Here is a 57671-nt window from a genome sequence, read left to right as displayed (position 1 = left end):
CGCTAGCTCAGGAAAAAAAACGGAGGCAGGTGTTTCTGGGGCTGGCAACAATCCCTTATCCATAGCGATGCAACAGAGTGCTGAGAGAATGCTTTTGGTACAGGAATTGATTTTAGCGACAGTGTCAGCTAGGTGCGGTTCTCGGTATTGCTCGAAAATGATCTGACCTCTTTGGCTGATGAGGCAACTTACAAGATTGGCTGGTTCTAATTCTTCTATTAAATTTGAAAAGTTCATGACAACCTTCTTCATTTTTCGACATAGTTTGGGATGATTTACCCATGCGAACAATAAGCTGCTTGTGATACACTACAACTAAAATTGGATGTATCTATATGCATAAAAAATAACAGATATTTATATCGGATTCCACCTTAGATGTAGTGTGTAATCTTTTTATCATACCATTCGATGTTTTTTCTGGAAATGAAGTGTTAGGAGCTGCCGGAATACATGAGAATTTTCAGAAATCTACTACTGATCAGCCTCGGGTTGATTGGCATCTATGCAATTTATTATGTGATTAACTTTATGCGAGGAGACACTGTAAGTTTACAGCGGCAATCGAGCAGTCAGTATGGTCAGACCATGCAAGTAACGGAAAATCGCAACTTGTTAGTGGGATTTATGAAGGACAAGCTCACCAGTAAGCATGGTGTATATACGAATTTGAAGGATACAGATCAATTGGGTGCTGCTGCTTCAGGCCATGAAGTTCTGAGTGAATCCGCGGGTCTCTTCATGCGTTATTTCGCCCTCACTGGGCAGAAAGATAAGTTTGATGAGCAGTGGCAGCAAGCTAAGCTAGTATTTGAAACACCCTATGGATTCAGCTATCGTTACAGTCCTAAACAGAATAAACAATATCCAATGAATGCAATTGTAGATGATTTGCGTATCATGCGGGCGCTTGATGAAGCTTCCGTCGCTTTTGAGTCTAAAAGCTACAGAAAGGAAGCGGAAGCCTACGGAAAGCGAGTCTATCAATACAATATTGTAAATGGGCAAATGCGAGACTTCTATGATCCAACTTATAAAATGACAAATACATTCCTAACCTTGTGCTACATAGATGCTGCATCTTTGGAGCTTATACCGCTATCTCGAAAAAAGAAGGCGACACTTGAAGCTAGTATGCTGCAAATTGCCCAAGAAGGATACTTGTCGGATTCGTTTCCATTTTACCAAACTCGCTATGATTTCAATAAGAAAGACTACCAATCGGAAGGCATAAACACCGTAGAATCTTTGCTAACTATTCTAAACCTAGCAGAGGTTAAACTGGAACAGCCAGCCAGTATCCGTTATATCAAAGATCAGGTGAAAGCAGGAACCTTATACGGTCAATATGACCGAGATGGAAAACCACTTAACGAGGTAAGGTCAACCGCCATTTATGCGATATCAGCCATGATTGGATCTGTCATCAAGGATCAGGAGCTGTATGCCGATAGTATTCTCAAAATGAATGAATTTCAAATCCATGAGCCCCAGAGCCCGCTGAATGGCGGCTTCGGAGATGTCAAAGTTGGGCAGGCCTATTCCTTCGATAATTTGATGGCACTCCTAGCCTACACGTACTGATTAGAAAGGAGTACGATCATATGTGGAACAATCGTCTCCTCCAAATGTTACTGCGCAATGTGTCCCCAGCAGCTTTCGCGGCCATCGTCGTGTTCTTGATTACAGCGATTGCACTATTTACGCCCCCTTATATCGGGATGGCTGATAATGGGGATTATGCACGGATTTTGAATAGTAACGGGCTGTATTTCAATGACCCGAATTATACGAATCATTACCTCGGTTATTTTGTCAAAAATTACGGTGTGTATCAGTTTTATAACGAGAATGGTGCTACATTGTTTTCTTCACAATCGATGTTTATTAAAGCATCCCTCCTTATCAATCTACTCTTTCATGACTCTCATATTTTTGATATTCGATTTCAAGCGGGGATGTACCTCATTTTATATATAGCCGCTATTTACTTATTAGTAGAGGCTCTCACTTGGAAAATGTCCAAGAAAAGAGGTTATTTAGTAGCGATCCTCTCCATTTTTATATTAGGTGATACGGGATATACGGCTTATTTCAATTCTTTTTACAGTGAGAGTGTCGTGCTCATCATGACGATTTTCATGGTTGCCGCGGGCATATTGCTCTATCGGAAACGATTTAACGATTATGTGATGTTTGCATTGTTCGTTGTCAGTGCCATCTTTTTGACCACAAGTAAGCAGCAGAATGCTCCTGTGGGAATGATTATTGCTATGTTTGGCGTCTTTATCATTTATATTCGTAAGACGAGATCGTTTCGCGTCATTACGGCAACGTTACTTCTTGCAGTACTAGGTGTTGGGATTTGTAGCTATGTGCTTATTCCTCAGGAATTTGTAAATATCAATAAATACCATGCCATGACACGGGGGGTGATCATGGGCTCGGTGAATCCTGAGAAGACGCTTGAAAGCTTTGATATAGACAAACAATTTGCAGTACTTGATGAGACTTTATACTACGACCCTTACTCGTCAGCAGCAGTTGATTCAGAGCTTATGCAGGAAAAGTTCTACAGTAAATATAGTGTGGCCTCGATACTCGTTTATTACTTCTTACATCCTGATCAAGCTGGTAAAATGCTCAATTTGGCTGCGCAAGATGGTTTTAGCATTAGGCCGCATGCTCTTGGGAATTATGAGGCATCGACAGGCAAAGCATTTGGGTCACAAACGATTTTTTTCTCGGGTTACAGTTTGTTGAAAGACAGGCTAGCTCCTAAAACGATCGGATTTGTGATCCTATGGACGCTCATTATTATGGGGCTATATATGCCGTCTTTTGTGAAAGCCATGAAGTCACGACAACGTAGGAATGCGGTCAGGCTGCCTTTGATTCTGATGATGATCGTAATCGGTCTCTCTGGGATTTTCGTTTCAATAATCGGAGCTGGGGATGCAGATCTTGCCAAGCATGAGTTTTTATTTACTTTAGTCTTCGATCTCGTTTCTTTACTTACCATATGTGATTTAATAGCAAAGAGATTATGGATCCAGGAAGTTGAAGATGAGATAGACAATAAGGCTATGCAAGGAGGTGAGCACCATGCATAAGCAACGATTCCAACGTACAATTCTCTTCCTATTATGTTGTCTGCTGCTTATGTTTTGCTACCCGACTGCTACTTCTGCTAATCAAACCGAGAAGACTTCTGTTCTCCTCGTCTATGATAGCCTAGCTCTAGGTACACAGAAAGAGGGGAATGTCGAGGCAGTTCAGCGATTACTGGCTTCTTTTGGTACTCAAGTGACGGTGACTTCATATGACAGTTATGAAAAAGGAATGCTTTTTAAGTTCAGTAAAGTCATTACAATTCTTAATTTAGATGATGTAACACAAGTGAAAGAATTATTTAAACAGGATATGATTAAGTACGTAGGGGAATATATGCATATAGGGAATGGACTTCCTGCCAATATTCGACAGGATATGAACTTGGAAGATGAACTGTTAGATCAAGATAACATACGTCTTGCAATCGGACAGTTCTCCCAAAGCTCAATTACAGCAAGCAACATTACCTATATAACGAAATTTACTGGGACTTCGTTTGGTCAGATAACATCAGAGAGGAAGAAGACAACTTCACCCTTTGGTGTTCTACACGGTAAATACGCCTATATCCCTTACATGGTAAAAGGGAACTTAAGCGAGCAAGCGGCAGCCTATATCCTAAGGGACTGGTTGTCTGTCAAGACGGTAAGTCATAGTTACGTATTGTTGAATGAGATTTATCCCTTTTCTGATCTCGTTATGCTTAGTGAGATGGCGGATCGTCTATATGAATCAGGGATTCCTTTCATCGTTAGTGTGCAGCCCGTTCTTAACAATTTAGAGTTCCCCGCTATGCAGCGATACTTGGAAGCCATTAAACATGTACAGTCGCGTAACGGGAGTATTGTTGTGAATGCACCCGTTGTCAATTCAACAATCAGTCTGGATATTACGATATTAAAATCACAAATGGGCTCCTTTCTGAATGCGTTGGCTGAATATGGCATAGTTCCCTTGGGTGTTGGAACTGAACTTTATTGGACTTATGACCAACATTACATTGGAAATGGATTATCTTTTTTTCAATCAGGCATTATTTTCCCGAATCAACGCATGATGTATCGAGCTCAAACTTCAACTTCAAGTGCATTTACATCGGCTATGTATACCATACAAGCAAAGGAACTCAGTAACTATGTATTAACTACTAAAATGATGGATCCCTTGCCGATGAATACTGCTTTTGTCTATCCCTTTCCTAAAGATCACAAAGAATTAGAAGCGACAATGGACACCTTGTTATCAAGCTGGACGACATTCGCCGATTACAAGAATGAAGAGCATAGTGTGCATACGGACACGAATGAATTGATATCACAGAGAGGTCACCTGCAAATCAACGGACAGGCTATCGCATTAAACAATGCGATAACTGAAATCGACTCTGATCACACCTATGTGCAAGAAGTGAAGAAAAGCTTTACAACCTTATTTTCGGTGCAAAATAATATCTTCATTGTACTTATCTTAACGACTCTGCTTATTTTTATGGTATTTCTCATTATCGGGTTTCGCATGTATAAACGAAAATTCACCCATCGGGAGAGACCATTATGACAATTGCAGATATTTTGATGCTAATTTCCGTCTTTTGTATATGGTCACTCCTTTTGGTCAATGTGGCTCTGATCGTTGCCGGTTACTTGTACTATATGCAAATTGAGAACAAACCTGTTGCCCCATTGGAGGGCGTGGCGCCGTTCGTCACGATCATGGTGCCTGCACACAATGAGGGCAAAGTCATTATAAAGACAGTCGAGTCCTTGCTCGCACTCTCATATCCACATGATCGTTATGAGATTATCGTCATCAATGACAATTCCTTCGATAATAGCAGTGTGCTTTTAGAGAATCTCCAAACGAGGTACCCAGCGCGCAATCTGATCATCTTGAATACCGATAATGTGATCGGAGGTAAAGGGAAGTCCAATGCTTTAAATTTGGGCTTTAAACAGAGCAAGGGGGAACTTATTGCCATCTATGATGCGGACAATACGCCTGAGAAAACGGCATTGACGTATCTAGTTTCCGAAATTACTCATGATGCAACCTTAGGAGCTGTCATCGGGAAATTTCGAACACGTAATCGGGATGCAAGCCTCCTGACTCGCTTTATTAATGTCGAAACGTTATCTTTTCAATGGATGGCACAGGCAGGAAGATGGAAGCTATTCAAACTGTGCACGATTCCGGGTACGAACTTCATTGTTCGACGTTCGATTATTGAGCATATGGGTGGATGGGATGTAAAGGCAATTGCGGAGGATACGGAAATTAGTTTTCGCATTTATTTGATGGGATACAAGATTAAGTTTCAGCCTAAGTCGGTCACATGGGAGCAAGAGCCACAAACAGTCAAAGTTTGGTTTAAGCAGCGAACCCGGTGGGCGAAGGGAAATATATATGTAATCGTCAAAAATATCCCGTTATTGTTCAAACGCTCAGCACGTAACATCCATTTTGACATTCTGTACTATTTATCCATTTATGTCTTGCTGCTTACCTCGTTAGTCATGTCGGACTTACTTCTTATTCTTCATGCTTTGGGTTATGTACGAACAACCATTGCAAGTTTTAGCTCTTTCTTATGGGGGCTGGCCATTATTTTATTTATTGTAGGTACGTTTATAACACTTGTCACAGAAAAAGGGGAAATGAAGTTATCTAATGTTTGGATTATTATGCTCATGTATGTTTCTTACTGCCAGATGTGGATGGTAGTAGCGGCTTATGGCATGTACGCATACTTGAAGGATTTGGTTTTCAAGCGAGAAGCCAAATGGTATAAGACCGAAAGGTATTAGATTGGGGAGAAATTTATGAAGAAACGATGGCTCTTGATTACGACCGTTTGTCTTGTTTCCCTGCTTACTTCGGTAAGCTCCTCATCATGGGCGGAAGAGCTTTCATCAACTGGGAATAAACAATACCAAACAAATTTTGCAGATACGTCGTTATTGGGAGGGATAACCTATACGCAGCAGTACTTCCAGATTGAGAATTATTGGAACGTAGCTAGTGTTGAAGTTCATCTCGACTATGAGATTTCACGTCTCCTACAGAATGATCGATCGAGTGTAACGTTATTGATAAACGGAAAGCCGTTCCACTCTTTTCGTCCGATCATACAAGAAACGAAACAACAACAGCTGACAATCCTTGTTCCCGTTTCGTATATCGTGAAAGGCGTGAATGCGCTAACTGTTCAAGGAAATTTCGAAACCACCTCTCCGCTAGCAGTTAATGCATGTTTGCCGACAGATACCCGAGATAATTGGTTGCAAATTTACAAATCCTCCCGTATTACTGTGAATTACTCCAACACGGCGATTCAAAAGAATATCCGGGGTTTTAATGAACATTTTATCGGGTTGGATACGATTAAAGAGGGTCAGAATGCTATCATTGTCACTGAAGGGGAAAGCAACTTGGCTGTGCTTGAAGCGGCAACCTATGCGCTTTCTGGATTCGCTAAGGTGAATCCTGTTTCGGATAAAGGGATACCGATTGTTGCTTACAGCGCCGATAGTTTGAAAGCTAAGCAGGCTATTATTCTCATCTCCTTCTATAACGATTTGCCTGAAGAAATAAAGTCAACGATTCCAGCTGATGATGTTGATAATAAGGCATTAATTAAATTGGTCACCTTTGCGGGAAAACCGACCTTGGTGGTCACTTCAATTGACACAGCTTTACTGGTAAAAGCAGGACGATTAATCGGAAATCAGTCGTTGCTTAGTCAATTGGACACCGATATGAAAGTAGTCGATCTAGCAACAGAGGTAGAATCTCCTACCGTGAGTATTAGCCGAAACATGACGTTAACGGAAACAGGCGATAAGATTGTCGGTGACCGACATCGCGAGAAGGCTTATTTCATTTCACTGCCGGGAAACCGTTCGATCGCAGATGCGAGTAAGCTGAGCATTAAGTATCGTTATGCAAAAAATCTAGATTTCGATCGATCCATGGTTACAATCTTAATCAATGATACACCGATTGGCAGCAAGAAATTGTCTACCGAGCTTGCAGACGATGATCATATTGATATTGCTATTCCTAAAACACTTAATATTAGTGGGAATTTCACAGTTAAAGTTGCCTTCGATTTGGAACTCAAAAATGCAGGCTGTATTGAGAATCAGGAGCAAATGCCATGGGCGTTTGTAGATAAGGATTCTATGCTGCAGTTAAATACCAAAGATAAAGCGGATATGCTGTTTAACAATTACCCTTATCCATTTCTGAGAGATGGCAGCTATAATCAGTTGGCAGTTGTACTGCCCAAAGAGCATGATACATACGTTTATCAAACGATTACGAACATATTTAATTTATTAGGGCGTTACGCGCAGACCAATACCGGTGAAGTGCTTTTTTATCAAGATAATGTCGCAGCCTCACAACTTAAGAACCGCGAGATCATCGCCATCGGCAGTTATCAGAATAACCAAGTTATACGTAATAATAACGACAAGCTATATTTTCAATACGATAAAACCGGAACAGGCTTCGTCTCCAATGAAAAAATGAGTATCGAAGCTAACTATGGCACTCGTATAGGCTCGCTGCAATTGATCGATTCCCCTTATGGGAACGGCTTTGGGCTGCTTGCCGTCACAGGGAGCAGTTCTGAATATGCCTATCTGGCCTCTAAACTAATCGGCTCGGAAGGTACGTTGTGGAAAGTATTCGGAGATGGAGCCATAACGGATATTGACGGGCAAATTAATGCTTTTCGTTTTAAAAAAATAACGACGACTGAGCCATCTACGGTATTAAGCGATGTCATGGAACGCAAGGATGTTCTGGGCTTCATGGCTGCCGTTGTACTTGTTGCCTTATTGGTTCTTCTCTCGCTTATCCTGCTATTTCGTAAATACCGAAAGAAGCGGAGGAATCGTCGATGAGGCGTTTACAAAGCAATATGGTTTCGGATGGCGCATTTATTTTGCTGATTATTGTCTGTTTCATTTGCATTGTATTTACCGCGGGAAATCCGAACCTCTATATCCAAAATATCATTTTCTTGAACATCGCATTGTTAATTGCGATTGTAACGTACTTTACAAACGTAACGACAGGATTGATCTTGAACATTCTTTTCATCTTTGGTTACGGTACATTCACCCTGTATCAAACGGTCGTTGTGGGTGGAGTAGTTGGACCTCAGAACTACTTCTGGCTCATTATGACGCCATTATTTACAATCTCAACGTGGCTGCTTACTTATGGGAATCACCAGCTTCAGTTGGAAAATGAACAATTGCAGAAGGCTAACAAATCTCTCGCAACGGTAGATGCCAAAACCAACTTAAAGAATACCTTCTCATTCCAATCCGATGCTACCATCTTTATGGCGTTATCGGTTCGTTATCACATACCGTTAACCCTCTTGGTTTTCAGTGTGAAATACTGGGATGAGATCCGGCGTATTATAGGTGAAGAGCAGCTGATGGAAGCCGTACTTGACCTGTCTCAAATGAGTCAGACCAGTATCCGGACGAATGATTCACTCTATTTGCTCAATAAGGAAAATCCGATGTGGGGAATGCTGTTATTCACAGATCAACCTGGCGCATCTATCGTGATTGATCGATTGAGAAATAGTGTCGAAGATCGAAACAGGGATGAGTATAGGGAGAAATATCGAGTCGAGCTTATCTTGAAGATGGGCGCGATCGAGTATGATGCTAAGCTAGTTCCGAACCCGTTGGAGTTTATTACGCTGGCGAAGAAGCAGTTGGAATTTGATGTCTAATTAAAAGGTACGGATCTCAGTCATTGAGGATCTGTACCTTTTTTGCAATGATTAACAAGTCAAAAGTATGCAAATACTACTTGAGAACTATTAGCAAAATTGGAAGGGAGGATATGATTTGTCTATCTTGACCAGTCTGAAATATCATTTTGAACAAGACAGGGAGTATATTTCACGTCAACTATGGATAGGTAGTGATCCTCTAATCTTTCTAGGATTAAGGACGCTCGTTAATTTCCCGAGATCACTTACCATGGTGCGCGAACAGCTACATACAGTAGATGATATAGATCAACCAATACAAGATAGGCTGAGTGGGCTTGGTCACAATGTATCCAATTGCACACTGGACGAACTCATCTCAGAAATATTAGATGGCATGCTTATTGCCATTCATGAGCCATCTGGTACTTATATTAGCATCATACCTGTTGCACAACTGCTCAATCGTTCAGTAACAGTGCCATTAACTGAAAATGTAGTTAGAGGGTCAAGCAGCGCTTTTAACGAGGATATCGAGCTCAATGTCGGCCTGCTTCGAAAGCATATAAATTCAAGTGATTTGCAGATTACGACGTATAGATTTGGGGAAGTATCCAAAAATTGCGTGGTTTTGTCCTATTTGAATACAAAGATTGATCCTACACTTCTAAGATCTATCATCAAAGCAATCGAAACGAATTTGCATTTGGATGTTAGCAATGTACAAGAACTATCGAAAGTGTTTGGGTTTTCAAACTTTACACTTGTAACACGTTACAATACAACGGAACTTCCACAGAGTGCAGCACGAGCTTTAAAAAATGGAAAAGCGGTTCTTTTCATCGAACGTTTGCCTTTCGCATTAGTACTCCCCAGTCTTGTTTCGGATTTGTTCGTGACAGCAGATGATGCCAATCATCCGCATGTGTTTGCTGCGGCCCTTAGCTTCATTCGTATTATAGGTGCGCTGATCACGTTAATTATCCCAGGTTTATATGTGGCCTTAGTTTCTGTTAATCCGGATGTGTTGAGGTTTGAGCTGGCGCACTCAATCGCGAAGAGTAGAATAGATGTTCCTTACCCAGCGATCATAGAGACCTTGTTGTTATTGTTTGTCTTGGAATTGACATTAGAAGCCATCGTCCGACTTCCTCCAAGTATAGGACCTACAATAACTATGGTAGGGGGGATCGTGCTAGGACAAGCTGTCGTATCGGCGAAATTAGTCAGCAGTTTACTCATCATTGTATTGGCTGCTACGACCATTTCAAGTGCAACCGTTGTCGGCTATCAAAATGCGCTCACGATACGATTGTTTAAATATGTCTTATTGATCCTTTCCGCAATCTTTGGCGTCCTCGGTCTTTTATTCGGGATCGTTATTATCTGCTCCTATTTGGCAGGTGTCAAATCACTTGGCGTTCCTTATTTGCAATTGAAGCATCCAGAAGGTGAATGACATGTTTAGAAACTTACAAGTTGTAGTTATTTACATCATAACCCATTTAGGGTTGATATTCTTTATGTATCCGACGGATATCTTAGCGAGTACACGTGAAGCCTATTGGATACCTGTAGGGTTAGGTTATTTAGTCCATATTACCGTCATTTTTATTTATCTGAAGGGGCTTAGTTATTTTAAGAATCAGAATATCCATCAAGTACTGATCAACAAGAATAAACTAATCATGTGGTTAACGCTTCTTCCGGTTTTTCTTTATCTTTCACTGATTACCATAATTACAGTGAGGGCTTATGCCGAAATCATTTCGATTGTTTTTCTAGCAGACACTCCAATCTGGATTCTTATGTGTATGTTGCTGGGGATTCCCGCATTTATGGTCATCCATGGTGGAGTAAGATCACTATTAAGAGCGGGACTTCTTTTAGCTGTCCTATTTCTTCCTCCCATGCTATTTGTCATGTTCGCATCTCTTCAAAGCATCGATTTGAACTATGCACTCCCACTGATCCCCAAGGATCGTTCCAAACTATTCGCATTTCTCACCGATTTTTCCTATTATAAAAGCTTGTTTGCATTCGCGGGAGGATTTTTATTTCTGGGCTTTATTCCTTCTTATATCACGTATAAACCCAAAACCATTTACTTGAGCAGCATTATCGTTTTCATTTTTTTCCTGCTTTCGGTTTATATTCCTATTGTGACATTAGGGGAAGAAACCGCCCGTCAGCTGGCATTCCCCTTCATTTTCACGATTGATACGATAGAAATCAACTGGCTCATGTTTGATAGGATTACGATTTTTTTCCTGCTGAGTCAAATTGCGTTTGTCCTTCTTTTTATCGCAATGACCCTCTGGCAGATCGCATGCTTAATAAAGTCTCGAGCAAAAAAAATGAAAAATCAGTATCTTATTTCTGCCATTTCAATTGCCGTGTTCCTGATATGCTTATTCATTCCTGACTGGGGTCATGTTGAATTGCTGCTGAAGTGGAATTCATTTCTTCGGTTGTATGTTGCAATAGTTGTTCCGACTGTCATTTTCATAGCGGGGTATCAACATCAAAAACATGTCAGAGAGAGTTGAAGTGAAGAATATGCTGAAATGGATTGTTGCAACACTCTTACTTTTTATTCTTAGCGGCTGTTGGGATAACAAGGATATCAATCATCGTTCTTTACCGATCGCTATGGGGGTTTCATACAATCAAGGGCAATATACGGTGTATCTCGATATTCCAAAAGTAAGTGAAACAGACAAGATACAAGTCGTTTCAGAGAGTGGCGACACAATCAACAATATCATTGACAAAATTAGTATGAATATGGAAAGCGAAATTGATCTGCTTCATTTGAAAATCATCCTTGTCGATAAAGAGTTTGCCAAACACGGTTTAAATGACGGTGTGTCAAGCCTTATTCGTTCTAGACATGTCTCTCCGAAAACACTGTTCGTTATCTGTGATGAATCGCCAGATCGATTTTTTGAAAAAATGGACAAAAATTCAAATGATGGAACCCTAATTTATGACTTTTTTCAGCGCAATAGTGGGTTGAGTCCTGAAATTGCTTACACGCAAACGTGGAAAATTTTCAGAAGCATCCATTCTTTTACCAACGATGTGGTTATCCCTATTATCAAATCAGGAAATACAACAGCGATTGAAAGCACAGGTTCGGCCATCATGAAGAATGGCAAAATGGTGGGGCGACTCAATAATGAAGAAACCTTACTCATCAATGTATTTAATGGGAAGAACACGCAGGGGAAAATCGAAGTGATGGGAAAGGGTACAATTCAAATTGTAAGTAACCATCTGAAGCATAGAAGTTTTTTCGTTAATAACCAAGCTCTATTGAAAAGTAAGCTAAGCTTAAAAGTAATCTTATTGGATACGAAGGGTAATCCTTCGCTAGATTCCATCAAGTCAGATCTGAACAAGCTGGTTCTGGAACGGTTCGAGCATTTATTTGAAAAAATTAAGCTAGGCGGAGCAGATGTTCTGGGAGTTGGACAACATTTTCGGAATGAATTAACGCGAACCCAACTGGAAGAATGGCATGCCGAGTATTTTAAAAATTTGAAAATCGATTTGCAAGTCTCAACCACGATTCGAAACACGGGGAATTTGAAGGATACATAAATTAATAACGGTAGAAAACAGAGAGGCTGCGAATTATTCGCAGCTTCTATTTTGTATCTATTTCGTATGTTAAACTTGACCTATCATCAAAATAGATTATTAATAAAGGATATCCGACATGACAATCCAAACTCAAGATAAACGGGAACATATGAATACGCTTTATGCATTAGGCTGGGATCGCCTTTTCAAAAATAAGACAGTTATCAAAAAGGTGAATTGGAGCGGTCACTTTCGTTGTGTTTAGAAGCACTATCTGTATTTCAAGAGCATCCAGGTCATCTTGATGAAGAATGTAAATGTTATTTGGGCTTGGGAAATTACTACTGGAATGCGGGTATTCGCGATAAAGGAAAATACTCTAGGAGGTGATGCCTCATGACAACTCACAATAAACAAAATAGATTAGCCAACGAAAATTCGCCGTACTTGCTGCAACACGCCAACAACCCGGTCGACTGGTTCCCATGGTCCGAAGAGGCTTTTGAAAAAGCGAAGCAGGAGAATAAGCCTGTGTTCTTATCGATCGGGTACAGCACTTGCCATTGGTGCCACGTCATGGCACACGAATCGTTCGAAGACGAAACCATTGCCAAAATGTTAAACAAAGACTTCATCTCGATCAAAGTGGACCGGGAAGAGCGTCCAGATATCGATCATATCTACATGGCGGTGTGTCAAGCGATGACCGGACAAGGCGGCTGGCCGCTGACGGTGTTCCTAACACCAGAGAAGAAGCCATTCTTCGCAGGGACTTATTTTCCACGCAGCCGCAAATATAATCGAGCAGGGTTGGTTGAGATCATCGCACAGCTTGCAGGAAAGTGGAGGGAGGATCCTGAGCGAGTTCGTGAGCTCGGTGAGCAAGTGACTTTTGAAACGAATCAGAGGTTGCTTGAGAATCAAACTGGCGGCATGTTGACAGAAGAAACCTTACATGAAGCATATCGCTTATATGCGTCCAATTTCGACGCCGAGTATAGTGGCTTTGGTACGTTTCCAAAGTTTCCTACCTCACACAATTTATCATTCCTACTCAGATACTATAAGAAGACTGGGAATGAGCAGGCACTTGAAATGGTTGAAAAGACGCTTGATGCTATGCACCGTGGGGGGATTTATGATCACGTTGGGTTTGGTTTCTCTAGATATTCTGTTGATGCCCAGTGGTTAGTGCCGCATTTCGAGAAAATGCTATATGATAACGCTCTACTGGTGATGACGTATATTGAGGCGTATCAGGTGACTGGGAAAGATCAATATGCCGAGGTTGCTGAGCAAATTATTACCTATGTTCTTCGTGATATGACGGACGAAGGTGGCGCATTCTATTCCGCTGAAGATGCTGATTCGGAAGGCGAGGAGGGCAAGTTCTACGTCTGGACGATGGACGAAGTTGAGGACGTGCTGGGCATTGATGAGGGAGATCTCTATAGCGAGATCTACGGTTTGACGGAGTCGGGGAATTTTGAGGGTAAAAATATACCGAATCTGCTCGACACGACACTGGCGTCTTGGGCGAGGCGGAAGCAAATCCCTCAGGATGAGCTGAAGCAGCGGTTGGATGCTGCCCGCGTCAAGCTTTTCGCGTACCGCGAAAAGCGGATCCATCCGGGCAAGGATGATAAAATTCTGACGGCGTGGAACGGTCTGATGATTGCTGCGCTGTCCAAGGCCGCACGCGCATTGGACAAGCCTTCGTATGCGGACGCCGCTACGAAGGCCGCGGAATTCATTCTTCGCGAGCTGCGCCGCGAAGATGGGCGCTTGCTCGCTCGCTATCGCGATGGCGAAGCGGCGTTCCTGGGCTACGTGGACGACTACGCGTTCCTCGTATGGGGACTGATCGAGCTGTACGAGACCACGTTCGAGCTGCGCTTTCTCCGTGAAGCGGTCCAGCTGAACGCAGAGATGCTTCGTCTCTTCGGAGACGAAGCGAGGGGCGGGCTCTTCTTCTACGGCAGCGATGCCGAGCAGCTGCTCACCCGCCCCAAAGAGATCTACGACGGCGCGATGCCGTCGGGGAATGGAGCGGCCGCGCTCAATATGCTGCGGCTGTCCAGGCTGACCTACAACGCGAAGCTGTCGCAGGCAGCGGAAGAGCAGCTCCAGGCATTCGCTGGAGCTGTCAGCAAGTACCCGCCGGGCCACGCGCTGACGCTGGCCGCGCTTGATTTCGCATATGGCGCAGCCAGCGAAATCGTGATCTCCGGCGACCCGGCGAAGCCCGAGACACAGCACATGCTGCGCACGGTGCAGCGGCAGTACCTGCCGAATGCGCTGCTGGTTCTTCACCCGCCGGGAGCGGCAGGCGAAGAGGTGCGCCAGCTGATTCCGCTGGTACAAGATAAGCTGCCGCTTGGCGGCCGAGCAACGGCATATGTATGTGAGAACTTTGCGTGCCAAGCACCGACACAAGATGTGGAGGATCTCGAAAATCTCTCCTAACATAAGAAAATTCCTACATTCAAAAAATCTCTCTTCCAACGACTGATAATAATTATCATTATTGGTTACAATAGTAGTAGAAACATAAAAAGAGGCCCGAAGGCCTCTTTTCAAACTCACACTGTAGAAGATGAACTAAACCTTGGATTCAAATGTTTTACAATCCGTTTCTTCTGAATTGCGCGCTTGATCACTACCGTGGTGGCTCACGATTGAAATCGAGCTAGCTTTGCATTTGTTCTCATTTGCCCAGTATTTACAGGAATTCACTTCACACATTACATCTTTTGCCATGTCTCTTTCACCTCCTTTACGTCATAGGGTGGGCGAAAGAGGCCTCTTTTTATACATAGCGCTAAAAATACTTCAGGATAGGGAACGTAGATCCCCTATTTGCACGAAAAGCGTTGATTTTAAGCGTAAAGGGAACGTCATTCCCTTATTTATCCAACAACATGCCTTAACACCTCAAAATCATAAGAATAGAGTAACCACATTCCCTTTTATCCTCCGAAATGGCTATTCTTCTGCAATAGCGCACTCTCGTTCCCTTAGTAATTATTACTGCCGGAATTGAAGTGGAACACGGAGAGCACGAGTCCGAATATACTTGAAGTAGCGCATCAACGAACTTCAAGGGGATGAAGATATGGCCGAGAAGAATGAGCTGCAGACCTGTGTCAGATGCAAATACGTTGCCGTGAAGGAAGACAGGTACTGCATACGCTGCGGGGCACCGCTCAAGAACAAATGCACCAAAGAGAAATCCCTTATGCACAAGGGGTGCTATAAGGTTAATAAGGCTGATGCCAAGTACTGCGCGGATTGCGGTACGGAAACGACGTTCAGCCAGTTGGGGCTCATCTAGATCAAGTAGGGCTTATCAGAAAAAACCTGAGACCAAGGACGATGTCCTCAGCTCAGGTTTTTTGTCTTCTTACCTATCAGTTTTTTTGTCTTCTTACCTACTTCTTCTGCAACACAGCCTGCCACAGATCCGGTGTATCATAGCCTAAGCGCCAAGCGGCGACACCAGCGATATCGTACTTCTTAGCAATGTCCATACGAGCCGTAACGGTTGCTTGGTTCTCCAACCAGAATACATACGTGTAGCCATTCTCCTTGTATTCGACCCGATATTGCCCAAATTCGTTGTCCCACGTTTGTGTGGTCGATTTGGAAGACATAAGCGCAGGAATATCTTTCATGAGAACAGTGCGATTCCCGACTAAAGCGCCTTTAGAATCCAACTGCCATTCGCGTACATAATACGGGATGCCCAGAATGATTTTATCTCGCGGAATGCCGTAGGATAGGAACTCTTGAACGCCGCCATCGGCCCAAGGAATGCCAGCGACCGAACCAGGTGAGGTGCTTCCTTTCCAGTACTGATCGTAGGCCATGATCACCATGTAATCGACAATACCACCAAGCTTCTCATGATCAAAAGCGGAAAGATGATTCCATTTCACACTGCCGCGCGGTAAATCAATGGAAATGACTAAACCTTTCGCATGCGCAGCGGTTGACAATTTTGAAATAAACGCCGTAAATGCATTACGATCAGAACCCGCTAAGCTTTCGAAATCCACATTGATCCCTGGAACACCTAATTGCACAGAGCGGTTAACCAAAGCCGTAATGAACTTATCTTGCGCAGCGCTGTCTGCAAGGAATTGCGTAGTTAAGGTAGAGCTGAATTGATTGCTAACCAATGGATATACGGTGTATCCGCTTCTTTGTAACCATTTGACCGTGTCAGCATTTGACGTATCCTTCAGATTACCTGTGTTATCTGCCAACTCGAAATAAGAAGGAGAATCGACATCAAGTCCAATCGTATTCGATACATGAGCTTTAATAACCTCTGCGCCTGAGCTGCCGTTCCAACCCCAGACTTGCAGCTTTTTGAAATTATCCCAAAGTGTACGATTCTCTAACGTTTGAATCGAAGCATTACTGTACAGTTTCCCATAGGATAATGCTTCTGGTAAGGTTCGGAATTCACCAATCAGATTGGCGCTCTGATACACTTGATAAGAGGCATAGTTATTCCAAATTTTACGTCCTTCCCGGTAAATGGTGCTGTGTCCCCATAGCTTTGCATAACTAATGGCTTCATCTATGGATGTGAATTCCTGAAGAAAAGCGTTATTTTGAAAAACTTTATATTGTTTAAGATTGCTGTAAACCGTTTGTTTGGTGTTCCTATTAACGACTGTGGAGTTTCCCCATTTGAGCGCTTCATGAATCGCATCCTCTAAGGACGCAAATCCCCAATTTGGAGCTGAGAACGTTCCTTGATAAACATTGTATACTACACTACCCGCGCTATTTGCCTCTTTAACGGCTTGGGGGATGTTATCCCATACCCATCCGTTCGAGTTCAAATCGATAATATGCGCATTTCCCCACTTTTTGGCTTCCGCAATGGCGTCTGTGAGACTCGTAAACTTCCACGAATCCAGTGTGATTTCATTTTGATAGAGTTGATAACGAGCGTAATTGTTCCAAACCCAGCCCGTGGACTGCAAATCCCGCACACTCGCATTTGTCCATTTCTTGGCTTCTGCGATGGCCTCATTCAGTGTGGCGAATTGCCACTCCGGCAAAGTAATATCTTGCTGATAAACTTGATAACGCGGGAGATTGCTCCAAACCCAAGTACGCGTACCTATTTCTTCTACGTGGCTATTCGAAAACCATTTGGCATACGCTTCTGCCTGTGCATACGTTGCAAATTCCATAAGCACCTGATTGTACTGGTAGACGCGGTATTTCGTCGTTTTGTCTATGCTGGAAGGACTATTGCTAGCTGCAAGAACAGTGGAAGGTATCGTCATTGAGAGAAGTAAAGTACCGCTAAGTAACCATTTTCCTATTTTCATTCATTCGCCTCTTTCTAGTAAACTACTCTATTGGACGCATGAACTAGTAGATTGGTTGCGCTTTCGACTAGTTGGAAGTTCATGGATGATCGCGCGAAATTGGACGATGACCTGACTTTTTAGTAACATGAGAGATATTGGTTTACCGTGATGAACTTAAGGTGAGGGGATTACAAATGACGCAATATCCAGAGGCATACACCGATTATTTATGTTATTTTCACGGAGCGCGGGATTATTTCGAATGTCATGAAGTCATGGAAGAGTATTGGAAAGAGCATCCCAAGGATCCAGCAAGATTAACGTATGTTGGGCTTATTCAAATAGCCGTAGGGATGTATCATAGCCGAAGAGGGAATTACGCGGGTGCTGTGAAAATGCTGCAAAGTGCAGCGAAAAACCTCCAAGCGGAGGATGTTCGCACGTTGGGGCTGGACGATGTGGAGCTGCAAGCAAGAATCGCGCAGGCTTGGCAAACGATCGGTACTGAGAACTATCTATTTGTAGATATGAATTTGCCTATATCTGACCCTGAGTTGTTGAATTTGTGTTTAGAATTATGTCAGCTTAAAGGGTGGAGCTGGCAAACGCCAAGTCCGATGACCGATGAGATGATTATTCATAAGCACACGCGAAGAGATCGGTCCGAAGTGATTGAAGAGCGAGCGAGACAACAAGTCATTCGAAAGGAATTAGGTGATAACCGATGAATTCGGAAGGTAAAATTCTAGTCGTTGAAGATGAACCCAATATTTCTGAGGTTGTTAAGTTATATTTGGAGCATTCGAATTATGAAGCCATACAATTGTTTCGCGGCGGTAACGTACTCAAAACCATCTTAAATGAGAGACCGAGCTTAGTGCTGCTTGATATTATGCTGCCTGATATTTCAGGTTACGAGTTGTGTGAGCAAATTCGAAAAATGGATGCTCCCTTTCATCATACGCCGATTATTTTCTTATCTGCGAAAGGGGAGTCCCTGGACAAGTTGAGAGGTTTTAATTTGGGTGTAGACGATTATTTAGTGAAGCCCTTTGACCCGAACGAGCTAATTGCACGTATTAAGGCAGTACTTCGGAGAACTATGCAATTGCCTGCTGAAATGTCTGGGCCGCAAAGCTCGCCTCGTAAATGGTTGGAAATGGGTAATATTATGATCGACTTAGAGCAGTATCGTGTAACAGTTGAAGGTAATCGTATTGAATTAACTCCTAAGGAGATTGAACTTTTGTTTTTCTTAATGAGCAACCCAGGTCGCGTGTTTACACGTGAAGATTTACTAGGGTATGTGTGGAATTTTGATTTTACGGGGGGCACACGCACCGTGGATGCGCATGTGAAAAACCTCAGGAAGAAGTTAGGCCAGCATGAGACTTGGAATATTCAAACCCTTTGGGGGATTGGGTACTCGTTTGAGGTTGTTCAGCATGTTTAAGCGATGGGTCATGGGGAAATACAATAGCTTATATATTAAAATTTTCCTCTCTTTTCTCGCGACCTGTGTACTTTTTTTTATTGGGCTTTTCGTATTTTGGAATTATTATTTTACGGATCTTTTTTACAAGGATAAGATTGAGCTTCTTGAAAAAAGAAATACGGAAATTACCGGATTATTGAATTCGGTTCAAGATGGCACCATTTCGATCCGTGAGTTGAAATATACCGTTCGGATTTTGGCGAGAAGTATTAACGGACAAGTCTGGCTCGTAGATGAGTATGGCAACATAGCTAACGGCTCATCGGATAGTGAAGGAAGAGCGATTCCGAAGCAGATGGATGCTTTGTATATTGATGGCTTGCATGGCCATACAGGGCATAGCATGATTAGTCTGGAAACGCCGGAAGGGAATAGAAATTTATTCGCTTTCTATGCGCCCTATCAATTAAATGAACAGCCGATGGTCATTATTCTTCATTTCCCTGCAGGTGATATTCGTGAGGTCATATCGGCAGTGCGTCTGAACCTTTGGTTACCTTTGCTGTTTTCTCTCATCGCAGTTGGCATTATCCTGTTCGTTGTTTCCCGTAAACTCGCAGGGCCGCTGCAACAAATGAATCGTGCGGCTTTAGAATTGGCTCATGGGGATTTCAAGACGCGTGTACCTGTCAATTCACAAGATGAAGTTGGGCAGCTGGCTAGAAGCTTTAACTTCATGGTGGAAAAATTGGAGGAGTGGGAGGAGACGAGGCAAGAGTTTCTGGCTAATGTCTCTCATGAGCTCAGATCACCTTTGACATCCTTGCGTGGTTTCATCGTTGCCATGAATGATCATATTATTCCTCAAGAGAAGTACCCGCATTATTTACATATTTGTGATCAAGAGGTACAGCGTTTGCAACGACTTGTAACAGATCTTCTGGATCTTGCTCAGATTCAAAATGGGGTGGATGTTTTTCGATTACGTCCTGTTGACATCATCGAATTAGTAGAGGACTCACTCGAACTATTGAAGCCTGCTATTGTGGAGAAGAACATTTCACTACATCTCATTTTACCTGACGAGCATGCAGATGGTTGTTATGTACAGTTAGACCCAGATCGCTTTGCCCAAATCATTCGTAATTTAATGTACAATTCGTTGAAATTCACCCCAGATGGGGGGACTTTAACTGTCGCATTAGAAGAGCATGAGAAAGAAGTCCATCTGTATATTAGAGATACAGGGACAGGGATGACAGATTCTGAATTATCACGAATCTGGGACCGATTCTATAAAGCTGATGAAGCTAGAACGTCCAATTCGGATGCTATTTCGGGAACAGGATTAGGACTTACCATTGTGAAACATCTTGTCACGGGGATGAAAGGTACCATTGGAGCTCGCTCCAGAATTGGGGAAGGTACCGAATTTCGCATCGTTTTTCCTAGGAATTTAAAAACGTTCACAAAATTGTCACAATAGTATCATACTTCATACACAATTATCGCCTATCCTGTTGCTGATGGATAGGTTTTTTTTGTGGAGGTGTATGTTGGTTGAGCAGTAGTACACGCAATAGTTTGCTGTGTGTAATCCTCACGACCTTCTTATTAGTCGGTTGTACCGGACAGGGTATTGGACAAGCTGGATCCTCTGCAACTGTGAACCCGACTATGCCTGCTAAGGTTGAAGTCTCGCATGAGCTCCCTATGGCTGAAGATGATGTACAGAATGTAACAGAACAGCGGCTGGTTATGCTATTTCAAGGGTTAGTCGTGATGGATCGACAACCGTTATTAGCATTGACTGCAGAGCAATCTCGATCTATTTTGCCCATCATTCGCAAATGTGATGTAGAAGGCAGCATTGACGAATCCGAACGAAAAGCAGTCATCCAAGTGTTAACGAATGAGCAGAAAGCATATCTGGATGAACAATCGAAGCAATTGAAGCAGCGTATCGCAGAACGAGTGAGAACTCACAGGGAAGCGTTATCGGCGGCGGAGAGGGAACGATTTGTAAACGCTTTCGAAAAGAGGAGGAAGTCTGAGCAGCGGGTTGAAGCTGGTGTAACAGAGCATGTAAACAATGTTGTGCCATCTCTGGAAACACGAGGAATGGGTACCAGTGTTGAACAGCAATTAATCGAATTGCTGGTCTCGAAGTTGTAAGGTCGTGTTCAAGTGTACAAATGCTAAGGGGGAAGTAACAGAATGAAATTTTTTCGCAGTAAATGGTTCATCTTGATTGTTGCAATTCTCGTTTGTGCTGGTGGTTCCTATGCATATCTAGCAAAAGGGAAGAAAACGAAATCAGCAGAGACGAAAGAAGTTACGGTCGATGTCAAAAAAGGGAACATTCGCTCCTCTGTTTCGGGAACAGCTCAATTTGAGCCGAAAGATACTCAGACCATTTCCTCTACGGAAAATGCTAGCATCAAATCGATTAACCTAACACGTAATCAAGCGGTTAAAGCGGGAGATGTTCTTATCGAGCTGACAAGCTCAAACTTGGAAAACGATCTTCAAGATGCCAAAGTGACTTATGAACAATTGGAGAAAGATTTGAACACGAAGCAACAACAAAGAGGAATAACAGGCGTTAGTGCGCCAATTAGCGGGAAATTAACGTACGCCAATATTGATGTAGGCGCAACGATTAATAAATCGACGAAAATCGCTACGATTGGCGATGCAAGTACGCTAACAGTTACCTTGCCATTTTTTGTGGAGGATGCTGCACAACTACATAAAGGCGATACCATAGACATAACGGTTGATGGCTTCATGATCACCAAAACAGGAACAATAGCAGCCATTTCTAAAGATCCGAAATCGGATGGTAAAGGTGGTAAGCTTGTCGATATCGATATTCAAATTAAGAATGACAATTCCATGGATGCAGGTTTGAATGCAATGGGATCTGCGACTATTGGCGGACGTTCAGTTGATTCGCAAGGAAAAGCAACACTTCAGTACGTACAGGTTGCTACAGTACTTGCAGGAACGACGGGCAGTATCTCCGCATTGCCTTTCAAAACAGGTGTGATTGTACATCAAGGTGATCTGCTTGCCTCCTTCCTGAATGATACCTTAGACGATGATATAACTACGGCACAAGCTGCGCTAGAGCGTCAGAAGTTGAAAGTTGATGCGGCACAAGATCGCGTAACCGCATTGAAAATTCTTGCTCCTTTCGATGGTGTATTCTCAACAGATTTCGTGAATAAAAAAGTGGATATTCTTAGCAACTTCCGACCGGGAACAAGGGTTTCAAGCGGTACGCAGTTTGGTACGGTAGCAAGTTTTGCCAAAATGCAGCTCCCAGTCCAAGTGGATGAGCTAGACTTACCTAATATTAAAGTAGGAATGAAAGCGGAAATTAAGGTTGACTCTTTCCCAGGACGCAATTTCCCAGCAGAAGTGACACAAGTATCTACAGTTGGTACAACAACGAACGGTGTAACGTTCTATGATGTTATCCTGGCCACAGAAAATAAAGATAATCTGTTGAAATATGGCATGACGGCAACAGGCGAAATTTTGATTCAGGATAAGAAAGATGTCCTGTATATCCCGCCAGAAGCGCTTCAGCTGCAACGTGGTAAACGTGTTGTAACGGTGAAGAAAGCGGATGGAACATCAGAACCAGAACATGAAGTGAAAATTGGTATTCGTTCCACAACACAAATTGAGATCACCGAAGGTCTTAAAGAAGGCGATAAAGTCGTTTTGCCTGCGGCTGTGAGAAGACAGCAAAATTTAAGTCAAGACGAGATTAATCGCTTAAGACAGCAATTCCAGCAAGGCGGCGGTGCAGGGGGCTTTGGCGGTGGTGGAGCTGGTGGCTTCCAGCAAGGTGGAGCAGGCGGTGCTGGCGGAGCAGCAGGTGGTAATGCTGGCGGCGGTGCTGCACAGCGTACTACCGGTGGTGGTAATGCAGGTGCCGGTAACAGATAATGCTGCCCTGAAAGGAGCAAGTGCTGGATGAATATCATTGAACTGAAAGATATTACGAAAACCTATAGGCGCGGTGAGGAAGATCTTCCCATTCTGCGTAACATATCGTTATCTGTTGCCGATGGTGATTTCGTTGCCATTATTGGTCCGAGTGGATCCGGCAAATCAACGCTAATGAATACGATCGGCTTGTTGGATGTACCGACTTCAGGCAGTTACACGTTGGACGGCGTCGTAACGGAGCATATGAGTGATAACGCTCTGGCTGAGCTGCGAAATCAGAAGATCGGCTTCATTTTCCAACAATTTAATCTACTTCCACGATTAACTGCTATGGAGAACGTTGAGCTCCCGATGATCTATGCTGGTATTTCTAAGAAAGAGCGTAAGGAACGTGCGAATGCCATGTTGAAAATGCTCGGCATGGGCGAACGAGGGCATCACCGACCAAGCGAGCTATCGGGTGGTCAGCAGCAGCGGGTAGCCATTGCGCGTGCATTGGCGATCTCACCTTCACTGATTCTGGCAGATGAGCCGACCGGAGCTTTGGACTCTCGTACTGGAGAAGAAGTACTGGAGCTAATTCTTCAGCTCAACGCACAAGGCAATACGATTGTTCTCATTACGCATGATCATCATATCGCTGACAATGCGAAACGTGTCGTTGCTCTTCGTGACGGAATCATCGTGGATGATTACCGAAATGACGCGAAGAAAGCTCTGAGACAGCAAGAGGTGAGCGTATGAAGGTAAGTGAACTCATCCGGATGTCGCTTCGGACGATCATTTCAAGTCCGCTGCGTACATTTCTGACCATGCTAGGCGTTATCATTGGTGTAAGCTCTGTTGTCACACTCGTTTCCATCGGACAAGGAACTTCGGAGGCTATTGCGAAGCAATACGAGAACATGGGAACGAATTTGCTCGTGGTAACGGCGACGGGGAACGGGCGAGCGACACAGCTCAGCTATGATGATTTGATGAATTTCGAGAATTTCCCGGAATTCAAATCCATTGCTCCAACGATGTCAAAGAATGGCTCTAATATCAAATATGATCGCACGCAAGAAAAATATAACGTGCTTGGAACGAATGACCGCTATTTCGACATCATTAAAGCAACAATCGACAAAGGTCGAAACCTGTCGCCGACAGACCTTGAATTTCGTTCAAATGTCGCTATTTTGGGCAGTGAAGTGACGAAGAAATTTTTTGGGACATTGAATCCAGTTGGCGAAAACATCAACATTGATGGTGTTGTTTTCAACGTTATCGGGACACTCAAGGAGAAGGGTTCCAACATTGGAGGAGCTTCCGTAGACAGCTCTGTTATCGTGCCGTTAGAATCTGCTAGACGTCAATTCAAGCTGGGACAAATACGAACGACGTATGTAGAAGCACCAACGAAAGACGATATTTATGCAGCCCAAGAGACGATGAAGCAGTACTTGACCTATAAGTTCAAGAGCGATACTGGCTTTGTATTAACGAATCAGGACGAGCTGTTGAAAGCACGGACTGAAGCAACGAATACACTTACGAATCAATTAGTGGCGGTTGCTTTGATTTCCTTGCTTGTCGGGGGAATCGGGATCATGAATATTATGCTAGTTACGGTAAGTGAACGTACACGTGAAATTGGGATTCGCAAATCAATTGGCGCTAAGCGTCGCAATATCTTGTTGCAATTCCTCGTGGAAGCGGTTGTGATCAGTGGAATGGGTGGATTAATCGGACTTCTCCTCGGTATCGGATTCGCATATGCCTTGCCTTATTTTAGTCCGAAGCAATCGACAAGTCTTTCCTTTGATGTAGGCCTTTATTCCTTCTTATTCTCTGTATTGGTCGGAGTGGTTTTCGGTTTATATCCGGCAAACAAAGCATCTAAGCTTCGTCCAATTGACGCATTGCGTTCAGACTAAATTTAACTACAAGGAGGACTCCCTGTGAACCAACAACGTATGATGAAACGACTGCTCAGCCGTTCAGCTTTATTGCTAACTGCTGCAAGCTTCCTAACACTTCCACTGGCAACTTCAGCATTTGCTGGCAAGGAAGGTGTATTTCTCAGTGATTCCGTCTATTTTACTTTAGATAAAGTATCGTTATCGGTAGGTGCAGATGATGGTTCGCTTCGATTCTCATTAGGCTTGAACAATCATAGTAACACTACTGTAGATTTCAATAACTATGGTGTTAAAGTCATCGATACGAATGGCATTACCTATACAGCGAAGCTCAATGAGAAGGTCGTTGCGCGAGTGAAAGCAGGAGAGACAGGAACGTTTAAGTTTACGTCAGAAATTCCGAGCAATCTATCTCCGTCTGACTTGAAGGTTGATATTTTTCAATGGAATGATAATGCTACTTCAGATATCGGAGCGCTTTCTGTTGAATCTGCGATGGTAGAAGCAGGCCAGACTTTGGAACAACAAGTTGTTATTAATTTAAAAGAGATTGACACTACGCTGGCTGAAGAAGCTTTAGTTTCAGCAAAACTTGGACAAAGCTATAAAGTGTACAAAGATGGTGTATGGATGGTATATACGGATCTTACTTTGTCCAACGAAAGCAGTGCCAGTTTGAAGCTGCCAGACGGACTAGAGCTCAATTTCCAAGATAGTAAAGGGCTGACGTATGGCGCTCAATTTGTTGCTAGCGTAGGCGCCTTGCTTCCTGAACAACCTGTGACATTGACGCTTCAAGCAGCTGTTCCCGCTTCACTGGATACGAATCACTTGTCATTGCTTTTCTCACCTAAAGGAAAAGTGAAAACGACACTTCTTGGTACTCTGAATGCAGCGAAATCTTTCGCAGTTAGCCGTCTTAGTGACAAAGCTGCATATCCGAATACGGATGCGAACGATGCTTTGAACGGGCTAGTTATATCTACGACATGGGCATCAGCTGTTCAGCAAACAGATGGGTTACATGTGCAAGCGAATGTGACATTAACGAACGAAAGTGATGGGATTGTTACAGTTCCTAGCTTGACTGGTGAATTCCAGGCGAGTCGTGGAAATGTAGGCGTGACATCGAGTGATAATGCAGTGCGTTCCGCATACTTATCGCCTAATGAGTCGACTACGTTCCATTTTCAAGGTGTCGTACCTGCTTCGCTAAGTGCAGAAGCCTTACAATTGGTCGTGCTGGAGAAGCAAAGCGCGGCTGCTTCCACAACTACAACAACAGGCACAAGTACAGGCACAGGTGCTGCAGGTAACACGGATAGTTCGAAGCAAGTTGCCTCGCTGCCCGTTTCCGTGACTTCACTTGCAGGTGCAGGTGTTGCTGGCGAAGCGACAACTTATGCTGCTGCGTCAGCGTATAAGATTGGCGAACCATTTAAGCTAGCTTCGACAAATAGCATCGATTCGAATATGGATTTGTCGCTCGTAGAGCTAGGGATGAGTGTGAACACAGACTTCGGGTATAAGACGGTAGTTGCGAAGTATAAACTAACGAATAAAAGCAAGACAACATTGGCTTTGCCTGATTTCCAAACCGATCTGACGAATGAAGATGGATACACCTATACAGGTGTGCGTCAAACCAATGTGGCCAAAAACATTGCACCAAACACGAGCTATGTGTTGAATTATTCTTACATGGTGCCAGATAGTGAGGATGCAGATAAACTTGCACTAAATCTCTATGATACGAACCGTTTGGCAGTTGGTTCATTTAAAACGGAAGTGCAGCCAATCCCTGCAACGGGGCCAATTTCTGTGTATCCATTTACGATCGACTTCGACGACTACTCACTTAGCGCTACCTATAGCAAAGATGGGTCCTATAGTTATCGTTTGCGATTAGATCTAGATGTTCAGCGCCAAGCACAAGTCATCACAGATGCGAATTTCTCTTCACTCGTGTTTGAGGTCGTAGATACCGAAGGACGCTTACTGAGCTCCAAACCAATGACCTTTACAGGTCAGCAAAGAATATTGTCTGGCGTTCAGTTCCTCGAATTTACCAATATTAGATCTGAGCAACTGAATACAGGCTCCTATTTCAACATTTATGAGGTTATCTCTACTCCGAATGGTGAAGCAAAACGCTTGATCCGTACGATTAAGCCATAACGACAAATAAAAAAGAGTAGGTCCAGTTAGAACTGGATCTACTCTTTTTCTTTCTCATAACAACTCTGGTGCAGGCGGGTACGCCGCATCTACGAGATCTAAACGACCTGTTTCTGGGTCGATGATCAGACCATGTACGGGTAAATTTTTGGGAAGTAAAGGATGATTCCTAATGATATTAACGCTTTTCTCAATGCCCTCTCGAACATGATTGAAGCCGGTCAGCCAACGCTTCAAGTCAATACCAGCATGTCCCAGTGTTTCAAAGACATCGTCGGAGATGCCTCTGGCCTTTGCATTGGCAATGACGACTTCCGAATTGAGTCCTGTCATACCGCAATCATAATGCCCGATGACGAATACTTCATCAGCCTCGAGCTGATAGACAGCGACAATAATACTGCGCATAAGACTGCCGAAGGGGTGAGAGACGATGGCGCCAGCATTTTTAATAATTTTGGCATCTCCATTATGAAGATTCATCGCCTTAGGAAGTAATTCGACAAGCCGCGTATCCATACACGTGATGACAACCATTCGCTTGTCTGGAAATTTCGTGGTTAGGAACTCTTGATATTGCTTCGTTTCTACGAAATCCTTGTTGTAGTTTAAAATCTCATTAATTAAAGACATGGTATTCCCTCCAGGTAAGTTGATGTGCTGCATGTCTATGTTTGTGCAGCTTTATCGTTTATCGACTAAGCTCATACCCGCATTGTAAATCTGATTATTACTCTTCAGTATATAGGATTTATTGCCTTCATGGAAGTCGATTTTCATGTTCTCCTCGAAAAAGATCTCATCCTTCGCTTTATATATCAAAGGAAACGTATCAGTAACAGCGGAGATATCATCCGCATTTGCCGCAGAAACCAACCACAAGGTAGGTACACCATTCACGGAGCAGCCACAGCCTTCTGTATCAAAAACGAGTTTAAGCAAGGTGTTATTTTGATCCATCCACGACGTTAATCGTTGTCTAGCTGTATCGGTAAATGTAATGTTCATAAGGTCATCTCCTCACTTAGTTGCACATCAAACAGCCTTTTAAATTAAGACTAGTCCTTATTCTACCACATTTAAATCGAAATTTGATTCTAACCCTCGTTGGAAGTATGATAATTATGAAACATTTGGGAGGAGATGAGCACATGAGTGTTGGTGTTGTAAATGCCAAATTGGCATCGTTCAAATCTTATGTTCGTAAAATGAAGCAGTACGAAGAGGCAATCTCTTTGATCTATTGGGACATGCGTACAGGTGCTCCGAAAAAAGGGATCGAAACGCGTTCAGAGGTTGTCGGTGAGCTCTCCACCGAGGTATTTCGAATGTCTACATCTAATGAGATGGGCGACTATGTCGAGTTCTTCATGCAGCCGGCTGAGCTGGAGCAATTAGATCCCATTTCCCGCAAAATGGTGCAGGAATGCAAAAAAGAATACGATCGCAGCAAAAAAATTCCAGCTGACAAATATCAAGCTTATGTCGTGTTAACTTCACAAGCGGAGTCAGCATGGGAAGGCGCTAAGCATAATTCGGATTGGGCATCTTTTCAGCCATATTTAGAGAAAATCGTGGCGGCTACGCAGGAGTTTATTGAGCTGTGGGGCTATGAAGGGCATAAATATAACACATTGCTGGATATGTACGAGCCAGGGATGACTGTTGAAAAGCTTGATGAGGTATTCGGTACCCTCCGAGAAAAAGCAGTGCCGCTTCTAGCGCGGATTAGTGCTTCGGCGAATCAGCCAAATCGTTCCTTCTTAGATCAACAATTTGATATTGGGAAGCAGAAGCAATTCTCGCTCGCCATTTTAAAGCAAATGCAGTATGACTTTGAAGCAGGTCGATTGGATGAAACTGTTCATCCGTTCGCAACTGCTTTGAATCCAGGAGATGTGCGAATTACGACGCGCTATTTGCCGAATGACATCACATCAGCGTTATTCGGAACGATTCATGAAGGCGGACACGCGCTTTATGAGCAAAATATTTCTGTTGACCTTGTTGGTACGAATCTGTGCTCAGGTACTTCGATGGGGATTCACGAGTCGCAGTCCCGCTTTTGGGAGAACGTCATTGGCCGCAGCAAACAGTTCTGGGAGCGCTATTACGGTGAGCTGCAGACGACATTTAGCGGGCAAATTGATGATGTTGGCGTAGATGATTTCTATCGTGCGATTAACCACATTGAGCCATCCTTGATCCGAATAGAAGCGGATGAGCTTACGTACAACTTACATATCATGATTCGTTATGAACTTGAAAAAGGGTTGTTCAGCGGCACGATCGCCGTAGCGGATTTACCTGCGGCGTGGAATGCCAAATACGAAGAGTATTTGGGTGTTACCCCTCCGAACGATGGCGAAGGCGTCCTTCAGGATGTGCATTGGTCCGGCGGTGCGTTCGGCTATTTCCCATCGTACGCGCTTGGTAACATGTACGCGGCGCAATTCACGAACACCCTTCGCAAAGAATTGCCTAACTTTGATAGTTTAATTGCTGAAGGTAACCTAGCACCGATCAAAGCCTGGTTAACCGAAAAGGTGTACCAGCATGGCAAGCTGCTGACGCCGAACGAAATTATTCAACAAGTGACAGGCGAGCCGTTGAATCCGGAGTACTTGGTGGCATATCTGGAAGAGAAATACTCGGAAGTCTACGGAATTTAGCAGTAACGGAGCTCAATCGTGTAATCCGTTTTAAGAGTGTGAGTCAAAACAGCTTCTCCTGACGTGTCTTTCGTCGGGGGGAGCTGTTTTTTGTGTGTTTCTGCTTGTCTGCCACCAGCTACCAAGCTTCCCCCTCCGCATCAAAGTTGCAAATAGTCATCTTTTATTAGCACCATTAGAACATTTGAGCAAAATTGATGCAAATAGGCACTTATTTTTGAAATTACATTCCTTTTATGGATTAAAATTGAAAAATAGTTGCACTTTCTCTTAGGCCCCCTAATGAAACTGGAGTCTTCCTACCCATTTTATTAAAATAGGGATAAGGGAGATGATCCGGTATGGGAAAAAGATTGAAGCAAGAAGAACGTCTGAAAATTGTTAAAGAAGCATTGGCTGGAGTTAAGGTTGGGGTGTTAGCTCGTATGTACGACATTCATCCTGAGACCATTCGCGAGTGGGTTAGGGAGCACCGTGACTCCATTCCACAAGAAGAAATACCTATGGCGGACGAGCATTTGCAAGAGCTTCAAAGGCTACAAGAAGTTGAAGAGCGCTATGAAAAGGCCTGTAAGGTGCTTGGTGAAAAGGAACTAGAAATTGAGATTTTACGTGAGCTGCTAAAAAAGAAGAACCCCGCTTATCTGAAAAATTTGAAGTAGCAGATCTATTTATTAAGCGGGGAAATTCAACTGCAAAGGTTCTGCGCATACTTGGATTGTCTGAATCCACATACTATGATCGGAAAAAGCGATCTGCACAATCTAGGCCGATATGCCCGACAAATGCTGTAATGGGACGCCCCGTGCCTGGTTACTCGCATACAGAAACAGGTAATAAGGTTAGTGATGAACAAATCAAAGAGTGGCTTCTAGAGCTTCTTGAAGGCGAGGAACATGTCTACGGCTATAAACTTCTAGCACAATGCATTCGCAACCAACATGGCGTGAGACTGAACAAAAAGAAGTCGTATCGCTTGTGTAAAGAGCTAGGGATCCTTCAAAAACAACGCAAACGAATTCAGACACATCCCCGTAGATTAGCGAAAAATAGATCCATAACAGGGCACAACCAGCTCTGGCAAATGGATATTAAGTATGGCTATGTCATTGGACTGGAACGTTTCTTCTATGTACTCAGTATTATTGATGTGTTTGACCGCGTCGTTGTTGGGCAATACAAAGGTCCGATTTGTGAAGCCAAACATGCCGTCCAAACATTATGGAACGCAATACAGAGCCGTATAACGGCTAGTGAGGAATTACCAGTCGTTCGAACGGACAACGGGCCTCAATTCATTAGTAAGTTATTTCAAGACACCTGTGAGAGCCTCGATTTGGTACATGAACGCATACCGCCAAAGACTCCGAACCTTAATGCATTCATCGAGTCTTTCCATAGCCTCTTAGAACGTGATCTCTTCAGTCAAAGAGATTTTATGACCTTTGATGAAGCGTACAAGAAACTCGATGACTATATGGATTTTTACAATAATCGTAAAATGCACGGTAGTTTGAGATTAATGCCTCCAAGCAAGTTTTCAGAATGGGTAAAGACACTGGAAGACTCTTCGGCATTTCATAATTCCATGTAAACGCTCGAAATAGTGAGCTTTTCTAAGAATGCACAATTACTGTAGGCTAAGACTCCAAATTAAGGGGGCCTAGCCGCTTTCGCACTTATTTCTAATTTGCTCCTCAAAAAGATTCAAAAGGTTGCACATTTGCACTTTTGCCATCGGAGAAGTCGCCAACTTCGCCGATTCGCCTCGCGATCGGATTGCGATACGCTCAAAACCTAATTCAATCCCCAACATGTCTTCGTGCACACGCACAAACACATATGCATTTTCGTTATATATCCCAAATTGTATCAACGCCAAAAGCTTTTCTGGAAGAACCATTAACCGACGTCTGGGCTCCTGCATAGGATACATTACAATTCAAATCGGAGGGACGTCTTATGAACAATCGGAAAAGATGGGGAATCACAATATCCGTCGTTCTGCTCTTAAGCTTAATCGCTTCAGCGTGTGGAACCAAAACGGAAGAAACAACGAAGGTACGCATTGGTGAGGTGACGCGTTCCTTGTTCTATGCACCGCAGTATGTCGCGTTATCACAAGGCTTTTTCAAAGATGAAGGGCTCGATGTGGAGCTGACAACAACACCTGGTGGAGACAAAACGATGACTGCGTTGCTCTCGAATGCGATTGATGTCGCGCTGGTAGGATCAGAAACATCGATTTATGTGTCACAGCAAGGCTCTGACGATCCTGTGATCAATTTTGCACAACTGACCCAAACAGATGGAACGTTCCTAGTTGCTCGAACAAAAGTAGATAAGCTGGATTGGAATGCGCTCAAAGGGAAGGTTTTCCTTGGACAACGAAAAGGCGGCATGCCGCAAATGGCTGGCGAGTTCACGCTGAAGAAGCACAACATCGACCCGCAGAAGGATTTGCAGCTGATTCAAAACATTGATTTTGCCAATATTGTTTCGGCTTATGCTTCAGGAACAGGAGAATATGTGCAACTATTTGAGCCACAAGCTTCGATCATTGAGAAAGAGGGCAAGGGCTACGTGCTTGCATCCTTTGGTGTTGAGAGCGGACATTTACCTTATACCGTGTTTATGTCGAAGCAAAGCTTCATCAAAGCCAACCCGGCAACAATTCAGAAGTTCACGAACGCGATTCAACGGGCGCAGCTGTGGGTTGCCGCGAAAAGCGTAGATGAAATTACAGAAGCGGTACTTCCTTATTTTAAAGATATCGATGTAGGTATAGTGAAAAATGTTGTGAAACGCTACAAGGATCAAGGCTCTTTCGCAACGGATGGTATAGTGGATGAACAAGAATGGAATAACTTGCTCGATGTGATGACATCAGCTGGAGAGTTGAAAGAAAAAGTGGCATGGAGCAAACTGGTGAATAATTCTTTTGCAGAAAAAGCGAAATCAACCGTAAAGAAATAAACGGATTAGATATAGGAGTCAACGCAGGATGAAGATAAGAGGAGGATAGGTGCCATGGACACAGCTGTGCAGGTCGGAGATGTCACACAGGTTTACGTAACTGAGGAGCGGGCGACACTTGCCCTTCAAGGAATATCGTTTGACATTGCGAATGGCGAGTTCGTCAGTCTGATTGGACCTAGCGGCTGTGGCAAAACAACCCTCTTATCCATCATTGCGGGACTCCTTCCACCGACATCGGGCCAGATCATCGTGGCAGGGCATCACGTCCAGGGACCATCGCCCAAAGTGGGTTACATGCTGCAGCAGGACTACTTATTTCCCTGGCGGACGATTGAAGCTAATGCTTGTATGGGATTGGAAATCGCAGGCACACTGACGAAAGAGAAGAAGCAGGGGGCGCTTCACTTATTGGAGGAAATGGGTCTGCTGGCATTCAAAGATTATTATCCTACACAGTTGTCTGGCGGCATGCGACAGCGAGTCGCACTTGTCCGAACGTTGGCAACAGAACCTGAGCTGCTTCTATTAGATGAGCCTTTCTCGGCACTGGATTACCAAACGAAGCTGCAGCTAGAAGATTTGGTTGTAGAGACGCTGCGCGCAAAGAAGAAAACAGCGATTCTAGTCACGCATGATATTTCAGAAGCGATTGCGATGAGTGATCGCATTATCGTACTGGCTCCGAATCCAGGGCGTATTCGCAGAACCTTTCTCATGCCAGAGGTGATTCGGGCAGCTGTGCCATTTGAAGCGAGAGAATTGCCTGAATTTCATGTCCTATTTCGGCAAATCTGGCAGGAATTTGGGGGTGTGCAGCATGGATAATCGAGATGAGAAGCACATCCTAATTGACCAACCGAATGAGGAATTAAAGCAGGACGTACATCAGCGCTTTCTGAAGGCAAGGAAGAGAGAGACGAAGTGGGTCCGGCTTTTTCAAATGGCTATCTTGCTTCTATTTTTATCCCTATGGGAACTAGCCTCACGCTTAAAATGGATTGATGTGCTCCTTTTTAGCTATCCTACCAAGGTATTCGGTCTACTATGGGAGAAACTGCTCGACGGTACGCTGCTTCCACATGTAGCGGTCACAGTAGAAGAGACGATTATTGGATTTTTCTTGGGAACGATTCTAGGAACAGCATTAGCGGTTGTTATTTGGTGGTCGCCATTTCTTTCGCGTGTGCTGGATCCTTACATTGTCGTGCTTAATAGTATGCCTAAGGTTGCTTTGGGGCCTTTATTTATTGTCGGCTTTGGGCCTGGCTTGCTTTCTATTATTGCAACAACACTGTCGATCACGGTCATTATTACGACGCTTGTTGTTTATGGCAGCTTCAAGGAAGTGGATCATAACTACGTCAAGGTCGTGAGGTTATTTGGAGGCAATCAGCGTAAGGTATTTCTCAAAGCGATCCTGCCATCCTCTTTTCCTGCTATCGTTTCTACGCTGAAAGTCAATGTAGGCTTGGCCTGGATCGGCGTCATCGTTGGTGAATTTCTAGTGTCCCAGAAGGGGCTGGGATACTTAATCATATATGGTTTTCAAGTGTTTAATTTCACCTTAGTGATATCTACCCTGTTCGTAATTGCAATCGTCGCAACGGTGATGTATCAGCTCGTAGCCAATTTAGAGAAAAAATTAACGAAACATCGGTAATCAGGAAAGACTTGCCACAGCCCTATGCAAAATGAAATAATGAGCCCATAGAAAAACCTGTAAAGAGGTGAAGTCCTATGGGCTTTCGTGTGCTCAAAACAGCGGTTGCTGTCATAATCGCTATGTATCTGGCGTATATTTTTGGAATACATACGCCCGGAGCAGCGGGGCTTCTTGCCATTCTGGGCATTGAAGTGACGAAGAAGAAAGGCATCCAAAGTGCCTTGCACCGTATCGCGGCATCCATTCTGGCACTACTGATCGGTTCGGTCTTATTTAACCTGCTTGGGTTCCATATTTGGGTCGTTAGTTTATTTATTCTTATCGTGTTTCCGGTTCTCGTTCGGCTGCGGATTACCGAGGGTGCTGTAACAGGCGCGGTTGTGATGCTGCATCTTTTTGCATATGAATCCGCGGACTGGCCATCTGTACTCAATGAGCTCATCTTGCTGGTTATTGGACTGGGTTCAGCTACAGTGATCAATATTGCTTATATGCCGAAGGCTGACACTAGTCTTATCGCACATAAACGACAAATCGAGCGATTGTTTTCGGACATTTTTGTCAACATTGCGAAGCATCTTCGGGATAATACCGTGATATGGGATGGTAAGGAACTACTTGAAGTCAGCGAAGAAATTGAACGTGGGGCAAGCCTGGCGAAACGATCGATGGACAATACGTTGTTGTTTGGCTGGGATCCCTACTGGCGTGTCTATTTCTACATGAGAGGCGAACAACTGGAATCCATCCATCGCATGATTGATCTCGTTGCTGGCGTGTACCAGACCCTGCCGCAAGGAGAACTAGTGGCTGCGATCTTCGAAGATATTAGCCAAACTGTGAAGGAAGACTATTATACAGGGGAAGCAGAGAAAGAATTACAAGAGCTGAATAAGCGTTACAAAGGAATGCCATTGCCTGAAAGTCGTGAAGAATTCGAAGTGAGATCAGCGATTTTACAGCTTAACAGAGAGTTAATGCAGTACTTGGCGATTGCCAAAAAGCAAAAAAAACACCGTCCTGAAGCGGGTTGACTCTGACAGATATAAGTATTTTTGAATCTCAAAAATAATATAAAATAATTGTCACTCTAGACTACTGTCCTGCATACACTTGTAATGAATGATTGTATGGAGGAGGTTGAAAGGATGTCATTAGATAAAGATTTGCAATGCAGAGAGATCATTACAAAGGCTGTCTGCGGTAAAGGTCGCAAATTTTCTCATGTAAGTCATACCGTGACTCCGCCTTATTCTCCAACCAGTATTTTGGGCGCTTGGATTATTAATAACCAATTCGAGGCTGTCCATTCTGGAGAGGGCGTAGAGGTAGTTGGTACTTACGATATCAACATCTGGTATTCTTACGATCGTAACACCAAAACAGACGTAGCAAAAGAAACCGTATCGTATGTAGAAATCGTTGGACTAAGCTACTTGGACAAAAAACATAAGCCGACGACAGCCGAAGTATCAGCTGTCGCGACGCAAGAGCCGAACTGCGTAGAGGCCAGCATCTCTTCAAGCGGCGACAGCGTCATCATTCGGGTGGAACGCGAGTTTCAAGTTGAGCTCATTGCCGAAACGAAAGTCTGTGTAGTCGTTTGCACCAACGGCTGCAATGACTTCGACGACAAGCATGTGGATTTCGATGACAGTGGCGATGGGGATTTTGAGGATCTGGACGCCGATCTGCTCGAGGATGAACTGGATTAAGGAATCTTATACGCCATTATATGCGGGCTAAAGAGGTTCGGCAGAGGGCATTTGCCCTCTTTTTTGTTGTATTCGCATATTTGGGCATTGGCATAGATAAAACGCCATTAGCAGTAGGAATAGGTGAACGGGAGGTATTAGGATGGAAACCTTCTTCCTGCACGCACAGGAGAAAGATGCACGCGAGCTAGCCGAACGAATCCGTATTCCGAGTGGGAGCAGAATCCCCGAGAACTGGCAGGGTCGGATAATTATTCATTGGGGTGCGGCACACGATGAATACCCGCAGCAACCTGCTCTGCAGCCCATCAAAGCAATCATACGCGCTCAGAATCGAAGGAAGCGGGACGAAATGTTACAGCTGCATGGTTTGAAAACTCTCGCATCTCAGACAGCCACAGCTCGAGGGAAAAGGGAGCCCGTATTTTTTACACATAAATATAAAGTCGCTGTGTTTCATCTTCAAACTCTTCTTATTTATGAGAAAAAGGAGACGGTCCTGCTTTCGGAGAAGTCCTTACAGCATCAAAGACAAGTGAATGTGAATGCTGCGTACATAGAAGTAGGTCCTAGTCAAATGAATTTCCATTCTCGCAGGGCGAGCCGTGAATCCGTCAAAGCGATCTATGCGCTAGGCTTAGATTATGGCCTCGTCACCATCGGCATCACGTCCACAGGGCATACGCTCGTGCTGGACGTCGATCCCGTTCCGAAACTGAACGGGAGATTGGCACAGCTCTTCGCGCAAGCGATTGATCAATACGATCAATCACTTGCGAAAGAGCTGGAACGGAAAGAGCGAGCGATGCTCGGCTGCGATCCGGAGTTCCTGCTCGTAAACCCGCAGGGCAAGGTCGTCTTCGCCGACCGCTTCCTAACCCGCGATGGCGCAGTGGGCTGCGACGCCATCGTGCTAAGCGGGCATCGCGTGATTCTGCCTCTGGCCGAGCTGCGCCCGCAGCCCAGCGTGGACCCGCTGCAGCTCGTAAAGAACTTGCGTGTAACCATGGGGCTTGCCGCACGAAAGATCACAGACCAAAGCCTCGCTTGGTGTTCTGGCGGCATGCCCGTGCGCGGCTACCCGCTAGGCGGTCACCTTCATTTTAGCCGCTGCTGGATGAACGGGCATTTGCTGCGTGCGCTTGATAATTATCTTGCGCTGCCTTTGATAATGATCGAGGACGAATCGACGCGTGGTCGGCGCCCGCGATATGGCTATCTTGGAGATTTCCGTAAGAAGTCGCATGGGGGGTTCGAATACCGTACGTTGCCGAGTTGGCTGGCCTCTCCCGTCATAACTCGAGGTGTATTCGCACTCGCAGCACTGATTGTTAATAACTACTGGCGTTTATCGCGGAAGCCACTGCAAGAACCAGATATCCAAGCTGCGTATTACAGCGGTGATAAGCGGAGGCTGCAGGACGAGGTAGCGAAGCTATGGAAGGACCTGGAGCAGCTCAAGGGTTATGAGGTCCATGCTGGATTGCTGGAAGGTCTTCGCTCACAAATCACCTCAATGGAGTCGTGGAACGAATTGGCGGACATTCGGTTCGCTTGGAAAATTGCACCCGGGGTGCTGAAAGAAGCTTTTGATGAAGGAATCATGTTATAATAGATTATCTATCGCATCATAGAGTTGATGATGTTTAATAGATGGTTAGTAGTTGGAAAGTGTGTGAAAAATGAGTGGAATGTGAAGGCTGTACACGAATTTCGTTGTTCTGCTTGCGGGAGGCAATTGGGCATGCTGCAAGCAGAATGACATCTATTAAGCTGTGTATGGATGAAAATAAGATTGATAGTTTCAAAGAGTTTACCTTTAATTACGGAATAGGTTGGAGGAACACAAGTTGGCTACATATACGCCGATGATTCAGCAATACTTAGCCGTTAAGGCGCAGGTCCCAGATGCTTTTTTATTTTTTCGTCTGGGCGATTTTTATGAGATGTTCTTTGAAGATGCCATCAATGCATCACGTGAATTAGAGATTACGTTAACAGGCCGTGAAGGTGGCGGTGAAGAGAAAATTCCAATGTGCGGCGTTCCTCATCATGCGGCGGACAACTATATGTCACGCTTAATTGAGAAAGGCTACAAAGTCGCCATCTGCGAACAGGTGGAAGATCCTGCTGAGGCCAAAGGCGTTGTACGCCGGGAAATCGTACGGATCGTAACACCAGGTACGGTGATGGATAGCAAGCTGTTAGGTGAATCCGTCAACAACTATATTGTATCTTTGGTAAACCAAGCGGATGGCTATGCATTTACAGCCTGCGATATTTCAACAGGTGAGCTCTACACAACAGAGCTGCCTAATTCCTGGGAGCTCGTTGTTGATGAGTTAAATGTTTATAATCCATCCGAAATCGTGACGAATCAAGCTATGCTGACAACGATTCGCGAGTCTGGCGCTGCTTGGGGCCGCAATATGGTGCTGACGGAGTGGACAAGAGCGGATGAGACACTGCTGGATGAGCATTTCGCAGAAGATGCCGCGTTATCGAATTTATCTAGTATCAGTCGACAAGGTGTCGCTTCGTTGCTTGCTTATTTGAAAGAAACGCAAAAAAGAGCACTCACGCACGTGAAGCACATTCGCATCTATGAGCCGGATCAATTTATGACGATGGATCCCTTTACTCGTCGAAATTTAGAACTCGTTGAAACCGTTCGTGAGCGTGCCAAAAAAGGGTCGTTATTGTGGCTTTTGGACAAAACGGTAACCGCAATGGGCGCGCGTATGCTGCGCCGATGGATTGAGAAACCGCTGATGAACGTGGCGCGCATTGAGGAAAGATTAGAAGCTGTCAATTTGCTCTACAATCAATTGATTGTGCGAGAAGATGTGAAGCAAGCACTGAAGGAAGTCTATGATTTGGAGCGTTTAGTCGCTCGAATCTCCTATGGCAATGCGAATGCCCGCGATATGATCGCGTTGAAGCACTCCTTACAGCAAGTTCCGATGCTCCAACAGTTATGTGCCGCATCGGGATCCGAAACATTGCGGAAGCTCGTTGATAATATGGACGTCTGTGATGACGTCATGTCCTGGATTGCTAATGCGATTGAGGACGAGCCGCCTGTTTCGATTCGTGACGGGGGGATGATTCGAGAAGGGTATCAGCCCTATCTAGATCAACTTCGTGAAGCAAGCAAGAACGGAAAGCAATGGATTGCCGAGCTGGAGCGTCAAGAACGCGAAGCAACGGGCATTAAGTCGCTCAAAATCGGCTACAACAAAGTGTTTGGTTACTTTATCGAGGTCACGAAAGCCAACATGTCCGCCCTGCAGGAAGGGCGCTACGAGCGTAAACAGACGCTCGCGAATGCGGAGCGATATGTGACGCCTGAGCTTAAAGAGAAAGAAGCGCTCATTCTGGAAGCGCAAGATAAAATGATTGATCTGGAGTATGAGCTGTTCACGGAGCTGCGCGATCGGATTTCGAAGCATATCTCCAGATTGCAGAAGCTGGCGGAGGTCATTGCCACCGCCGATGTGTATCAATCGCTGGCGACGGTCAGTGCGGCGCATCACTTCCGCAAGCCGGAGATCGGCGAAGGCTTCGATCTTGCGATTGAAGACGGCCGACACCCTGTGGTGGAGGCTGTCATCCAGGACGGCTCGTTCATCGCGAACGGGACGAGCCTGCTACAAGAGCAGGGCCGCATCCTGCTCATTACTGGGCCGAATATGGCCGGTAAGAGTACGTATATGCGGCAAGTGGCCGTGATCTGCCTGATGGCGCAGATCGGCTGCTTCGTGCCTGCAAGCTCCGCGCGCATCCCGGTCACGGACCGGATCTTCACGCGGATCGGAGCTGCCGATGATCTGATCGGCGGGCAGAGTACGTTCATGGTCGAGATGATGGACATCCAGGTCATGACGGAGAAGGCGACGAGTCGAAGCCTTGTCATCATTGATGAGCTGGGCCGCGGCACCTCGACTGGCGAGGGCATGGCGATCGCACAAGCCGTCATTGAATTCCTTCACGACCGAATAGGTTGCAAGACGCTCGTGTCGACGCATTTCCATGAGCTCGCCCATCTGGAAGAGAGCCTTGTGCATCTGCGCAATCACTGCATGGCCGTGAAAGAAAGCGGCAGGCAGGTCACCTTCCTGCGGAAGCTCATCCCTGGAGCAGCAAGCACGAGTTACGGCATCTACTGTGCCGAAATCGCTGGGTTGCCTGAAGCGATCATTCAGCGCTCGTACGCGCTGCTGAATGGCTTTGAAGAGCGGGCGGCAGCGTCAGCAGTACCGCAAGCCGCTGCGACAGCTGCGGTTGCCACGGTTGCAGCCACCGCGACAGCGCCGATCCGGCAGCTGTCCCTCTTTGAGGAGGACAGTCCAGCTGAAGTTGCCGTCAAGAAGAAGCATGACGGCAAATCCCAACTGGTGCTTGACCAGTTGAAGGGGATTGATCTCATCAATATGACGCCATTGCAGGCGCTCAATTTAGTCTATGAATGGAAGCAAAAGCTACAATAAACCAAGATGGCCTGATTCAGTTTTTTAATTAACAATACGCTCCATTACTTGATGTTAGATCACACTGAACGGAGATATGGATATGAAATTATCACCACTGAACAAGAAAGCTGTTAAAGCAACTTTGGCACTCGCATCGGCTCTAGCAGTCGTAATGCCTGTAAGTGCCATGGCACAAGAGGATTTACAAACTGTTCTCGTGCGAAAAACACTTGTCGAAAATCATGTGAGCGGTGTTTCCTTAGAAGCACTGGAAAATCAGAGCATTGAGCAGATGATTGCTGGGTTAAAGGATCCCTATACGGTGCTCTTCACGCCTCAGGATTACGGTCAATTTTCGAATACACTTGAAAATAGTTTTGAAGGCATTGGCTGTGTAATTGGGCTGGATGACCAAGGTGTATATGTTTCGAAAACAATCCCGGGTTCCCCAGCAGAAGCTGCTGGGCTGCTCCCTGATGATTATATAAGAGCCGTGGATGGCGCTCCTGCTTCGACGACATCAATTGATGCTGTTCGGAGTAAAATTATTGGCGTCGCAGGTACCCAGGTGAAGGTAACCGTACTTCGCGGAGATAAAGAATTAACGTTCGAGCTTACTCGCCATGCTGTGAATTCCCCGGAAGTATACAGCAAAAGTTTTACCAATGGTGTGGGTTACGTACAAATCACGGACTTTTCAGATGAAGCTGATGAAGAATTTGATAAACAATTAAGTGCGCTGCAAGAAAAAGGACTGAAGTACTTAATCTTAGATGTTCGAGATAATCCCGGTGGTTATCTAGAAACGGCTCGTAACATTGCTAAACATTTTGTAAAAGATGGCGTCCTCATTCATACGCAGAACCGTGATGGTGTAGATGATCCAGTGGCGATTGAAGGTGGAAATCCACTAGCAATTCCTGTTTATATTTTAGCGAACGAGAATAGTGCAAGTGCTTCTGAGGTACTCTCAGGGGCCTTACAGGACTACGGGGTCGCGAAAGTGATTGGTATGCAAACATTTGGTAAAGGAAGTGTACAGCAGCTATTCGAGCTTCCGGATCAAAGTGTTTTGAAGGTTACGGTTGAAGAATACTTAACACCCAAAATGCGAAAAGTGAACAAAGTAGGCATTACGCCTGACTTGAAAGTTGATGGGGTGGCGGCACAGCTCATTACTGCACTTCATGAAACAGGTATTTCGGATATCCAAGTGTCGTTCTCCAAACATAATGTTACGTATAACGGTATTGACCTTGGCTATGGCTTCGGCAGCTTTAGTGAAAAGGATCATTTCTATGCCTCTGCACGTGGGCTAGCCGCTCTTATCGGGGCCAAGATCACTTGGAATGATCCGAATCGCACCGTGGATATCACGGATAGCAAGGGAACGCATGCGTTTGCGATTGAATCCGATAAGCTGATAATTGTAAATGGCATGAGCTATGTGAATGTCGATGTATTTGATGATTATTTTCCGCAACTGAAGGTCATTCATCAAGGGGAGAACGTTTCTATACAGGCTACAAAGGGGAACTGAGACGATGGGTAAAATTCAGCTCTTAAGCGAGCATATTGCGAACCAAATTGCAGCAGGTGAAGTGGTGGAGCGGCCTTCATCGGTCGTGAAAGAGCTGGTTGAGAACTCGGTTGATGCGGGGAGTACCCGTGTTGATGTCACGATTGAAGAAGGTGGCTTAACCTTAATTCGGGTATCTGATAACGGCTCAGGCATGGCTCTCGAGGATTGTGAATTAGCTTTCCAACGGCATGCTACGAGTAAAATAGCAACGAGCAAGGATCTTTTCTCGATCCGCACGCTGGGCTTCCGAGGTGAAGCCTTGCCAAGTATTGCTTCTGTCTCCAGGCTCGAGTGTGTAACCAGTGCGACGAGTGATGGGTTGGGACGTAAAATCACCATCGAAGGCGGCACGATTCGTGCCGTGGAAGAAACAGCGGCATCGCGCGGTACAGAAGTTACGGTGCGTGATTTATTTTATAACACGCCAGCTAGATTGAAATATATGAAAACGATCCAGACGGAACTTGGACATATTTCCGATTATTTATATCGTCTTTCGCTCGCTCATCCTGGCATTGCGTTCACCTTGAAGCATAATGGCAATGTATTGCTCCAAACGCTGGGCAACGGGGATCTGCTCCAAGTCATAGCCGGCATCTACGGCACGGCGATTGCCAAGCAAATGCTTCCACTCCAAGTGGAAAGCTTGGATTACACGATCTCGGGCTTCGTCGCCAAGCCCGAGATGACGCGCGCGAATCGCGGCGGCATATCGACCATTGTGAATGGTCGATATGTGCGCAACTTCGCGCTGAATCAAGCCCTGCTGCAGGGGTATCACACCCTGCTGCCGATCAACCGTTTCCCAGTGGCTGCGCTGCACATCGGGATGGACCCTGCTCTCGTGGATGTCAATGTGCATCCATCCAAGCTTGAAGTCCGCTTCAGCAAGGAAGCGGAGCTAACGGCCTTGATCGAAGCCGAGGTGAAGCGGCTATTCGGCAGACAAGTACTGATTCCTATGGGAGTCAAGTCATCAGCGCCGAAAGGCGCTTATGTTCAGGAACAATTGGAGCTCACACGTACTGTGGAGCCACCAAAGGAAAACCGTAATCCGTCGATGGAGCTGGATGCGGAGTTTTTCAAGGACCACAAGGAATCTGAGGATACGAAGGGCACGCAGGGGTTGAATGCATTGAATAGCTGGAATGGCTTGAAGGAATCAAGCCCTATTCAGAGGACGGATGACACCCAATGGTCGCCGCCTCAGATCAAAGAAACGGCACCTGACTATCGTCAGGCAGCGCCATTTTCTTCCACTTCACCTTCTCAAAAGCAGCCGCCTGACGTGCCTTTTTCGAGAACCGTTTCAACTTCCGAGAATGGATTTACTACAAAAAGAACGCCAGCAACTAGTCAGAGCTACACGCCTGCAAGCGATGCAGCATTTCGAAACACCTCCATTCAACAGCAACGACGCACGAATGAGGCGTTTATGGATTTGATGCCATCGAGTGCGGACAGCGATGCACCCAAGCTTCCAACGTTTCCTCGTTTGGATCCGATTGGACAAATGCATGGCACCTATTTGATTGCGCAGAATGAAACAGGCTTGTACTTAATAGATCAGCATGCTGCACATGAACGTATAAATTATGAATATTTTTATGAGCATTTTGGAAATCCTGCTGAGGCGAGCCAAGAATTGCTCGTTCCGATTACGTTAGAATTTACTCCGGCTGAAGCGGGTGTTATTTCGGATAAGCTTGCCTTGTTTGAGCAAGTAGGCGTGTATATGGAAGCCTTTGGGGGCAACACGTTCTTAGTACGCGCACATCCTCATTGGTTTCCTTCAGGAGAAGAGAAGGCTATCGTCGAAGAGATGTGTGAGCTCATCATTTCTGACCGCAAAGCTTTGGATATCGCCAAACTACGCGAAAAGGCAGCGATAATGTGCTCGTGTAAAGCATCAATAAAGGCTAATCAAAGCCTTAGTACGTTGGAGATGGAGACGTTAATTGATCGTCTCGCGAGCTGTCGAAACCCGTATACGTGTCCGCATGGACGACCGATCGTTGTTAGCTTTACAACTTATGAGCTAGAAAAAATGTTTAAGCGAGTGATGTAACCCTGTGCTAGTAACAACTTCGTATAACCCGTCCGCCGAATTGGTGGCGGAAGCCGCACGCTTATCAGCTTTATATGGGGGCCGAAATGTGCCCCGGAAGAAGTATTCTTTGGAACTTCTTAGGAGAAATTATAAGGATAGTTCTGTTCTGCTTGTGACAAGAGAAGAGATCAGGTACTATGAAGAAGACCACCCAGCAACTTTTTTCCATCCAAGTATGTCTCTCGTTCGTGTCAAACGAATGCAAAGAGGGGAGCCTGATTTACTCATTGAGGCATCAGGAGCAGTTTCCGGCGACCATATTGTGGATTGTACAGCGGGGCTTGCGTCGGATGCCATTGTCTTCTCCTTTGTGGTTGGTATGGAAGGGCATGTTATCGCGCTTGAAAGTGAAAAGATCCCAGCCATGCTGATTCAAGAAGGCTTGGTACAGTATCAGTCGGAAATACCGGAATTGAATGCAGCAATGAGACGCATTGAGGTTAGGCACACGCATCACCTGTCCTATTTGCAGCAGTTAGACACGCAGAGTGTGGATGTGGTCTATTTTGACCCCATGTTTCGCAGTCCGATTGAGGAATCACATGCGATATCCCCACTTCGGCATCGTGCGAACGATGAAGCCGTTAGCTTGGCTTCGATCGCTGAAGCAAGACGCGTTGCACGCAAAAGTATTGTGCTTAAAGAAAATCGAGACAGTTCTGAGTTTGCTCGGCTCGGGTTCGAGCATGTGTTACGTTCAACAACGAAAACAACGTATGGAGTGATTCGATTGTGTTAGCCCCATCAGCCAAGCCGAAATTACTCGTGCTACTTGGTCCCACCGCAGTTGGCAAGACCAAGCTTAGCTTGGAAATTGCTCAGCGCTTCAATTGTGAAATAATTTCCGGTGATTCGATGCAGGTGTATCGCGGCATGGACATCGGAACCGCCAAAGCGAGCGAGGCGGAGCAGCAAGTCGTCCCGCATCATTTGATTGACATTCATGATCCGTCGTATTCGTTTTCTGCAGCAGAGTTTCAAGAGCGAGTAAAAGGATTAATTCAAGACATCCACTCGCGTGGCAAGCTGCCATTTATCGTAGGTGGCACAGGATTATATATCGAATCGGTTTGCTATGATTATCAATTCACGGATGTCAGCATGGATGAGGAATTCAGGCAATTGCAGGAAGAATTCGCAAATACGCATGGGGAAGAAGCCCTTCATGACAAGTTGCGTGAAATTGATCCGGAGAGTGCCAACCGTCTGCATGCAAATGACCGTAGGCGCGTCATTCGAGCACTTGAGATTTTCCATATATCTGGAGAAACCATGACCGCTCATTTGGCCTCCCAGAAAAAAGAATCTCCTTACGAACTATGTATCATTGGACTAACGATGGACCGAGCGCTGCTCTATCAACGGATTGAAGAACGCATTGATGCGATGATTCAGGAAGGGTTGGTCGAAGAGGTACAGGCGCTACTCGCTGCTGGTACCCCGAAGTCTGCCATCTCGATGCAAGCACTTGGTTACAAGGAGATCGTTAGTTATTTGGAGCATGAGCTCGGTTTCGAAGATGCCGTGATCCTGCTCAAGCGGGATACACGTCGATTTGCGAAGCGTCAATTGTCTTGGTTTCGGCATATGAAGGACATTGATTGGGTTGATGTGACAGATACAGCAAATTTTTCTGCCCATTTCGAAATGATTAGTGATATACTAGCAGGAAAGTTTGTACATAAAATAGAATATAATTAACAAATATCACCATTAGAAAATAGCGCCGTTTGGGCGAAAGTTTCATTCCATTAAGGGGGACATACTGATGAACCGATCCATTAATATTCAGGACAATTTTCTAAATCAGCTGCGTAAAGAAAGCATTCCCGTTACCGTTTATTTAACGAATGGCTTTCAAATTAGAGGACTTATTCGTGCATTTGACAATTTCACCATCATCATTGACAGTGAAGGCCGTCAACAAATGGTGTACAAGCATGCCATTTCTACCTTCACACCACAGCGTGCTGTTTCATTAATGGCGGCTGCAGAAGCAACGGAATAATCTGTATATCGCTTCAATTTGCAACTTTTTAATGGACTGAAACGTCTAACCGAATAGAAACTTTTGGGAGCAACCTTGTATAAAGGTTGTTCTTTTGTTGGTTTCATCTTCTATCGAGAGAGAAACGAAACGTGAGGGAGTTGGTGAATATGGATAAACCTACGAGACATCCATCCACGCCGCAAACTAAGCCAAGGGAGTCCAAACAAAGCCAGAATAAAGGTCCCAAGAAGAAAAAATTCAATGCACGTAAGCTCATTATGGGTTCCATCATTGCTGCGATTGTCGCCGTGATTTGTGCAACGGGAATTTATATTGTTGTCATCATGAGCGGGTTCAAAATCCTGGATGCCAATATTGATAAAATTGTTAGCACAACCGAGTCGACTCTTATTTATGCGCAAGAAGAGGGTAAAGATAAGGATGGCAAGGATAAACCTGCCACCGAAATATCGAAGATTTATCGAGGAGAAAATCGGGAAAGCGTTAATATCAAAGATGTTCCTGAACGGTTGAGGCAAGCATTTATCGCGACAGAGGATCGTCGGTTCAATGAGCACTCGGGTGTTGATTTAAGAGCAATCGGTCGTGCACTAGTCACGGATATCATTCACATGAGTGCAGTTGAAGGCGGAAGTACGATCACGCAGCAGCTGGCCAAAAACGTATTCCTTAGCTCAGAGAAGACCGCATTCCGAAAAGGTACGGAGATGTCGATTGCGTTTGCGCTCGATGAGCGGTTTACGAAGGATGAGATTCTAGAAAAATATTTGAATCGTATTTTCTTCGGAAGTAACGCGTACGGCATTAAGGCAGCGGCCAAGGTTTACTTTGGCAAATCGAATTTGAACGAGTTGGAAGTATGGGAAATGGCGACACTTGCCGCTTTACCTAAAGCACCTTCCCGTTACTCGCCATTAACCCATCCGGATTTATCGAAAGAACGTCGAGCAGTTGTTCTAAGGCTGATGACGGATCAGGGCTATATTACAGAGGCTGAGCGTGCCAAAGCCGCTGCAGTCGATTATATGCCGCCTACGACTGGGAGCACGGGTACGAAAGAGTATGCATCGTTCGTGGACTATGTCGTGAATGAAGCGGAAGACATGTATGGCATCGAAGAAGATGAGCTGCTGACCAAAGGTTACCGTATTTATACAACAATGAATATCAAGGCTCAGCAAACCATTGAGCAAACCTATGCGACTCCGAGTTTCTTCCAGAAGGATGCTGCAGACGGTCAGAAGATTCAGAGCTCCATGGTTATTCTAGATAATAAAACCGGTGGTATAATGGGATTAATCGGTGGCCGGGATTATAAAACCAAAGGTTTCAGTCGTGTGTATTCCAAAAGACAACCAGGTTCTTCCTTTAAACCGATTGCTGTCTATGCACCCGCATTAGATAGTGGGAAATATACGCCGTATTCATTGTTAGATGATACGCAGACGTCTTTTGGTTCGTATACACCACAAAACTACGATCGCCAGACACATGGGCAAGTGACGATGTTCGAAGCGGTCAAGAAATCCTACAATTTGGCGCCTGTCTGGTTATTAAGTAAAATGGGTGTTGGGACGGGGACAGCATTTGCTAATAAGTTAGGTACGACCTTAAATCCTCAGAAGGATCAGAATTTAGCTATTGCGCTAGGCGGTCTTACTGACGGTGTATCGCCCTTGCAAATGGCTAGTGCTTATTCAGCTTTTGCAAATCAAGGCTCGCAAAATAAAACACATGCGATTTTGCGCATAACAGACGCTCAAGGTAAGGAAATTGCGGCGTATAAGCCGGAGAAAAAGCAAGTAATGCAGCCGTCCACAGCCTACTACATGACACTGCTGTTGCAGGGAGTAGTTGAGACAGGTGGTACCGGTGTGAAAGCGAAGTTCAATCGTCCGGTTGCTGGGAAAACGGGATCTACTGGACTTGATATCAAGGGCATTGAACAGTACGATCGAGATGTGTGGTTCGTTGGCTATACCCCTGAATGGACTGCTGCCGTATGGGAAGGTTTCGATAAGGTCGATTCCAAACATTATGTGACGGTGGGAAGCGGCAGCACGGCTGCTATTTTCAAGGAAGTCATGTCCTTATCTCTTAAGGATAAGCCAGTTACAAACTTCGTTAAGCCTGCCAATGTGAATGATTTGAAAGAACCGCCAAGTGGCATTGCGGATGTTACTGCTGTCTATGTCCCAGAAACGAAACAGGTGAAAATTACGTGGACCACTTTAGGTGATAAAGTTAGCTACCAATTATTCCGCAAAGGCGCGAGTGAAGCTGAAGCCAGAATGGTTGTTCAAACACCGAAATCTCAAATCGAGGACACGACGGTTAACAGTGGGGAAACGTATCAATATTATGTGGTTCCGCTTGAAACGGATTCGAATACACCTGGTGCGAAGTCGAATGTTGTTACGGTCGTAATCCCGAAGGATGATTCACTTCCGAATGGCGGAATTCCTTCACCATCTTCGTCGGTTTCGCCGTCACCATCCCCTGGTAACGGGGGGATTAATCCTAATCCTTCCCCATCACCTAGCGGGAAGCCTGTTCCTTCGATATCACCAGGGGCATCGATTAAACCTGGTACAGGAACGGAAACGGGGCCAAGTCCAACACCTAACCCATCAATAAGTCCTAAGCCGAGTCCAACGCCGACGCCATTACCGGTGAATAAGCCGAATGATGAGAAGCCGAAGAACGGCGATTAGCTTATAGAGTGAGCATTATAAGGCCCAGAAAGGGCCTTATAGCTCCGGCAGGCCGAAGCGGACAAGCCATTGTGCCCAATATGGCGTTAAAAACAGTCTCTTCCTAATGGCACTTACGTGCACGCATCATCAAACAAATTCAAACTGGAGGACCAATCAATGAAACTAGCCACCAAATCAATGAAGTCTAAAATGCTGATCACCGCTTCCCTGCTTACTTTAACGTTAATCGCTTCTGCATGCGGCAATAAACCGACAGAAACAACTGGCGGCACGGCAACGCCTGCCACGAGCACTACCGCACCAACATCATCTGCAGCAACGGCAACACCTGCGGCGTCGACATCGACATCAGCAGCTAAACAATGGAGTAAAGCTCCAGATATGATCATTGATACGAACAAAACGTATCAGGCTGAAGTAACAACGTCGAAAGGGACGTTTACGATCGATTTGTACACCAAAGAGGCACCGAAAACGGTGAACAACTTCGTCTTTTTGTCCAAAGAAGGTTTCTATAACAATGTGACGTTTCACCGTATTATCAAAACTTTCATGATCCAAACGGGAGATCCTCAAGGAACAGGCAGAGGGGGCCCAGGTTATAAATTTGCGGATGAGCTGAAAACGACTCATAAATATGAACCAGGTACTGTGGCGATGGCTAATTCTGGTCCGAACACGAATGGCAGCCAATTTTTCATCTGTTCGGGTGCTGATTGCGCTAATTTGAACAGTGCGCCGAATTATTCGATTTTCGGAAAAGTCACAGCAGACAGTATGGCCACAATTTTGAAAATCGCAGAAACACCAGTGGAAATGGGTGGAGAGTCCACGCCAAGTAAGCCAAAAGAAAAGGTAACGATTAACACCATTTCGATTAAAGAAAAATAAACTAACATAAAGAACGCTTTCATAAAAGATAGGAGTGGATCTCATGAAACAACCGTGTCTATTGTTCCATGGATTTACAGGTGGACCTTATGAGGTTGAGCCGTTAGCTCGGCATTTACGAGAGCGTGGTCAGCTGTGTGAGGTGCCGGTCCTACCTTGGAATGGAGAAAACCGTCATCAGCTTCACGCATCGCGTTGGGAAGATTGGGTGCAGGCAGCTGAATGGCATGCAGCCAGAATGACAGAGACCTATGGCTCCTTTGATATGGTTGGATTTTCAATGGGTGGTCTACTGGCTGCTTACTTATCGGTTCGTTACCCTGTACGGAGACTCATTCTGTTAAACACGGCGGTCATTTATGTCAGCCCGGGCCGGCTCTTGAACGTCCTTCGTGAGGAATGGAAGTATCAACGTAAAATCAGTTTAATCAAGGGGAAATCTACGCCACTCGTGGCGACCTGGCAATTTACGAGGCTTGTCCGACATCTGAAGCCGGAGCTCAGTCAAGTAAATAAGCCTACCCTTATTGCACAAGCGGAAAGGGATCAAGTGATTCATCCGCAGAGTGCGCGGTATATTTATAGTAAGCTCAGAGGGCAGCGAGAGCTTCACTGGCACGCCAAATCGGATCATTTAATCTGTTTGAGCGAGGACGCCCCAGCCTTATTTCGGCAAGTGAGTACATTTCTGGATAAGGAGTAGGAAGGATGACGGCAAAGCCTAGCATGAACAAAAAACAACGCGCCATCGTACCTGCGCCAACAAAGAAGAAGGCCAGCTCTTCGAAAGGAAAAACACCATCTAGGTTGTATCGCCTATTTGTAAGGACATTTCAATTCGTGTTGATCTCCTTCGCCTTACTGGTGAGTTGGGTTGTGTTTATCCAGTGGAAAGTACAGTTAGGACCAAATCAACCGAGCTTACCTAAGCAAGTTGATGTAGGAATTGTATTGGGAGCTTCGCTGCGCAATGATATCCCAAGTCCTGGGCTGCAAGAGCGTCTAGACTTAGCTGTGGAGTTGTACAAGCAGGGGCGTTTCAAGCAACTTATTGTGTCAGGTGGTTTGGATCATAATGGTTCTAAGCTGACAGAAGCTGAGGGCATGAGGGACTATTTGGTGAAGAATGGATTACCTAAGACAAGCATACTCATCGAGCCCAAGGCAACAAGTACGTATGAGAATTTACTATTCAGTAAGCAAATTATGGATGCGAAATCGCTTGTTAGCTCAATTATCATCACTCATAAGTTTCATAGCTCTCGTTCTCTTGATATTGCAGAAACGATTGGTTACATAGATCCGCTAGTCTCCTCGACAAAGTCAGAGGTGCTATTCATGCCTTATCATGATACAAGAGAAACACTAGCCTACACGAATTGGTATTTGACCAAACTGCAATTGAAGCTCGGGCTAAAATGAAGAAAGCATGACAGGGTAGCGGGAATGCCGCTGCTTGTCATGCTTTTTTTCATCCGTTTACGATGGCCCCACCATTGATATGAAGAATTTGCCCCGCCATGTAAGAGGAGTCTTCACTGGCTAAGAATACATAGCTTGGTGCCAATTCACTGGGCTGTCCGGCTCGTTTCATCGGTGTAGTAGAACCGAAGACCTCAACTTCCTCAGCTGTAAATGTTGATGGAATTAACGGTGTCCAGATGGGACCAGGTGCAACACCGTTCACTCGAATGCCTTTGGCGTTCAACTGCAGGGAGAGTGAGCGTGTGAAGGTGACAATCGCACCTTTCGTTGAGGAATAATCAATTAATTGTTCGTGACCATGGTAAGCAGTGATCGAAGCGGTGTTAATAATCGCACTCCCTGATTTAAGATGAGGAAGAGCGGCTTGCGTCATATAAAAGTAGGAGAAAATATTCGTTCGGAACGTTCGTTCAAGCTGATCTGGCGTAATATCCGTTATACTTTTCTGAGGATGCTGCTCAGCGGCATTGTTAACAAGAATGTCAAGCTTGCCGAATTCTCGAATGACTTGCGCAACAATCTGCTTACAGAAGTTCGCATCTCCTATGTCGCCTGCGACATGCAAGCATTTACGGCCCGCTTGTTCCACATGTCGGTGTGTTTCTTCTGCGTCCTTATGCTCATTTAGGTAGACGATAATGACATCGGCACCTTCTTTGGCGTAAGCAACGGCAATTGCGCGTCCTATGCCGCTGTCACCTCCAGTGATAATAGCAACTTTATCCTTCAGTTTACCAGCAGGTTTATAGCTCTTATTCTCAAATTCGGGAAGTGGCTTCATTTCCGACTCGATGCCAGGTTGATGGTTCTGATGTTGCGGTGGGAAAACAGGTTTTTCCTTCGTGGCAGTCATGTAATTGGCTCCTTTCATCCTAAGAAATTCTTAGTTAGGATGTTACAAGATCAGCCAAATCATACTTCACACGGTAATGATAGCCATATTTCATTTGATACCCTAGCTTCTCGTATAAAGTAACAGCGGGCACATTGCTTGCGATCACCTGCAAATATTGCTGAGTTGCACCTTGTGTGATGCTCCATCTAGTCATTGCATGAAGAATTGCGTAGCCGTAGCCTTTGCCGCGGTGTTCTTCGTGTACGATGACATTGACGAAGCCAGCCCAATCTCCCTCTACGATGGCTGTGCCAAGTGCGACAATCTGACCTTGATCCTTCATAGTAATGAAGGCTTTCGGTGCCGGTATTCGATCACTTAAACCTTGATAAAAGCCCCGACGTTCCTCAGGGTACTTTTCCAGGGAGAGGAAGGCGTCTACCCACTCTTTCGTTACGGATTGCGAAATTTCTAATTCAAGAGCAAATGCTGAAGGGTAATGCTTCTGCATGCGTTCTTCAGCCTGAGTAGCCACTTGTTGGCAATCAGCCGTCATCATATAACAAGGAGTATCTAATACATAGCCTTGGTCTTGCAGCAAGCTGTCCAATTGGTCAGGAGAGGCATGACTAATATGAAAAATAGCAGGTAATCCACGACTATGGTAAAATTGTTCAACATGCGATAGCCAATTGTCATCACTCGGGTAAGACCCAATAGCAAACACGCTGTTTGCTCGTTTGGTGATCCCTTGTGATGCTCTAATGAGCCATTGATCAACCATAGTGTTGCTTTCCGCAGGCCAAGTATTTGCAGCAATGCGATCAAGAAATTCGAAAAAATCACGTTCTGTTTGCATGAAAAAATGCCTCCATTCTCGAAAGTTATTACATAAATATACAATTTTATGTATAAAAATTCAACGGAAAACTTGCGTACATTTTTACGGATTTGTGTCATAGGAGGAAGACAACAATGGAGCTACGATTGCGATCGGCCACATGGGATGACTATGATGCTGTGAATACGATCATTCGTGAAGGTCAGGAAGAACATGCAGACGCATTGCCAGATCGATTTGCCAGACTCGATCATGTTGTTGCGATGGGCTGGTATCGAAGTTTCTCGGATAGGGCGGAAAAAGAGATAATTGTGGCTGAGCTTGGTCTGGAAATAGTAGGAGTCGCTATGTTAGAGATGAAGCAAAGTCCAAACTATGAAGCGCTTGTGCCTCGCAAGTATGCTTATTTAAATGAACTTGCCGTTGCTTCCGCACATCAGCGTCAAGGAATTGGCAAGAGACTCTATCATGCGGCAGTTGATTGGGCACGAGCACGTGATGCCGAGTCACTGGAGTTAAATGTTTGGGAGTTTAATGAACGTGCGTTGCTTTTTTATGCATCCCTTGGCATGCAGACCTTAAACCGCACCCTTACAACAAATTTATTGAAATAGAAAGGGAATCACCGATGCTATTTATAGATAATGAAGGAATCACGGATCCGAGAATCAATCTGGCAATTGAAGAATTCGCCTTGCGGAAGCTCCCAGCGGGAGAGAGTTACTTACTTTTTTATATAAACGAACCTTCGATCATCATTGGCAAAAACCAAAATACGCTAGAAGAAATTAATCCCGAGTATGTGAAAGCGAATAACCTGCATGTTGTTCGTCGTTTGTCTGGGGGTGGTGCAGTGTATCATGATCTAGGGAACTTGAATTTCAGTTTCATCACCCAAGATGACGGGAATTCGTTTCATAATTTTCAGAAGTTTACGGCGCCTGTTGTTGAAGCGTTGCATTCACTTGGCGTTCAAGCTGAATTAACAGGGCGTAATGATATTCAAGTCGGTGAACGCAAAATTTCAGGTAATGCGCAATTTTCAACAAAGGGAAGAATGTTCAGTCATGGGACGCTTCTATTCGATTCTGAGATAGAGAATGTCGTTTCGGCCCTCCGCGTTGATCCCGATAAAATTCAATCCAAAGGTATCAAATCGATCCGAAGTAGGGTCGCGAATATAGTGGAATTTCTGAAAGAACAGATAACGATGGCTGAGTTTCGATCTAAGTTACTTAGTTCCATTTTCGGAGCCAATGAAGTGAATGTGCCTACGTATAAATTAACAGAGGAAGATTGGACTCAGATTCATCAGATATCGGAAGAACGGTATCAGAACTGGGATTGGAATTATGGGAAATCACCTAAAAGCACCGTTCAGCATGCCAAACGAATTGAAGGCGTTGGTAGAGTGGATATTCGCTTATCCATCGAAGAAGGACATCTGCAGCACGTGAAAATATTTGGTGATTTCTTCGGTGCTCATGATGTCGCTGAGCTTGAAAATAAGCTGGCTGGCACGCGTTATGAGGAAAGTGCGGTTCGAGAACGATTGGTCGATGTGGAATTAAAACACTACTTCGGTGCTTTGGATAAGGAGACATTTGTGTCCTTACTTATGCTGACGTAAACGAAATCCAAGTTAATAAGCAGTGAGTATCGTATTCCTATAGAGGCTGCGGTCTAAAATGGTGTTTACAAGCGTAGGATGGTGGATACGCACTAATAAACCATCATGTAAACGAGGTGATCCTCATGAGTGGTAGAAGCTTGCCATCCAGACAAATCAACATCGTTTTACGGCAGCCGGAACCTGGCAGTCAGCGGCGAACTGTTGAGGGATCAGGCGGGCAGTCAGGCGCTTCACCCCTTGCCGACGCCGAGCCGATGATCTCTAGCAAAAGGACGCCAATGGAGGGGCCGCTATCGGATGTTTTCAAAGAGCTGAATCAACTGATTGGCTTAGAAAATGTCAAAGAGCTGGTGCATGAAATTTATGCGCTGCTGCAGATCTCTCAATTTAGAGTTGAAGCCGGACTTATGAGCAATGCTCATGTGTACCATATGATTTTCAAGGGCAGCCCTGGAACTGGGAAGACGACAGTAGCACGATTGTTGGGTCGTATGTTTCATGCGATGGGCGTACTGAGTAAAGGGCATTTCATTGAAGTGGAGCGTGCAGACCTCGTCGGTGAATACATTGGGCATACCGCACTGAAAACGCGTGAATTAATGAAAAAAGCGATGGGCGGCGTACTATTTATTGATGAGGCATATAGCTTGGCACGTGGCGGTGAGAAGGATTTTGGCAAGGAATCGATTGATGCTTTGGTCAAAGGGATGGAAGATAAGAAAAATGATTTCATTCTCATTCTAGCGGGGTATAGTGAGGAAATGGAGCAATTCCTAGCCACAAACCCAGGACTTCCTTCACGCTTTCCGATCCAAATTGATTTTGAGGATTATGCGATCGATCAATTGATCCAAATTACAGAGTTGATGGCGAAAGATCGGGAATATGTGCTGCTGCCACAAACACTAGCGAAGCTGAAGCAACACCTCGCCGAAGAGAAAGCGATGACCTGGCGTTCTTTCAGCAATGCGAGGTACGTGAGGAATATTTTGGAGAAAGCCATGCGGCATCAAGCTGTACGATTGTTAAGTCAATATGTGAATGCGCCATCCAAACTTGAATTAATGTCGATACGTCCTGAAGATGTGAAATTTAAATGACAGTTCAAAGAGCTAATTAACTTATTTAAGTTAATTGGCTTTTTTTTCTATGGAAAAGTAATTGACAGTTGAGAGGATCAGTGTAAAATATACAGAGTAATTATTGTGTTGATAATGATTATCAATATTATACATAAATAAATGTATGACGGTTAAATGTTTACCACTCTAAAGGGGTTGTCATGTATGTGTAAAGTCATTTTATCCAGTTGGATTGCTCTACTATTGTTTCTCTCTGTGCCATTGATCGTCATTGCCAAGCCTCAGGATGAACTAGCCAAAGAAGATGCAGGTATCGTAAGCGCCATACAAGCTGCGGAAAGCGGGAATATCGAGCAAGCAACGAAGTTGTTTGAAGCTTTTCAAATTAATTGGCTTAGCTATGAAGATGGGATTAAAGAGCAATCCTTAGCAGCCTATCAGAAGATTGAAGGAGCTATGGGAGAAGCTTCCTTGCAAACAATGAAGCAGCCTGTCGATGCTCAGAAGCTTGCTGCGAAGTTGAAGGATTTACATACGTTGAACACTTATTTCGTAGAAGGCAATCTCACTGTGTTTGGTTCATCTGCGAAAAGTGACAGCAAGGTCACCGTAGCATCGCTAGTTACTTTGCTGGAGAAAGCGTCGGATCAACTGAAGCAAAAGGATATAGAGGGAGCTTCGGAGAGTATTCAAACACTCCGTAATTCCTGGTTACTTATTGAAGGTATCGTGTTGACACAATCCTCAGCCGTGTATACCTCCATGGAACGAGACATGGTAACAGCGTATGCGCAGCTTTCTGCTACACCTCCTCAAGCTCAAGATGCTGCTGTGACGATTGCTCGCATGCATGCTGATTTACAACCTTTAGCTTCAAAAACAAGCTACACGATGCTTGATGCCACGACGATTATCCTTCGGGAAGGGCTAGAAGCTTTACTAGTCGTTATTGCGTTACTCGGGTTTCTCAAAAAGGCTGGCCATGAAGATAAGAAAAAATGGATTTGGTTTGGCGTCTATGGTGGACTAATTGTCAGTCTGGCACTGGGCATCGTGGTGCAACAGTTATTTTCGGCGAGTGCCTTTGGGAATAACAACTTTTTAATTGCTGGCTGTACGGGGGTGTTTGCCGCGCTCATGCTCCTGTATATGAGCTATTGGCTGCATAGCAAGGCAAGCATATCAAATTGGCAGACCTATATTCGTAATCAAAGTGTTAAAGCATTAGCAACTGGCAGCTTAGCTTCACTTAGCTTACTTGCTTTCCTAGCTGTGTTCCGTGAAGGGACAGAAACGGTCCTATTTATGATTGGAATGGCATCCTCAATTTCCTTGGCTTCGCTGCTTGGAGGAATCGGAATCGGTGTTGGCATGCTCCTTATTATTGCTTTCCTAATTCTGAAGATCGGACTTCGTATCCCGATGCGTCCTTTTTTCTTGATTTCAAGTATTTTTGTCTTCTACTTATGCTTTAAATTTGCAGGGATGGGCGTTCATGGACTTCAATTGGCGGGCTATCTACCAGCAACAACGGCTAATTGGCTTCCTTCTTGGGATGCAGTTGCGTTTTATCCAACATTAGAGAGTGCAATCCCACAATTCGTATTACTGTTTCTTGCTCTCTTTGCGGTGGTCTGGGACCGTCGCAAGACTATTCAATTAAGAAATATGGCATTATCCAATAAATCCTAAATACAGAAAAGTGGAGGGTCTATCCCA

General features: G+C 44.8%; 50 protein-coding genes (2 of these 50 running past the window's edge). 42 read left to right on the top strand and 8 right to left on the bottom strand.

Annotated elements, in window-relative coordinates; all coding sequences use genetic code 11:
- A protein-coding gene (locus ACSQ8P_RS21220; RefSeq protein WP_436237000.1) for a serine hydrolase domain-containing protein crosses the window boundary here: on the bottom strand, positions 1-237 show its 5' portion. The gene continues 714 nt to the left of window position 1, outside the view; the window shows 237 of its 951 coding nt (coding positions 1-237); its start codon is at positions 235-237; its stop codon lies beyond the left edge, outside the window.
- A 216-nt stretch (positions 238-453) separates the two neighbouring features.
- Here ACSQ8P_RS21220 and ACSQ8P_RS21215 point away from each other — a divergent pair, with 216 nt between their 5' ends.
- From ACSQ8P_RS21215 to ACSQ8P_RS21170, 10 genes are all read left to right on the top strand, one after another.
- The gene (locus ACSQ8P_RS21215; protein WP_436236999.1) at positions 454-1584 is read left to right on the top strand and encodes a hypothetical protein; all 1131 of its coding nucleotides are present in this window, start codon (positions 454-456) and stop codon (positions 1582-1584) included.
- A 20-nt stretch (positions 1585-1604) separates the two neighbouring features.
- Positions 1605-3113 carry a glycan biosynthesis hexose transferase WsfD gene (wsfD, locus tag ACSQ8P_RS21210; RefSeq protein WP_436236998.1) on the top strand — a complete coding sequence of 503 codons (1509 nt, stop codon included), beginning with the start codon at positions 1605-1607 and terminating at the stop codon, positions 3111-3113.
- Positions 3106-4671 carry a hypothetical protein gene (locus ACSQ8P_RS21205; protein ID WP_436236997.1) on the top strand — a complete coding sequence of 522 codons (1566 nt, stop codon included), beginning with the start codon at positions 3106-3108 and terminating at the stop codon, positions 4669-4671. Before wsfD ends, ACSQ8P_RS21205 begins: the two co-directional genes overlap by 8 nt.
- Entirely contained in the window at positions 4668-5918 is a 1251-nt protein-coding gene (locus ACSQ8P_RS21200) for a glycosyltransferase family 2 protein (protein ID WP_436236996.1), read from the top strand. The genes ACSQ8P_RS21205 and ACSQ8P_RS21200 overlap by 4 nt, the downstream gene beginning before the upstream one ends.
- Before the next feature lie 15 nt (positions 5919-5933).
- On the top strand, positions 5934-8024 hold the full coding sequence (locus ACSQ8P_RS21195; RefSeq protein ID WP_436236995.1) for a cellulose biosynthesis cyclic di-GMP-binding regulatory protein BcsB: 2091 nt from the start codon (positions 5934-5936) through the stop codon (positions 8022-8024).
- Entirely contained in the window at positions 8021-8875 is an 855-nt protein-coding gene (locus tag ACSQ8P_RS21190) for a diguanylate cyclase domain-containing protein (protein WP_436236994.1), read from the top strand. The genes ACSQ8P_RS21195 and ACSQ8P_RS21190 overlap by 4 nt, the downstream gene beginning before the upstream one ends.
- 118 nt (positions 8876-8993) lie before the next feature.
- Positions 8994-10316 (top strand): spore germination protein, encoded by a 1323-nt coding sequence (locus ACSQ8P_RS21185; RefSeq protein WP_436236993.1) that lies wholly within the window; start codon positions 8994-8996, stop codon positions 10314-10316.
- A gap of 1 nt (position 10317) precedes the next feature.
- Complete coding sequence (locus tag ACSQ8P_RS21180) at positions 10318-11406, top strand: GerAB/ArcD/ProY family transporter (protein WP_436236992.1); 1089 nt, start codon at positions 10318-10320, stop codon at positions 11404-11406.
- Between the two features lie 10 nt (positions 11407-11416).
- A complete protein-coding gene (locus tag ACSQ8P_RS21175; protein ID WP_436236991.1) occupies positions 11417-12463 on the top strand; it encodes a Ger(x)C family spore germination protein in 1047 nt (348 codons plus the stop codon).
- Positions 12464-12841: 378 nt separating this feature from the next.
- Positions 12842-14911 (top strand): thioredoxin domain-containing protein, encoded by a 2070-nt coding sequence (locus ACSQ8P_RS21170; protein WP_436236990.1) that lies wholly within the window; start codon positions 12842-12844, stop codon positions 14909-14911.
- A 135-nt stretch (positions 14912-15046) separates the two neighbouring features.
- On the opposite strand, the gene ACSQ8P_RS21165 is transcribed toward ACSQ8P_RS21170, so the two are convergent.
- Positions 15047-15205 carry a DUF1540 domain-containing protein gene (locus ACSQ8P_RS21165; RefSeq protein WP_082593545.1) on the bottom strand — a complete coding sequence of 53 codons (159 nt, stop codon included), beginning with the start codon at positions 15203-15205 and terminating at the stop codon, positions 15047-15049.
- Between the two features lie 671 nt (positions 15206-15876).
- On the bottom strand, positions 15877-17799 hold the full coding sequence (locus tag ACSQ8P_RS21160) for a glycosyl hydrolase family 18 protein (protein ID WP_436236989.1): 1923 nt from the start codon (positions 17797-17799) through the stop codon (positions 15877-15879).
- 176 nt (positions 17800-17975) lie between these two features.
- Between ACSQ8P_RS21160 and ACSQ8P_RS21155 the strand changes: the two genes are divergently transcribed.
- The 8 genes from ACSQ8P_RS21155 (at position 17976) to ACSQ8P_RS21120 (ending at position 27264) form a co-directional block, all read left to right on the top strand.
- Positions 17976-18509: a DUF309 domain-containing protein gene (locus ACSQ8P_RS21155; protein ID WP_436236988.1), complete on the top strand. Its 534-nt coding sequence runs from the start codon at positions 17976-17978 to the stop codon at positions 18507-18509.
- Positions 18506-19234 (top strand): response regulator transcription factor, encoded by a 729-nt coding sequence (locus ACSQ8P_RS21150; protein ID WP_436236987.1) that lies wholly within the window; start codon positions 18506-18508, stop codon positions 19232-19234. Before ACSQ8P_RS21155 ends, ACSQ8P_RS21150 begins: the two co-directional genes overlap by 4 nt.
- Positions 19227-20702, top strand: a complete 1476-nt coding sequence (locus ACSQ8P_RS21145) for an ATP-binding protein (RefSeq protein WP_436236986.1) — start codon at positions 19227-19229, stop codon at positions 20700-20702. The genes ACSQ8P_RS21150 and ACSQ8P_RS21145 overlap by 8 nt, the downstream gene beginning before the upstream one ends.
- A 74-nt stretch (positions 20703-20776) precedes the next feature.
- The gene (locus tag ACSQ8P_RS21140; protein WP_436236985.1) at positions 20777-21391 is read left to right on the top strand and encodes a hypothetical protein; all 615 of its coding nucleotides are present in this window, start codon (positions 20777-20779) and stop codon (positions 21389-21391) included.
- 42 nt (positions 21392-21433) lie between these two features.
- Positions 21434-23179, top strand: coding sequence for an efflux RND transporter periplasmic adaptor subunit (locus tag ACSQ8P_RS21135; protein WP_436236984.1), 1746 nt, complete (start codon positions 21434-21436; stop codon positions 23177-23179).
- 27 nt (positions 23180-23206) lie between these two features.
- Positions 23207-23926 (top strand): ABC transporter ATP-binding protein, encoded by a 720-nt coding sequence (locus tag ACSQ8P_RS21130; protein WP_436236983.1) that lies wholly within the window; start codon positions 23207-23209, stop codon positions 23924-23926.
- Positions 23923-25101 carry an ABC transporter permease gene (locus ACSQ8P_RS21125; protein WP_436236982.1) on the top strand — a complete coding sequence of 393 codons (1179 nt, stop codon included), beginning with the start codon at positions 23923-23925 and terminating at the stop codon, positions 25099-25101. Before ACSQ8P_RS21130 ends, ACSQ8P_RS21125 begins: the two co-directional genes overlap by 4 nt.
- A gap of 24 nt (positions 25102-25125) precedes the next feature.
- Positions 25126-27264, top strand: a complete 2139-nt coding sequence (locus ACSQ8P_RS21120; protein WP_436236981.1) for a hypothetical protein — start codon at positions 25126-25128, stop codon at positions 27262-27264.
- 54 nt (positions 27265-27318) lie between these two features.
- On the opposite strand, the gene ACSQ8P_RS21115 is transcribed toward ACSQ8P_RS21120, so the two are convergent.
- Both ACSQ8P_RS21115 and ACSQ8P_RS21110 read right to left on the bottom strand, forming a co-directional pair.
- Complete coding sequence (locus ACSQ8P_RS21115; protein ID WP_436236980.1) at positions 27319-27897, bottom strand: beta-class carbonic anhydrase; 579 nt, start codon at positions 27895-27897, stop codon at positions 27319-27321.
- Positions 27898-27948: 51 nt separating this feature from the next.
- A complete protein-coding gene (locus ACSQ8P_RS21110; RefSeq protein WP_436236979.1) occupies positions 27949-28272 on the bottom strand; it encodes an iron-sulfur cluster biosynthesis family protein in 324 nt (107 codons plus the stop codon).
- A gap of 143 nt (positions 28273-28415) precedes the next feature.
- On the opposite strand from ACSQ8P_RS21110, the gene ACSQ8P_RS21105 reads away from it, so the two are divergent.
- From ACSQ8P_RS21105 to ACSQ8P_RS21095, 3 genes are all read left to right on the top strand, one after another.
- Entirely contained in the window at positions 28416-29936 is a 1521-nt protein-coding gene (locus ACSQ8P_RS21105) for a carboxypeptidase M32 (protein ID WP_436236978.1), read from the top strand.
- 341 nt (positions 29937-30277) lie between these two features.
- Positions 30278-30598, top strand: a complete 321-nt coding sequence (locus ACSQ8P_RS21100) for a transposase (RefSeq protein WP_436233700.1) — start codon at positions 30278-30280, stop codon at positions 30596-30598.
- Positions 30599-30609: 11 nt separating this feature from the next.
- Entirely contained in the window at positions 30610-31530 is a 921-nt protein-coding gene (locus tag ACSQ8P_RS21095; protein ID WP_436239432.1) for an IS3 family transposase, read from the top strand.
- A 69-nt stretch (positions 31531-31599) separates the two neighbouring features.
- Here the strand turns inward: ACSQ8P_RS21095 and ACSQ8P_RS21090 are convergent, their stop codons facing one another.
- Positions 31600-31839 carry a hypothetical protein gene (locus ACSQ8P_RS21090; protein ID WP_436236977.1) on the bottom strand — a complete coding sequence of 80 codons (240 nt, stop codon included), beginning with the start codon at positions 31837-31839 and terminating at the stop codon, positions 31600-31602.
- Between the two features lie 59 nt (positions 31840-31898).
- Between ACSQ8P_RS21090 and ACSQ8P_RS21085 the strand changes: the two genes are divergently transcribed.
- From ACSQ8P_RS21085 to ACSQ8P_RS21010, 16 genes are all read left to right on the top strand, one after another.
- Positions 31899-32912 carry an ABC transporter substrate-binding protein gene (locus ACSQ8P_RS21085; RefSeq protein ID WP_436236976.1) on the top strand — a complete coding sequence of 338 codons (1014 nt, stop codon included), beginning with the start codon at positions 31899-31901 and terminating at the stop codon, positions 32910-32912.
- A 54-nt stretch (positions 32913-32966) separates the two neighbouring features.
- Entirely contained in the window at positions 32967-33740 is a 774-nt protein-coding gene (locus ACSQ8P_RS21080) for an ABC transporter ATP-binding protein (protein WP_436236975.1), read from the top strand.
- Positions 33733-34575: an ABC transporter permease gene (locus ACSQ8P_RS21075; RefSeq protein ID WP_436236974.1), complete on the top strand. Its 843-nt coding sequence runs from the start codon at positions 33733-33735 to the stop codon at positions 34573-34575. The genes ACSQ8P_RS21080 and ACSQ8P_RS21075 overlap by 8 nt, the downstream gene beginning before the upstream one ends.
- 77 nt (positions 34576-34652) lie before the next feature.
- Positions 34653-35612 (top strand): aromatic acid exporter family protein, encoded by a 960-nt coding sequence (locus ACSQ8P_RS21070; protein ID WP_436236973.1) that lies wholly within the window; start codon positions 34653-34655, stop codon positions 35610-35612.
- 114 nt (positions 35613-35726) lie between these two features.
- A complete protein-coding gene (locus ACSQ8P_RS21065) occupies positions 35727-36293 on the top strand; it encodes an outer spore coat protein CotE (RefSeq protein ID WP_056620858.1) in 567 nt (188 codons plus the stop codon).
- Between the two features lie 142 nt (positions 36294-36435).
- Positions 36436-37905: a putative amidoligase domain-containing protein gene (locus ACSQ8P_RS21060; protein WP_436236972.1), complete on the top strand. Its 1470-nt coding sequence runs from the start codon at positions 36436-36438 to the stop codon at positions 37903-37905.
- Between the two features lie 238 nt (positions 37906-38143).
- Positions 38144-40783: a DNA mismatch repair protein MutS gene (gene mutS, locus ACSQ8P_RS21055; RefSeq protein WP_436236971.1), complete on the top strand. Its 2640-nt coding sequence runs from the start codon at positions 38144-38146 to the stop codon at positions 40781-40783.
- Between the two features lie 82 nt (positions 40784-40865).
- Positions 40866-42305 (top strand): S41 family peptidase, encoded by a 1440-nt coding sequence (locus tag ACSQ8P_RS21050; RefSeq protein ID WP_436236970.1) that lies wholly within the window; start codon positions 40866-40868, stop codon positions 42303-42305.
- Between the two features lie 4 nt (positions 42306-42309).
- Entirely contained in the window at positions 42310-44415 is a 2106-nt protein-coding gene (gene mutL / locus ACSQ8P_RS21045) for a DNA mismatch repair endonuclease MutL (RefSeq protein WP_436236969.1), read from the top strand.
- A gap of 4 nt (positions 44416-44419) precedes the next feature.
- Positions 44420-45196 carry a class I SAM-dependent methyltransferase gene (locus ACSQ8P_RS21040; protein ID WP_436236968.1) on the top strand — a complete coding sequence of 259 codons (777 nt, stop codon included), beginning with the start codon at positions 44420-44422 and terminating at the stop codon, positions 45194-45196.
- Positions 45187-46158, top strand: a complete 972-nt coding sequence (miaA, locus tag ACSQ8P_RS21035; protein WP_436239574.1) for a tRNA (adenosine(37)-N6)-dimethylallyltransferase MiaA — start codon at positions 45187-45189, stop codon at positions 46156-46158. The genes ACSQ8P_RS21040 and miaA overlap by 10 nt, the downstream gene beginning before the upstream one ends.
- Positions 46159-46225: 67 nt before the next feature.
- The gene (gene hfq, locus ACSQ8P_RS21030) at positions 46226-46465 is read left to right on the top strand and encodes an RNA chaperone Hfq (RefSeq protein WP_056620871.1); all 240 of its coding nucleotides are present in this window, start codon (positions 46226-46228) and stop codon (positions 46463-46465) included.
- A 149-nt stretch (positions 46466-46614) separates the two neighbouring features.
- A complete protein-coding gene (locus tag ACSQ8P_RS21025; protein WP_436236967.1) occupies positions 46615-49182 on the top strand; it encodes a PBP1A family penicillin-binding protein in 2568 nt (855 codons plus the stop codon).
- A 159-nt stretch (positions 49183-49341) separates the two neighbouring features.
- Positions 49342-50076 carry a peptidylprolyl isomerase gene (locus tag ACSQ8P_RS21020; protein WP_436236966.1) on the top strand — a complete coding sequence of 245 codons (735 nt, stop codon included), beginning with the start codon at positions 49342-49344 and terminating at the stop codon, positions 50074-50076.
- A 43-nt stretch (positions 50077-50119) separates the two neighbouring features.
- Positions 50120-50779: an alpha/beta hydrolase gene (locus ACSQ8P_RS21015; RefSeq protein ID WP_436236965.1), complete on the top strand. Its 660-nt coding sequence runs from the start codon at positions 50120-50122 to the stop codon at positions 50777-50779.
- 23 nt (positions 50780-50802) lie between these two features.
- A complete protein-coding gene (locus ACSQ8P_RS21010; RefSeq protein WP_436236964.1) occupies positions 50803-51498 on the top strand; it encodes a YdcF family protein in 696 nt (231 codons plus the stop codon).
- A gap of 49 nt (positions 51499-51547) precedes the next feature.
- On the opposite strand, the gene ACSQ8P_RS21005 is transcribed toward ACSQ8P_RS21010, so the two are convergent.
- A complete protein-coding gene (locus ACSQ8P_RS21005) occupies positions 51548-52414 on the bottom strand; it encodes an SDR family oxidoreductase (protein ID WP_436236963.1) in 867 nt (288 codons plus the stop codon).
- Between the two features lie 34 nt (positions 52415-52448).
- Entirely contained in the window at positions 52449-53255 is an 807-nt protein-coding gene (locus ACSQ8P_RS21000) for a GNAT family N-acetyltransferase (protein WP_436236962.1), read from the bottom strand.
- 116 nt (positions 53256-53371) lie between these two features.
- On the opposite strand from ACSQ8P_RS21000, the gene ACSQ8P_RS20995 reads away from it, so the two are divergent.
- From ACSQ8P_RS20995 to ACSQ8P_RS20975, 5 genes are all read left to right on the top strand, one after another.
- The gene (locus ACSQ8P_RS20995; protein WP_436236961.1) at positions 53372-53851 is read left to right on the top strand and encodes an N-acetyltransferase family protein; all 480 of its coding nucleotides are present in this window, start codon (positions 53372-53374) and stop codon (positions 53849-53851) included.
- A 14-nt stretch (positions 53852-53865) separates the two neighbouring features.
- Positions 53866-54867, top strand: a complete 1002-nt coding sequence (locus tag ACSQ8P_RS20990; RefSeq protein WP_436236960.1) for a lipoate--protein ligase — start codon at positions 53866-53868, stop codon at positions 54865-54867.
- A 125-nt stretch (positions 54868-54992) separates the two neighbouring features.
- Positions 54993-55970, top strand: a complete 978-nt coding sequence (locus ACSQ8P_RS20985; protein ID WP_436236959.1) for an AAA family ATPase — start codon at positions 54993-54995, stop codon at positions 55968-55970.
- A 186-nt stretch (positions 55971-56156) separates the two neighbouring features.
- Entirely contained in the window at positions 56157-57644 is a 1488-nt protein-coding gene (locus tag ACSQ8P_RS20980) for an FTR1 family iron permease (RefSeq protein WP_436236958.1), read from the top strand.
- A gap of 26 nt (positions 57645-57670) precedes the next feature.
- Position 57671 carries a 1-nt sliver of an EfeM/EfeO family lipoprotein gene (locus ACSQ8P_RS20975; RefSeq protein WP_436236957.1) on the top strand. 1166 nt of this gene lie beyond the right edge of the window, so just 1 of its 1167 coding nucleotides falls inside the window; its start codon straddles the right edge of the window (only 1 of its three bases is visible, at position 57671); the stop codon falls past the right edge of the window.

It is taken from the genome of Paenibacillus sp. LjRoot153 (genome assembly GCF_964253085.1).
Classification (GTDB): domain Bacteria; phylum Bacillota; class Bacilli; order Paenibacillales; family NBRC-103111; genus Paenibacillus_E.
Note: the sequence above shows the minus strand (reverse complement) of the source record. Positions and strands in the feature narration are given on the sequence as shown.

Coding starts and splice junctions, on each gene's coding strand:
- ACSQ8P_RS21075 (WP_436236974.1), top strand. CDS start 33,733: ATGGATAATCGAGATGAGAAGCACATCCTAATTGACCAACCGAATGAG.
- ACSQ8P_RS20990 (WP_436236960.1), top strand. CDS start 53,866: ATGCTATTTATAGATAATGAAGGAATCACGGATCCGAGAATCAATCTG.
- ACSQ8P_RS21070 (WP_436236973.1), top strand. CDS start 34,653: ATGGGCTTTCGTGTGCTCAAAACAGCGGTTGCTGTCATAATCGCTATG.
- hfq (WP_056620871.1), top strand. CDS start 46,226: ATGAACCGATCCATTAATATTCAGGACAATTTTCTAAATCAGCTGCGT.
- ACSQ8P_RS21115 (WP_436236980.1), bottom strand. CDS start 27,897: ATGTCTTTAATTAATGAGATTTTAAACTACAACAAGGATTTCGTAGAA.
- ACSQ8P_RS21135 (WP_436236984.1), top strand. CDS start 21,434: ATGAAATTTTTTCGCAGTAAATGGTTCATCTTGATTGTTGCAATTCTC.
- ACSQ8P_RS21215 (WP_436236999.1), top strand. CDS start 454: ATGAGAATTTTCAGAAATCTACTACTGATCAGCCTCGGGTTGATTGGC.
- ACSQ8P_RS21010 (WP_436236964.1), top strand. CDS start 50,803: ATGAACAAAAAACAACGCGCCATCGTACCTGCGCCAACAAAGAAGAAG.
- ACSQ8P_RS21065 (WP_056620858.1), top strand. CDS start 35,727: ATGTCATTAGATAAAGATTTGCAATGCAGAGAGATCATTACAAAGGCT.
- ACSQ8P_RS21105 (WP_436236978.1), top strand. CDS start 28,416: ATGAGTGTTGGTGTTGTAAATGCCAAATTGGCATCGTTCAAATCTTAT.
- ACSQ8P_RS21125 (WP_436236982.1), top strand. CDS start 23,923: ATGAAGGTAAGTGAACTCATCCGGATGTCGCTTCGGACGATCATTTCA.
- ACSQ8P_RS21050 (WP_436236970.1), top strand. CDS start 40,866: ATGAAATTATCACCACTGAACAAGAAAGCTGTTAAAGCAACTTTGGCA.
- ACSQ8P_RS21085 (WP_436236976.1), top strand. CDS start 31,899: ATGAACAATCGGAAAAGATGGGGAATCACAATATCCGTCGTTCTGCTC.
- ACSQ8P_RS21190 (WP_436236994.1), top strand. CDS start 8,021: ATGAGGCGTTTACAAAGCAATATGGTTTCGGATGGCGCATTTATTTTG.
- ACSQ8P_RS21175 (WP_436236991.1), top strand. CDS start 11,417: ATGCTGAAATGGATTGTTGCAACACTCTTACTTTTTATTCTTAGCGGC.
- ACSQ8P_RS21180 (WP_436236992.1), top strand. CDS start 10,318: ATGTTTAGAAACTTACAAGTTGTAGTTATTTACATCATAACCCATTTA.
- ACSQ8P_RS20985 (WP_436236959.1), top strand. CDS start 54,993: ATGAGTGGTAGAAGCTTGCCATCCAGACAAATCAACATCGTTTTACGG.
- ACSQ8P_RS21130 (WP_436236983.1), top strand. CDS start 23,207: ATGAATATCATTGAACTGAAAGATATTACGAAAACCTATAGGCGCGGT.
- mutL (WP_436236969.1), top strand. CDS start 42,310: ATGGGTAAAATTCAGCTCTTAAGCGAGCATATTGCGAACCAAATTGCA.
- ACSQ8P_RS21165 (WP_082593545.1), bottom strand. CDS start 15,205: ATGGCAAAAGATGTAATGTGTGAAGTGAATTCCTGTAAATACTGGGCA.
- ACSQ8P_RS20980 (WP_436236958.1), top strand. CDS start 56,157: ATGTGTAAAGTCATTTTATCCAGTTGGATTGCTCTACTATTGTTTCTC.
- ACSQ8P_RS20995 (WP_436236961.1), top strand. CDS start 53,372: ATGGAGCTACGATTGCGATCGGCCACATGGGATGACTATGATGCTGTG.
- ACSQ8P_RS21015 (WP_436236965.1), top strand. CDS start 50,120: ATGAAACAACCGTGTCTATTGTTCCATGGATTTACAGGTGGACCTTAT.
- ACSQ8P_RS21160 (WP_436236989.1), bottom strand. CDS start 17,799: ATGAAAATAGGAAAATGGTTACTTAGCGGTACTTTACTTCTCTCAATG.
- ACSQ8P_RS21005 (WP_436236963.1), bottom strand. CDS start 52,414: ATGACTGCCACGAAGGAAAAACCTGTTTTCCCACCGCAACATCAGAAC.
- ACSQ8P_RS21155 (WP_436236988.1), top strand. CDS start 17,976: ATGACGCAATATCCAGAGGCATACACCGATTATTTATGTTATTTTCAC.
- ACSQ8P_RS21110 (WP_436236979.1), bottom strand. CDS start 28,272: ATGAACATTACATTTACCGATACAGCTAGACAACGATTAACGTCGTGG.
- wsfD (WP_436236998.1), top strand. CDS start 1,605: ATGTGGAACAATCGTCTCCTCCAAATGTTACTGCGCAATGTGTCCCCA.
- ACSQ8P_RS21145 (WP_436236986.1), top strand. CDS start 19,227: ATGTTTAAGCGATGGGTCATGGGGAAATACAATAGCTTATATATTAAA.
- ACSQ8P_RS21025 (WP_436236967.1), top strand. CDS start 46,615: ATGGATAAACCTACGAGACATCCATCCACGCCGCAAACTAAGCCAAGG.
- ACSQ8P_RS21150 (WP_436236987.1), top strand. CDS start 18,506: ATGAATTCGGAAGGTAAAATTCTAGTCGTTGAAGATGAACCCAATATT.
- ACSQ8P_RS21170 (WP_436236990.1), top strand. CDS start 12,842: ATGACAACTCACAATAAACAAAATAGATTAGCCAACGAAAATTCGCCG.
- ACSQ8P_RS21090 (WP_436236977.1), bottom strand. CDS start 31,839: ATGGTTCTTCCAGAAAAGCTTTTGGCGTTGATACAATTTGGGATATAT.
- ACSQ8P_RS21060 (WP_436236972.1), top strand. CDS start 36,436: ATGGAAACCTTCTTCCTGCACGCACAGGAGAAAGATGCACGCGAGCTA.
- ACSQ8P_RS21195 (WP_436236995.1), top strand. CDS start 5,934: ATGAAGAAACGATGGCTCTTGATTACGACCGTTTGTCTTGTTTCCCTG.
- ACSQ8P_RS21000 (WP_436236962.1), bottom strand. CDS start 53,255: ATGCAAACAGAACGTGATTTTTTCGAATTTCTTGATCGCATTGCTGCA.
- ACSQ8P_RS21020 (WP_436236966.1), top strand. CDS start 49,342: ATGAAACTAGCCACCAAATCAATGAAGTCTAAAATGCTGATCACCGCT.
- ACSQ8P_RS21205 (WP_436236997.1), top strand. CDS start 3,106: ATGCATAAGCAACGATTCCAACGTACAATTCTCTTCCTATTATGTTGT.
- ACSQ8P_RS21080 (WP_436236975.1), top strand. CDS start 32,967: ATGGACACAGCTGTGCAGGTCGGAGATGTCACACAGGTTTACGTAACT.
- ACSQ8P_RS21200 (WP_436236996.1), top strand. CDS start 4,668: ATGACAATTGCAGATATTTTGATGCTAATTTCCGTCTTTTGTATATGG.
- ACSQ8P_RS21100 (WP_436233700.1), top strand. CDS start 30,278: ATGGGAAAAAGATTGAAGCAAGAAGAACGTCTGAAAATTGTTAAAGAA.